The following is a 56,667-nucleotide window of genomic DNA, read 5'->3' as shown; positions in this document are numbered from 1 at the left end:
ATCGCCATCGTCAGTGGTGGCGCATCGGGTCTTGGCGCCGCAACGGCACAGGCCTTGGCGTCCAAAGGCGCGAAAGTTGCAATCCTCGATTTCAACATCGATGGTGCAAATGTGGTGGCAGCCGGGATTGGCGGCATCGCAATTCAGTGCGACGTTTCTGATGCGGCAAGTGCCGAAGCTGCCTTTAAGACAATCGGTGAAAAGCTCGGATCACCGCAGATTCTGGTCAATTGTGCGGGCGTAGCGCCAGCAAAGAAAATGTTGGCGCGCGATGGCAGCGTCATGCCGCTCGATGATTTCCGTCGCGCCGTTGAAATCAACCTGATCGGCTCGTTCAATCTGCTGCGACTGTTTGCAGACGCCGCATCCAAAAGCGAAGCCTTGCCAACCGGCGAGCGCGGCGTTGTCATAAATACCGCTTCTGTTGCAGCTTATGATGGTCAGATTGGCCAGACGGCCTATGCAGCGTCTAAAGGCGGCATTGTCGGCCTGACACTACCTGCTGCGCGTGAACTTGCACCACTCGGCATTCGCGTGTGCGCCATTGCACCCGGTATTTTTGAAACCCCCATGCTCAAAGGCCTGCCGCAACCTGCACAGGATGCGCTCGGTCAGATGGTTCCTTTTCCCCCGCGTCTGGGTCGGCCAGACGAATATGCAGCCCTCGCGATGCATATTATCGAAAACAGCATGCTCAACGGCGAAACCATCAGACTCGATGGTGCACTGCGTATGCCTCCAAAATAGAGCGCATGCGCGCCAAAGCCGTTCAGATATTTTGAGAGTAGGGAAATGCACAAATCCACAAACAACAGCAACATGCGAACCGGTGGCCAGATACTGGTGGATGCTCTGGGCATTCATGGCGTCGACCGCGTTTTCTGCGTGCCGGGTGAAAGCTATCTTGCAGCACTCGATGCCTTTCACGATGTCAGTGACGAGATTGACTTAATTGTCTGTCGACAGGAAGGCGGAGCAGCCTATATGGCCGATGCCTATGGCAAGCTGACCGGCAAACCCGGCATCTGCTTTGTCACACGTGGCCCCGGCGCGACGAATGCCTCTGTCGGGGTTCATACAGCTTTTCAGGATTCCACGCCGATGCTTCTGTTCATCGGACAGGTCGCAAGCGATCAGGTGGAACGTGAAGCATTTCAGGAAGTTGATTATCGCCGTATGTTCGGTCAGATGGCCAAATGGGTTGTGCAGATCGATGATGCCGCCCGCATTCCGGAACTGGTCAGTCAGGCTTTCCACCGCGCGGTCAACGGACGCCCCGGCCCTGTTGTGATTGCACTCCCCGAAGATATGCTGACATCGCATGCAACCGTCGCTGATGCACCCGCTTACAAGCATGTCGAGATGCATCCGGGAAGCGATCAGTTACAGGACATGAAATCGCTGCTCGAAAAGGCCGAACGACCACTGATGATCGTCGGTGGCGGCGGCTGGAATGCGCAAGCGGTTCGCGACCTGCAAACATTCGCGGAAAACATGTCTCTGCCTGTTGCCGCATCCTTCCGTTGTCAGGATATGTTCGACAATACCCACCCGCTTTATGCCGGTGAAATGGGAACATCGATCAGCCCTAAACTCGCAGCCCGCGTCAAAGATTCGGATCTTTTGCTGGTCGTAGGCGCACGCCTTGGTGAAATGACCACGCAAGGCTATGAGCTGGTCAATATTCCTGTGCCAAAGCAGAAGCTCATCCATATTCATCCCGGTGCGGAAGAACTTGGCCGTGTCTATCATGCTGATATTCCGATCAATGCCAGCATGGCCGCCTTCACCAAAGCAGCTTCCAAACTTGAACCTATCGCCAATCCCGGTTTCAAAGCATGGGTTGAAAGCGCCAATGCCGATTATCGCGACAATCTGAAAACACCGACAATTCCCGGTGATGTTCAGATGGGCGAGATCATGGAATGGCTGCGCGCGCATCTGCCTGATGATGCCATCATCACCAATGGTGCTGGCAATTATTCGGCTTGGCCGCACCGCTTTTATCAGTACCGCACCTATCGCAGCCAGTTAGCGCCGACCAACGGCTCGATGGGCTATGGTGTGCCTGCAGCAGTTGCAGCAAAGCTGACCGCACCGGAAAGAACCGTCGTCTGTTTTGCCGGTGACGGCTGTTTTCTGATGAACGGTCAGGAACTCGCAACGGCTGCGCAATATGGTGCCAATGCGATTTTCATCGTCGTCAATAACGGCATGTACGGCACCATCCGTATGCATCAGGAACGCACCTATCCGGGCCGTGTTTCCGGCACGGGCCTCGCAAACCCTGACTTTGCAGCGCTTGCCCGAGCCTATGGCCTGCATGGGGAAACGGTGGAAAAGACCGCAGACTTTGCGGAAGCGTTCAAGCGTTGCGAGCAATCTGGCAAACCCGCTTTGATTGAAATCCGCATCGATCCGGAAGCTCTTTCACCTAAAATGACCCTGAGCCAAATGCGCGAACAGGGGTTAGCCAAACAGAGATAGCGACTCTCTTTGCTTTCAACTTCAAGCCGGGTTTTTTCGATCATGAAAACCCGGTTAAGCCATGTTCAGGTCAATTCAATCCATTTAAACGCGGAGATTCCCCCTAGAATTAGGAGGACTCACCGCGATGTCGAGCGTAGAACCGTCCCAAATCCGGCCAATGCAACTTTAGTTGGGATGAATACAATTTAGGGTAGACATTCCCGCACAAGTCGCAGATAACCCGCCCGGGTTGCAAACGGGAGGGTAAATTGCGAACACTTAATCTATTCATTATTGGCTTTGGCTTCAGCGCACTTGTCATCACCTGCATTTACGCCATTGGCGGCGGGCTGATCTAACTCACATTCTGGATCGAAGAAGATCCTCACCCAGAAAGCTTGCTGAGGCTTCGCGTACCGCACCAAGCATAAAATCGCTGATCACTCTGATACGCGGCGCGGCCATGACATCAACATGGCAATTCATCCAATACTCGCGTTCAAGATGCATTTCTCTAGGTAGTACCGACACCAGCTCTGGGTGCAGGCTGGCAATGTAATAAGGCAGAACACAAAGCCCATAGCCGGTCAGTGTCGCTGTCAGTTGTGCGTGAATGCTTGAGCTTTGATAGCTGCAGCGCTGCCCGGGCAATATTTCGCGCATGTAATCAAGGCCAGGTGTGAACACCATATCGTCGATATAGCCAATGAATGGATGCCCCGTCAGATCTTCACGCGACTTGATCGGCGGATGCGCGTTGAGATAATCACGATGACCATAGATGAACAGGCGATAAGGCGTGAGACGTTCACTGTGATAGGGGCCAGTACGCGGCATATGCAGTGTGATGGATAATTCCGCTTCACGGCGCGAGAGTGACATGATCTGCTGGATGGTGACCACTTCGACGGACAGGCTCGGATAGGACTGCGCGAGTACCGGCAGGCGATCGGCCAAAAAGAAGTTGCCGAAACCTTCAAGCGTGGAAAGCCGCACCACGCCGGAAAGCGCGGATAGATTGCCCGTTGCTTCTGTGCGAAATTTCATGGCCTCACGTTCCATGATCTCCGCTGGCTCGACAAGCCGCTCACCCACAGGTGTCAAAAGATAACCACGCGGGTTTCTCTCGAAGAGCTTGGTTGCTAACGACTGCTCCAACCGATCAATTCGGCGCAGAACCGTGACATGGCTTGTCCGCAATTGTCTCGCCGCTGTCGAAAGCTGGCCTGTCCGCGCGACAGCCAGAAAATATTGCAGGTCGTCCCAGGTAAATTGACGCAACTTTTCCTCCCTGCCTCTGTCTGTACATTTTCGTACAGACTGTGTTCAAAAATTGTTGTTCGTGTACGCATTTGTCAATGCTACCGTTCTAATTAATTGCCCGAATGGAGGAACAAATCGGGCGGAGGCAAAGAGAGAAAATGGCCAGGAGGAAGGCCATAAGCCCGATCTGAAAGGCATTTTACTGGAGGTTACTGCCCGATTTCTCGTGGTGGTTTATGGACTTATTGGGAGGAGCACTGAATGAAACTTTTCGCACTTGCAACGGCTGCGCTTTTTGCTGCAACCGCAATTTCATCCGCAGCAGAAATATCGGACGGCAAGGTCAAGATCGGCATCCTTAACGACCAATCCGGCGTCTATGCCGACTTCGGCGGCAAGTGGTCATTCGAAGCTGCAAAGATGGCTGCAGAAGATTTCGGTGGCAAGGTGCTCGATGCACCGATTGAAATCATCACCGCTGACCACCAGAACAAACCGGACGTTGCCGCAAATATTGCCCGTCAGTGGTACGACACCGAACAGGTGGATGCCATCATGGAGCTGACCAGTTCTTCAGTCGGTCTGGCCGTTCAGGCGCTCTCCAAAGACAAGAAGAAAATCACTATCAATACGGGTGCCGCGACATCAGAACTCACAGGAAAGCAATGCACGCCTTATGGTTTCCACTGGGCCTATGACACCCACGCGCTGGCGGTCGGCACCGGCGGTTCGCTCGTCGAGCAGGGCGGCGATACCTGGTACTTCCTGACGGCCGACTATGCATTTGGCTATTCGCTGGAAGAACAGACGTCGAAGTTCGTTGAATCCAAGGGTGGTAAAGTTCTCGGCTCCGTTCGCCACCCATTGAGCACCACCGACTATTCCTCGTTCCTGTTGCAGGCCCAGTCGTCAGGCGCCAAGGTCGTTGGCCTAGCCAATGCCGGTCTCGATACATCCAACGCGATCAAGCAGGCTGCGGAATTTGGTATCGTTGCAGGCGGTCAGCGTCTTGCGGCGTTGCTCTTCACATTAGCGGAAGTTCACGGACTTGGTCTTGAAGCTGCCCAGGGACTAACCCTCACCGAAGGTTTCTACTGGGATCGTGACGATGATTCGCGCGAGTTCAGCAAGCGCTTTTTCGATCGCACCGGTCGTATGCCAAACATGATCCAGGCAGGCACTTACTCGGCTGTGCTTCAGTATCTGAAAGCCATCAAGGAAGCAGGCACAGACGAGACAGAAGCTGTCGCCAAGAAGCTTCATGAAATGCCGGTCAATGACGTCTTCGCCCGCAACGGCAAGGTCGGCGCCAATGGCCGCATGATCTACGACATGTATCTCATGGAAGTGAAAAAGCCTGACGAAAGCAAGGCACCATGGGACTACTATAAGGTGCTGGCCACCATCCCCGGCGATCAGGCTTATCTGAAGCCTGAAGAAAGCGGCTGCCCTCTGGTCACGCAGTAAGGGTGTAATTTAATGGCAATTAACACTCAAACCGGTACGGCCCTGCGTGAAGCAGGGCCAGATGTGGTGCAAACGCCTGCTCAGACCGTTCTCTCGGCGCGTGGATTGGGCAAGTCGTTTGGCGGCTTTCATGCGGTGAAGAATGTCGATCTTGATGTGGAGCACGCCCGCGTTCATGCCCTGATCGGACCGAATGGCGCAGGCAAGACGACCGTTTTCAACCTGCTCACCAAATTCCTCCAGCCGACAAGCGGCGAGATTACACTTCTGGGCGAAAACATCACCAAAACCAACCCCGCCAAGGTGGCGCGGATGGGTCTGGTGCGCTCGTTTCAAATTTCCGCAACCTTCCCCCATCTGACGGTACTTGAAAACGTGAAGGTCGCGCTTCAACGCCCGAGTGGTCTGGCAACGCAGTTCTGGCGGTCACTATCTGTACTCGATCAGCTCGATGCAAGAGCGATTGATCTTCTTGAGCGCGTCGGTTTGGCTGATGCCCGTCATGCGCTGGCCGCCGATCTTTCTTATGGCCGCAAGCGCGCGCTTGAAATCGCCACCACACTGGCGCTCGATCCGAAAGTATTGCTGTTGGATGAGCCGATGGCCGGCATGGGGCACGAAGACGTGCACATAATTGCCGCCCTCATCACCGATGTAGCGAAGGATCGCGCGGTGCTGATGGTCGAACACAATCTCAAAGTGGTGGCTGACATCGCTCATCACGTCACGGTGTTGCAACGCGGCGAGATCCTCGCATCGGGCAATTATGCCACCGTCTCCCAAGACGAGCGCGTCCGCACCGCTTACATGGGAACTGAACATGAATAGAGGCCAACCTCTGCTTTCGGTGCGCGGGCTCAATGCCTGGTATGGCGAAAGCCATGCGCTTCACGGCGTCGATCTTGATATCTGGAGTGGTGAAACCATCACGCTTTTAGGTCGTAACGGCGTCGGCAAAACCACAACATTGCGCGCGATCATGGGCATCATTCGCAAGCGCACGGGTACGATCACGCTTGATGGCAAAGACCTTTTGCGCGTGCCGCTGCATCGCATTGCCCGGACAGGTCTTGGCTTCGTGCCAGAAGAGCGCGGTATTTTCGCAACGCTGAATGTGCATGAAAACCTGCTGCTTCCGCCGGTTGTCGCCAAGGGCGGCGGGGCAATGTCGCTTGATGAAATTTATGAGCTCTTCCCCAATCTCTACGAGCGTCGCAACAGCCCCGGTACCAAGCTATCGGGCGGTGAACAGCAGATGCTGGCGATTGCGCGGATATTGCGCACTGGCGTCAAAGTTTTGTTGCTAGATGAGCCGACTGAGGGGCTGGCGCCTGTCATCATCCAACGCATCGGCGATGTGCTGGTGGAGCTGAAGAAGCGAGGCATGACGGTACTTCTGGTCGAGCAGAACTTCCGTTTTGCCGCCAAGGTCGCGGACCGCTTCTATCTGATGGATCATGGTGTGGTGACGGAAAACTTCCCCACCACTGAGCTGCCTGCCCGCATGGCAGAACTCACGCAAGCCTTGGGGGTCTGAAACAATGACAATGATCTTCGGTATCCCTGTGCAGGCACTTCTCGGGCAGTTGCTCGTGGGCCTTATCAATGGGTCCTTCTATGCAATCCTGAGCCTTGGCCTCGCCATCATCTTCGGGCTTTTGCGCATCATCAATTTCGCTCATGGCGCACAATATATGCTCGGTGCTTTTGTCGGCTATCTGCTGTTGAGCGGCCTAGGCATCGGCTATTGGCCAGCGTTGATTCTCGCTCCGCTGATCGTGGGTCTGGGCGGCGCTATCATCGAGCGCGTTGCCCTTTCAAGGCTCTATAATCTCGATCCGCTTTATGGCCTGCTGTTTACTTTTGGTCTGGCGCTCGTGATCGAAGGCACCTTCCGCTATTATTATGGTGCTGCCGGTCAGCCCTATGCCGTCCCGCCATCGCTTGCCGGAGGCAATAATCTGGGCTTCATGTTCCTGCCCAACTATCGCGCATGGGTGGTGGTGGCCTCGCTCATTGTCTGTATTGGCACATGGCTCTTGATTGAGAAGACCAAGCTTGGCGCCTATCTTCGCGCTGCGACCGAAAACCCCACACTGGTCAAAGCCTTCGGCATCAATGTGCCGCTGCTTCTCACCTTCACCTATGCTCTGGGTGCAGCCCTTGCCGGCTTTGCCGGAATTCTGGCCGCTCCAATATATCAGGTCAGCCCGTTGATGGGGTCGAACATTATCATCGTGGTCTTTGCCGTGGTTGTGGTCGGTGGCATGGGTTCGATCCTTGGCGCGATCATCACAGGCTATGTGCTGGGGCTGGCCGAAGGTCTGACCAAGGTCTTCTATCCTGAAGCCTCCAGCATCGTCATCTTCGTTATCATGGCTATCGTCCTTCTGGTGCGACCCGCCGGACTGTTCGGGAAGGAGGCCTGATATGACTGATACTGCTCTCAAAGCAACGACGGCAAATCATCAGGCAAAAGCGCCGGCCCTCAACAGCCTTTCGGCAGTCGTTCTGGCCATGGCCATTGCTGGATTGATCGTAGCACCCTTCATGGTCTATCCGATCTTCCTGATGAAGATGCTGTGCTTTGCGCTCTTTGCCTCCGCATTCAATCTGCTGCTCGGCTATACCGGCATTCTATCATTTGGCCATGCAGCCTTCTTTGGCGGTGCTGCCTATGTGACGGCTCATGCGGTCAAGGAATGGGGTGTAACGCCCGAAATCGGCATTCTGCTTGGTATGCTGACAGCCGCAGGTCTCGGCCTCATCATCGGCTATCTCGCCATCCGCCGTCAGGGCATCTATTCGACGATGATCACACTGGCACTGGCGCAGATGTTCTTCTTCTTCTGTCTGCAGGCAGCCTTTACACACGGCGAAGATGGCCTTCAGGGTGTGCCGCGCGGCTATCTCTTTGGCTTCATCGACCTTAATCAGCCCATGAATATGTATTATTTTGTGCTGGCTGTGTTTGTGATCGGGGTCTTTGCGATCTGGCGCATCATCAATTCGCCTTTCGGCATGATCCTCAAATCGGTGCGCGAAAACGAGAACCGCGCCGTGTCGCTGGGCTATTCCGTCAATCACTATAAGCTTGCAGCTTTCGTCATGTCGGCAGCGCTTGCAGGCCTTGCAGGCGGCATGAAGGCACTTGTCTTCCAGTTTGCCACACTCACCGATGTGGGCTGGCAGATGTCGGGCGAAGTGATCCTGATGACGCTGCTTGGCGGCATCGGAACGCTGATCGGCCCTATCGTCGGCGCAGCCTTCGTGGTCGCTCTTCAGAACTATCTCGCAACCTCGGACTTCCCCGTGACAATCGTCACTGGTGTCATCTTCATGGCCTGCGTTCTGCTCTTCCGTAGAGGCATCGTAGGCGAGTTCTATGCATCGCGGCTTGGAAAGAAATTGTTCGGATAACCGACGGAGCCGCATGTTCATACGATAGCGGCTCCACCTTTTTACTGGATATGAAATCATGACCGACACCTACGATTACATCGTGGTTGGCGCGGGCACGGCAGGGTGCGCGCTTGCGAACCGGCTTTCCGCAGATAAGAACCGTTCCGTGCTGCTGCTTGAAGCAGGCGGCAAAGACAATTACGCGTGGATTCATATCCCCGTCGGCTATCTTTATTGCATCGGCAATCCGCGCACCGACTGGTGTTTTACCACAGAAGCGGAAGCAGGCCTGAATGGACGCTCGCTCGGCTATCCACGCGGCAAAGTGCTTGGTGGCTGCTCCTCCATCAATGGCATGATCTATATGCGTGGACAGGCGCGCGATTATGATCTGTGGCGACAGGCCGGTTGCTACGGCTGGGGCTGGGACGACGTGTTGCCCTTCTTCAAAAAGTCGGAAGACTATTTTGAAGGCGCAAGTGAGCTGCATGGTGCGGGCGGCGAATGGCGTGTCGAAAGCGCCCGCCTGCACTGGGATATTCTGGATGCATTCCGTGATGCAGCGGTTGCTGCCGGAATTCCAGCAACCGACGATTTCAATCGCGGTGACAATGAAGGCGTGTCCTATTTCAAGGTTAACCAGAAGCGCGGCATTCGCTGGAATACGGCCAAAGCCTTTCTGCGTCCTGCCCTTGATCGCCCCAACCTGCGTGTTGAAACCGGTGCCCATGTTCGCCGCATCGAAATCGAAGCGTTGCGCGCAACCGGCGTCACTTTCGATCAGAATGGGACAACCCGAACCATACACGCAAAACGCGAGATTATTCTGGCAGCAGGTGCCGTCGGCTCGCCGCAGATATTGGAGCTTTCAGGGGTTGGGCGCGGTGATGTGCTGCAACAGGCAGGCATTCCGCTGAAACTCGAACGCCAGCAGATGGGCGAAAACTTGCAGGATCACCTGCAGCTGCGCTGCGCCTATAAAGTAACCGGCATTCCAACACTGAACGAAAAAGCCAGTAAACTTTCAGGCAAAGCAATGATCGGGCTGGAATATCTGCTTCGCCGCTCTGGCCCCATGTCGATGGCACCCAGCCAGCTCGGTGTTTTCACCCGCTCGGACTCATCCTATGAAACAGCCAATCTGCAATATCATGTGCAGCCATTGAGCCTTGAGAAATTCGGCGAAGCCGTCCACCCCTTCCCGGCCTTTACCGCATCGGTCTGTAATCTGCGTCCCGACAGCCGCGGTTCGATTCATATCAAGTCGCCCGATCATCGGATGCAACCGGCAATTCGGCCAAACTATCTCGCCACGGAGAGTGACCGCCGCGTTGCAGCCGACTCCATCCGCCTGACCCGCCACATCGTGGCGCAGGCACCTCTGCAGCAATATCGTCCGGAAGAATTCAAGCCCGGACCAAGCTATGAAACGCAGGAACAGCTTGAAAAGGCAGCAGGCGATATCGGCACCACGATTTTCCATCCGGTCGGCACCTGCCGAATGGGCGCTGATGCAGAAGCGATTGTCGATCCGCGTTTGAGGCTTAACGGCATTCAGGGATTGCGCGTGGCCGATGCCTCGATCATGCCCGGAATCACTTCAGGCAACACAAACTCACCCACTTTGATGATTGCCGAGAAGGCGGCTCAGATGATCATTTCGGACAATCGTTAGAACCCGATTCCCGTGAGCCCGATGAGCGGAAATGGCAATCCGCTCACGCAGCTGTGAACGCAATTTTGCGATTGCTGAATCTCGTTAAACTGAAATAATTTTCCTTGTTTATTGCCGTGCAAACGGGAATTATCGGCATCAAGGTGGGCAGGGGGAGAAAGATCATCTAACATGATCGCTTTCCGGGACCGGCTCTCCAAAAAACTTTAGACAAGGAAAATAAGAATGTCGTCAGTCCTTTCCCGCTATTCGCTGACCCGCCGCGCGGGTCTGAAAGCTGCCCTCTTCACCGCTGCAGCTCTCACCGTTGGTTTTGCAAGCGCGCCAAGCCATGCAGAAGACAAGACCATCAAGGTCGGCATCATGGGCGGCGAAGATGAAGACGTCTGGAAAGTTGTTGCCGAAGAAGGCAAGAAACACGGCCTCATCATCGAGCGCGTGACCTTCAACGATTACAACCAGCCAAATGAAGCGCTGGAACGCAAGGAAATCGATGCCAACGCTTTCCAGCACAAGCCTTACCTTGACGAACAGATCAAGCAGCACGGCTACAAGATCAGCGTTGCAGGTTACACCGCTGTATGGCCAATCGGCATCTATTCGCGCAAGATCAAGAGTCTTGATGAACTGAAAGAAGGCGCAGTTGTCGGTGTGCCGAACGACCCATCGAACGAAGGCCGTGCGCTCCGCGTTCTTGAAGCCAGCGGTCTCATCAAGCTGAAGCCAGATGCAGGCATTCTCGCAACCCCAATCGACATTGTCGAAAACCCTAAGAAGATCGAAATCAAGGAACTCGACGCCGGTGTTGTCGGCCGCTCGATTGATGATCTCGATGTCGCCATCGTGAATAACGACTGGGCTGGCAAGGCTGGCCTCAAGAAGGAAGAAGCAATCGGTTGGGAATCGAAGGAAAACAACCCATACAACAACTTCATCGCGGTCCGCACCGATGATGAAAACGCTGAATGGGTCAAGAATCTCGTAGCCTCGTTCCAGAACGATGCTGTGAAGGCCGAACTCGACCGCGTTTACAAGGGAACAGGTATTCCAGCCTGGAACTAATCCCCTGTAGGAGATTGAAAGACCGCGCCGGAAAAAGCTTTTCCGGCGCGGCTTTTATTGACGTACGCAAAAAAATTGCCCAAAAGCATCCGCGATGGCTCACATATAATGCGGCATTGCCCATATGAGCCCCTTTGGCATCATTTTCATTGAAGCCTTACCGATTAGAAAGTCGCGGTTTTCCGCGGTGCAAGAAGCAGAAGATACGATCGTGACCACTCAACCGCAAACCGCCGCTTTAGCGCCCATCGTCGAAATGAAAGACGTGCGCCGAATGTTCGGTGAAACGCCGGCCATCAACGGCGTTTCTCTTTCGGTTGCGCGCGGCGAAATTCTCGGCATCATTGGCCGCAGCGGCGCAGGTAAATCTACGCTGATCCGTTGCATCAATGGCCTTGAAAAACCCGATGCCGGTTCAATCAAGATCGAAGGCCGCGAAATTACGGCACTCACGGAAAACAGCCTGCAGCCGGTGCGTCGTCGCATCGGCATGGTTTTCCAGCACTTCAATCTGTTGTCTGCAAAAACCGTTGAGCAGAACATCGCTCTGCCGCTGAAGATCGCAGGGCAGCCGAAAGCCCAGCGCGTGAAGCGTGTTGCGGAACTGCTGGAGCTTGTCGGACTTTCCGATAAGGCAAAGCACTACCCAGCTCAGCTTTCGGGTGGCCAAAAGCAACGCGTCGGCATCGCACGCGCACTTGCTGCCGAACCCGCCGTTCTGCTGTCTGACGAAGCAACCTCAGCACTCGATCCTGAGACAACACAGTCGATTCTGGCGCTTCTTCAAGACATCAACACCAAGCTCGGCCTCACGATCCTGTTGATCACCCACGAAATGGATGTGATCCGTCGTATCGCCGATCGCGTAATTGTGCTTGATCACGGCGCAATTGCTGAAGAAGGTCCGGTCTGGAAGGTTTTTGCAAGGCCACAGGCGCCAGTCACGCAAAGTCTGTTGCACGTACTGACGCCAGAATTGCCTGCCTCGTGGCGTGAGCGGCTCGTCAGTGAAACAAGCGATCAGGCAGTCGTTAAAATCAGACTTTCTGGCCAGGCGGCAAGAAGCGCCTTCTTCAACGATATCACGTCCGCAACAGGTCTTGAGACACGCCTTATTCACGGCGGCATGGATACAATTCAGGGTGAGCCCGTCGGCACTCTCTTCGTTGCCCTGCCCGCGCTGGACAAGGCAAAACTCGACGCTGCCATCAGCTACATCAACACCCACGCAGACGCCATGGAGGTACTTGGTTATGTCTCAGGCGATGCTTGATCTTCTCTGGCGCTCTTTCTGGGAAACCATCATTATGACGGGCTTTTCGAGCCTGATCTCGCTGGTGGTTGGCCTGCCGCTTGCACTCATCATGATTCTGACCGAACGTGGTGGACTGGCGCAGAACCTGACGCTCAACACCTTTCTGGGCGCTATCATCAACGGCTTCCGCTCGGTGCCATTTATCATCTTGCTGGTGGCCCTTATTCCAGTCACACGCTTTATCGTTGGCACGTCTATCGGCACCTGGGCTTCCATCGTGCCGCTGTCGATAGCTGCTATACCCTATTATGCGCGTATTGCGGAAGTTTCGCTGCGCGAAGTGGACAACGGTCTTGTTGAAGCTGCACGCTCCATGGGGGCAAACCGCTGGACAATCGTTCGCGAAGTGCTGGTGCCTGAAGCACTGCCGGGCATCGTCGCAGGCTTCACCGTCACCATCATCACCCTTGTTGGTGCGTCAGCAATGGCTGGTGCAATCGGCGCAGGCGGCCTTGGCGATCTTGCAATCCGTTATGGTTATCAGCGCTTCGAAACTACCATCATGATCGCTGTTGTGATCATTCTGATCATCATGGTCTGTGGTGTTCAGTGGATCGGTGATCGTTTGGTCACCCGTCTCGACAAGCGCAATCTGCGTTCGAGAGCGTAGGGCACATCCAGCAAAAGTGGGAATCGGTTTTGCGTTCGGAAATGCGTAAAAACAAATAGTCACAGCGGTTCCAACGATTCAATATTAACTGGAACCGCTGTAACTGTCGCATGTTCGCGGGGGCTCAAATGAACCCATTTAGCTGCTACATGCTTTATCTTACCCGCTGGCGGAAACCGGCTTCCAGCGTATTGCCGTCTGGATCAAAGACCAGAGCCGCATAATATCCCATTTCTTCCGGCCCCTGATAAGCCGGCGCCCCGCTTTCACTGCCGCCGCCCTGAAGGGCCGCACGGTGAAATGCCTCTACATCGTCGCGACTGCTGGCATTGAACATGAGATGCAGGTGATTGCCCGGCTTGCCGCCAGGCTCGTCAGCGCCCGGCTTTGGGCCGCTATGTATCCATAGAAAGGGTACGGGCGCCCTCTCCCCGCCGCTGACGAAGAAACCGCTGTCCGAATGGGCAATAACGGCCAGCCCAAGCTTGGGCATGCAGCTTTCATAAAAGGAAAGGCTGCGGCGAAGATTTCTGCTTTGAAAGCCGATGTGATCGAAGAGCGACATAGGGTTCATTATATGTCGGCTTTGAATAAAGGAAAGCGGCGCTCCCAATTTTGGAGAGCGCCGCCCTTATTATTCCTAAAGCATGTTGCAGTTAAATGGATTCATTTGAGCTCCCGCGAACATGCGACAGTTAAAAGAATCTAGAGCGAACGCGCCATGGGTGCGATTAAGCGCGACACACTCTAAGTCAAAGATCAGCCACGTGTACGCGCAAGGCCTGTCTTGGCTGGCTGATAGTTTGCATCAAGCTGAAGCGCGCGCGAATAGGAGTTGGCAGCCTTCGCCTTATCGCCACGCTGTTCATAAACCAGCGCCTGATTGGACCAGCTTTCAGCAATGTTTCCATCAAGGGTAATAGCCGTATTAAAATCGTCAAAAGCATTGTCGTAGTCGCCAAGGGCAACATAGGAAATGCCACGACCATTATAAGGCTCAGGCGCCGTCGAATTGAGCGAAATCGCTTTTGAGAAATCTTCAATCGCCTGTTGATGCTGGCCTTTAGCCTGATAGATCAGACCACGATTGTGATAAGCACGCCCATCGGTGGTCTGCAGTGCAATCGCCTGATTGAAATCACTCAGCGCCTGATCGAGACGGCCGGCCAGACGGTAGACATTGCCGCGGCCGACATAAGCTGCGTCATATTGCGGGTTTATCTGGATTGCGCGGCTGTAATCCTGCGCTGCCTTGCCGCTGTCGCCCATGTAACGATAGACCAGTCCGCGATTTGCATAAGCCTGATAGAAATTCGGATTAAGCGCGATAGCCTGCTCAAAATCGCGTAGCGCATCCTTGTAGCGCCCAGCCTTACCATAGGCAGAGCCACGCACATTATAGGCTTCAGGATCGCGCGGGTTACTCTGGATGACGCTGGTGAGCGAACCGATATTCTCGCTCGAACCTTGCGCACGATCAACAGAAGTCAATGCGCTCGTGGAAGAACTCTGACATCCAGCAACAGCAAGTGCCAGAACTGCCGTGACCGCCAATAGGCTGTTTCGTGCAAAATGAGAGCTTGTTGATTTTCCGGCCATCACAACAAATTTCCCGGACGAATGCATCACCTTAAAGCGTTTTGGCAAAGACAGCGTTCCTTTCTGCTTGACCGGAGCGAAGGATCTAAAACCCTGAACGTCCGTCAACTTTGTCCCCGGCTGATACAACAGCCACAATACTATAATTGCTTCTATAGCACAGCAAAAGGCAGCAGAAAAACTGCGCCCTAAAACGCATCCGAAAACTGAAGACGTCCTTCGGAGAAGATACGCGTTAACTCAACTCAATAAAGCACGATCTGATGTTATGGGATCTTCGCTCCAGATGGATCAACGCCACAATAAAGGTCTGTATATGGCGGTCCGCTGACTAATAAAATCGGCATGTTTTATCTCGTGAAGCACACCAGAACTATGCTCCGACCGTCAGACATGCAAAAACCGGCGCAAGCCATAAGCCGCACCGGAAAGCAAAAAGGCGCCGCATAGGCAGCGCCAATTTCAGATCAATCAACGAGCAGCAGGACGACCGCCGCCGATGAGACCTTCACGCTGCGCGCGCTTGCGAGCCAGCTTGCGTGCGCGGCGAACGGCTTCAGCCTTTTCACGGGCGCGCTTTTCAGACGGCTTTTCATAGTGGCCACGCATCTTCATTTCGCGGAAGATACCTTCGCGCTGCATCTTTTTCTTGAGAGCGCGGAGAGCCTGATCAACATTGTTATCGCGGACGAGTACCTGCACGTGTAATCCCGTATCGGTTAGAATTTCGATTGAGCCTGAGGCATTAAGGGCGTCTCTTAACGAGTTCCAGCTAATCGAGTCAACCGGTAAACGCCCAAAGGCTCCCAAGCTTCGCAGCTTAAACGCTGCAAATTGGTGGTGGCTATTACCAGATAGCCCACCCCCTGTCCACCTCCAGATGCAACTTTGCCCACCGTTGCAGATAAATAATGGACTTATATCGATTTATAATGACTGACTGGTCCCGAATACGCTATCTGCCACCCAGTTTCGCACAATTCAGCCTCATTGCTCCACCATAGGAACAGTCAGGCAATTCACAGCCTTTTTTCCCTTTCGATTGATTCCTTCGCTTAAATTTCATGTCCCTACGCAAACGACTCGTTATTCAGTTTACAGGCTATGAAGGCCTGCATCCCAAAGCTGTGCGCATACGCCATGCACAGGCGCTGAAGGATTTTGATCGGTTATGGAAAGCCAAGACCAAGCTTTCACCCATAACCGATGAGCCAGATGATTGCGGAACGCTGATCGCGACGACGCAGGGCAACGGCTGGCAAACCGAGACGGAGTTCTGCCAGTTCGGTACTGCTGACATCTTCGATGACTATGCTGCCCGTTCCACACCGAAGCGTATGCTGACCGGCTTTCACGCCTTCATGAATATTTTCTTCACCGGCACCCTGTTTCGCTACTTGCTGACAAGCTGGCGCTTCGTGATGTTCTTCATGTGGCCGTTTCTATTGTCCATCGTCATTATAGCAATCGCGGCCCTGATTGCCTCTGCGCCCACGCTTGCAGGCTTCCCGTTGTGGAATCTCGTCTGGTCGCTGCCGCTGGCTGCTGTTATCGCGACATTGCTCGTGCGCTGGCCAGGCGACCGCTTCTTCATGTCCTATCTGTTGGATGACTGGTCGGCAGCCTATGACCGCATCTATTGCCGTAACGACAAGCTCAATGCACGTCGCCGAGCCTTTGCCGAAGCGCTCAAAACGAAGATCGAAGAAAGCAACGCTGACGAAGTGATTATCGTCGCCCACAGCCTCGGAACGGTTCCAGCTGTCGAAGCACTGGCGGATGTTCAGCGTGAGCGCCCTGATCTGCTTAAGAAACAGCCTGTATCGATGCTGGCCATTGGCTCATGCCTCCTGATGATCGCACTTCACCCAAAGGCACGTGGCTTGCGCGAAGATGTGCGTGTGGTGATGGAAGAAAGTCCGGTTCTTTGGTCAGAGTTTCAGGTATTGACGGATATCATCCACTTCTACGGTTCTGACCCCGCAAAAACGCTCAAGATCAAGACAGCCAATCCGCCCCTGATCCACCGTATCCGCTTTAAGAATGTTCATAGCGAAAACCGCTACAAGCGCTCAAAGGGCAACTTCTTCCTCATGCATCTGCTTTATATGCGCGGTGCGGAGAAGAAGAATTTCTTTGACTTCGGCATGTTTCTGCACGGCCCGTTCTTTTTCCGCGAACTGATGACGACCTATAAAGACAAAGCCGCCCCGCTCGATGAAGAGGGACGGCTTATCAATCCGTAAAACGGAAAGCTGTTATGCTTGCGGCGGCTCAACCACGGCGATGGTAAGCCACGTGGCGGTCAGTGCTGGCTTCACCATATTCTCGACTTCGAGCGTCACATCGTAATGATTGACCACGCGGCCTGATGGACGGATATCGGCGTTAGCGAGCTTGAAGCGGGCACGCACACGCGCGCCGGTTTTCACTGGTGACATGAACCGGACTTTGTCGAAGCCATAATTGATGCCCATCGTGGCACCTTCCAGCATCGGCAGCGCTTCAAATGCCAGTGTCGAAAGCAGCGACAACGTCAGAAAGCCATGAGCAATCGTGCCGCCGAAAGGCGTTTCCTTGATTGCGCGCTCCGGATCAACATGAATGAACTGATGATCGTCCGTCGCATCCGCGAACTGATTAATCATCGCCTGTGTGACTTCACGCCACTCGGAGCATCCAATTTCCGTACCGATTGCTTCGCGCAACTGGTCGAGCGTAATTGCGTCTTTCATGCCATGAAACTTTCTGCTGAACTGATACTCTTTTGTTATCCATTAAAGCATTTGAGCCAAAAGTGCGAAGCGGTTTTGCGTGGGATAATGCGTAAAAACAAATAATTAGAGGGTCCCAACGATTCGATCTTAACTGGAACCGCTCTAATCACAAGACGGCAAGGTCGCCGATTAGGCAGCGACCAGTATTTCACGTGCAATATCATCCCAGTGGGAGAAAACGCGGTTTGCGCCCTTTGATGATAGCTTTTCGGTATGACCTTCATAAGTATGGCCACCGCCCGTATAACCAAAAGCAGTCATGCCAGCAGCAACAGCTCCCTCAATGCCAAAAGGCGAATCTTCGATCACCACGCAGCGCGCTGGATCAATGCCCATCTTGTCTGCGGCAAACAGGAAGAGATCCGGCGCAGGCTTGCCGCGCTTGACCATGCTGGAAGAATAGACCGCTTCTCCAAAATATTGGTTGATCCCCGTCTTCTCCAGACTGAATGCAATACGCTCCGGCTGCGAAGACGAGGCAACGCAACGCTTATGCGGCAGAACCTTAAGAAAATCTGCAATGCCCACGGCAGGCTGCAAGTGTTCGGCAAACAGGATTTTCGTCTCAGGCCAAAACTGACTGGTCGCCTCTTCCGGCAAACGATGACCCGTCAGATCGGCAATCATGTCCATAATATCTGCCTGCTTCATGCCAATCCCCTTGGCTACAGTGCCTTGCGGCAGTGCCATACCGTGATTGGCATAAACCTGCTCGAATGCACGGCAAGATAGTGGTTCGCTATCGACGAGCACGCCGTCGCAATCAAAGATAACGAGGTCGAAGGGGGATAGATTACTCATGAAGGCTCCGATGGAGTAGGTATGTGGAATGCGTATTTTGTCGCGCCGATTTGAGGTGCGCGCTTGCCACTGTTGATATAGAGACTGTTCGTCAATTGCGCATCTATAACAGTATAAGCGTGACAAAATTATCGCGGAATAGATAGTGAAAGCATTTGAGCCATCAGGACGTGAGCTTTTTGCGTCAGATAATGCGTAAAGACAAAAAGTGAGACGCGGTTCCAACGATTCAGTCTTAACTGGAGCCGCTTTAAAAAATTGCGGAGACTCTCATGACAACGAATGTGGCACTGGTTGGATTGGCGCGCGACCTTCAGGCACGCGCTGAAACAGGGAAACCAATCCGCATAGGTCTTATCGGTGCTGGCGAGATGGGCACCGATATTGTCACGCAAGTTGCCCGCATGCCTGGCATTGAAGTCGGCGCGCTATCTGCGCGACGCCTGCCTAACACTTTCAAAGCCGTGCGCACCGCTTATGGCGATGAAGACAACGCACAAGAAGCAAATACTGAGAGTGCCATGACCCGCGCCATTGAGGGCGGCAAGATTGCAGTTACTGGCGACAACGATCTGATTCTCACCAATCCGCTGATCGACGTCATTATCGATGCAACCGGCATTCCCGAAGTGGGTGCTGAAACCGGTATCAAGGCAATTGAAAACGGCAAGCATCTTGTGATGATGAATGTCGAAGCCGATGTCACCATCGGCCCTTATCTTAAAGCACAAGCAGATAAACACGGCGTGATTTATTCGCTGGGAGCAGGTGACGAACCTTCCTCCTGCATGGAACTGATCGAATTCGTCTCGGCGCTTGGCTACGAAGTCGTTTCCGCAGGCAAGGGCAAGAACAACCCGCTCAATTTTGATGCCATCCCTGACGACTATCAGGAAGAAGCCGACCGCCGGAACATGAATGTCCGCCTGCTGGTCGAATTCATTGATGGTTCAAAAACCATGGTCGAGATGGCAGCCATTGCCAATGCAACTGGCCTTGTTCCTGATATTGCCGGGATGCACGGACCGCGTGCAGCAATCGATCAGTTAAGCAGCACGCTTATCCCACAAGCCGATGGTGGCGTGCTGACAAAAAGCGGTGTCGTCGATTATTCTATCGGCAAAGGCGTTTCACCTGGCGTCTTTGTTGTGGCTAAGATGGACCACCCTCGCCTCAATGAGCGGCTGGAAGATCTGAAAATCGGTAAAGGCCCCTACTTCACCTTCCACCGCCCTTATCACCTTACGTCGCTTGAAGTGCCACTGACAGTCGCGCGCGCCGTTCTATACGGCAAATCCGATATGGTGCCGTTGCCAAAGCCGGTAGCGGAAGTCTGCGCGGTCGCAAAGAAAGACTTGCAGCCGGGCGATCATCTCGATGCCATCGGTCAATATTGCTATCGTTCGTGGATCATGACGACACCGGAAGCACGCAGTGCCAAGGCCATTCCTTGCGGCTTGCTGCAAAACGGCACCGTCACTGCACCAATCAAAAAGGGTGAACTCATCACCTATGCCAACGCAGCACCACAGCCCGGCTCCAAGATTGCCGAGCTGCGTGCGTTGCAGGACAAGATGATCTACGGTTGATCGAAAATTACCAGCACAAATAAAAACGGCGGCTCGAAGCCGCCGTTTTTGTTTCTTGCCAGAACACCCCGGCCTTATGAGATTCGGGGAAATGGCGCGCCGAAAATGGTGGGGTTTGAGAACCGGAGCGGAGTGTACTTAAAGTACATGAGCACCGGAAGCGCAGAACCATGTCATTTGCAGGCCGCCAGAACCCGAATATCAAAGGCCTAGTGATCCAAAGCCTTCACAATACTCTCCACCATCTTCTTCGCGTCAGCAAAGAGCATCATGGTGTTGTCGCGGAAGAACAGCTCGTTTTCCACGCCCGCATAGCCTGAGCCCATGCCGCGCTTGATGAACAGAACCGTGCCAGCTTTGTCGACATCAAGGATCGGCATACCGAAGATCGGCGATTGCGGATCGGTCTTCGCTGCCGGATTGGTCACATCATTCGCACCAATCACGAAGGCAACATCAGCCGTCGCAAATTCCGAATTGATGTCTTCAAGTTCGAACACTTCATCGTAAGGCACATTGGCTTCAGCCAGCAGCACGTTCATATGGCCAGGCATACGACCGGCAACAGGGTGGATTGCGTATTTCACTTCCACGCCTTCGGCCTTCAGCTTATCGGCCATTTCACGCAGCGCGTGCTGTGCCTGTGCTACCGCCATACCGTAACCCGGCACGATGATAACCTTCGATGCATTCTTCATGATGAAAGCCGCATCGTCAGCCGAGCCCTGCTTGACCGGGCGTTGTTCGACCTCACCATTACCGCCGGCAGCAGACGTGTCGCCACCAAACCCGCCAAGAATAACCGAGATGAACGAACGGTTCATGCCCTTACACATGATGTAAGACAGGATCGCACCGGACGAACCAACCAGCGCACCAGTGATGATCAGCGCCAGATTGCCTAACGTAAAACCGATACCTGCCGCAGCCCAGCCCGAATAAGAGTTGAGCATGGAGACGACAACCGGCATATCCGCGCCGCCAATTGGCACGATGATCAACACACCGAAGACAAGCGATAGGACAACGATCAACCAGAATACGAAATGGCTTTCGGTGTTCACCAGAACGGCGATCAGCAAAACAATCGCAATTGCGAGTGCCGCATTGATCAGGTGGCGTCCGGGCAGCATGATCGGCTTGCCCGACATACGGCCGTCGAGCTTAAGAAAGGCTATGATCGAGCCAGTAAAGGTAATCGCGCCAATGGCAACGCCAAGCGACATCTCAATCAGAGCCTGAGCGTGGATCTGGCCCACTTCACCAATGTCAAAGGAATGCGGCGAGTAAATCGCAGCAGCCGCAACGAGAACCGCCGCAAGACCGATCAGTGAGTGAAAGGCCGCAACGAGCTGCGGCATCGCCGTCATGGCAATACGACGCGCAATCACCGCGCCAATACCGCCACCAATACCGATACCAAGAAGGATCAGGACCAGACCGCCGAAGCTTGGGCGGGCCAGCAACAATGTCGTAACAATAGCAATGGCCATACCAACCATGCCGAACGTGTTGCCCTGACGGCTGGTCGTGGGATGTGACAAACCACGCAGCGCCAGAATAAACAGCACGCCCGAGACGAGATAAAGAAAGGCTGCAACATTAATGCTCATGATGGTTCAGCCTCACTTTTCTTTTTTCTTGTACATGGCAAGCATGCGCTGGGTGACGAGGAAGCCACCAAAAATATTCACGCTCGCAAGAATCAACGCAATGAAGCCAAAGCCAGTGGCCCAGCCCGAAAGCGACAGGCCAACCGCAAGCAGTGCACCGACAACAATGACGGATGAAATAGCGTTGGTGACGGCCATAAGCGGGGTGTGGAGCGCAGGTGTCACCTGCCAGACGACGTAATATCCGACGAAGATCGACAGGATAAAGATCGCAAAGCGGAAAACAAACGGATCGACCACACCACCCGTTGCGGCATGTGCTGCAGCCGCCGCTGCATCCCCAAGACCAGCGGTGTTTTCGGCTGCCTGTCTTACGGCATCTGCCGCTTGATTGAGGCTCTCGAGAGCTTTTTCAAGTGCTGTATCGGCCATTATGCCTCTCCTCCATCAGCGGAAGTTTTTGCGGCTTTTGCGGGAGCTTTTTTGGTTGTCTTGCGAGCAGGTTTTACAGCAGCAGGTGCCGCTTCTGCTTTCACAGCCGCTGGCTTTGTCTTGGGTGCTGCTTTCGACTTTGCGACTGTTTCGGCCTCAACCACGGGGACCACGTCAACCTTGGCAAAAGCCGGATGCACGACCTTGCCCTGATGGGTAAGAAGCGTTGCCTTTACCAGCTCTTCTTCTGGATCGAGTTTGAGAAGCTTGGCTTCCTTGTCGACCAGCGTTTCAAGGAACGCATAAAGATTACGCGCATAAAGCTGCGAGGCAGTCGCTGCGATCCGGCCCGGTACATTGAGATGCCCGACAATCTTCACACCATTCACCTCGGCAACCTGACCAGCAATTGCACCCTCAACGTTGCCGCCGCGCTCAACTGCAAGATCAATCAGCACCGAACCCGGACGCATGGCCGCGACCATTTCCTTCGTCACGAGGCGCGGAGCCGGACGACCCGGAATAAGCGCTGTGGTAATGACTATATCCTGCTTGGCAATATGGTCGGCAACGAGTGCAGCCTGTTTTGCCTGATATTCCTTCGACATTTCCTTGGCGTAACCGCCTGATGTTTCAGCCGCCTTGAACTCGTCATCCTCGACAGCGATGAATTTCGCACCAAGGGAAGCCACCTGCTCTTTGGCAGCCGGACGCACGTCGGTTGCGGTTACGACAGCACCAAGACGACGTGCGGTCGCAATAGCCTGCAAGCCTGCAACACCCGCACCCATGACAAAAACGCGCGCTGCAGGAACAGTGCCCGCTGCCGTCATCATCATCGGCATGGCGCGATCATAGGTTGAGGACGCGTCAATGACCGCCTGATAACCCGCGAGATTGGCCTGTGATGACAAAACGTCCATCACCTGCGCACGCGTAATACGTGGCATGAATTCCATGGTGAATGCGGAAATTCCAGCCTTGCCCAATGCTGCGACGGCATCTTCGTGACCATAAGGATCAAGCATCGCAAAGAGAGCCGCGCCCGATTTATATCCTTTGAGTTCCGCGTCGTTTGGACGGCGTACTTTAAGGATCACATCTGCCGTTTTGGCATCTGTCGCAGTTCCTATACGCGCCCCGGCACCAGAAAATTCGGTATCGATGATACGCGATTTTTCGCCTGCGCCTTTTTCCACCACGACATCAAAGCCAAGAGCAATGAATTTCTTCACCGTCTCGGCGGATGCCGCAACGCGGGTCTCGTTGGGATCACTCTCTTTCGGAATGAATATAGTCTGGGCCAACTGGTTTCCCTTTCGTGGCTTGATCCGACCTTGCGGGCGGGCACAATTCAGAACCTCCGGGAAGAGGCTCCATCAAAGTTCATTCGAGGCGTTTCGACCTCATTGATTGAGATCGGCGGTCTCAACATTTTGTTCTCGCGCGCATCTTTTCCGAAAACCGTTTCACAATTTTCGAGATGCGCTCAAAGTAGACGACATGCATAAAGCCCCGGCACGGTGCGGGCGGCACCAATACCAAGGCATTCGATCAAATCGTACGGATTATTGCTGGTTTAAGTCCTTAGAGAAGGAACCAGGCAGCAACGCAGATAAGAAGGAAAAGAACGGTCGCGGAGAAGAAACCACCCGCGAAGAAGCCGAACGCCATGGCAGCCAGAAGCGCAACGAGTGCTACTGTGCCCCATTTAAATACGATGGTGAAACCCGCATAAGTTTTCTCATGCTCAGGATAATCCATCGACGCGCCAAGTTCAGCTGGGGCTGTATTGTGATGTTCTGCCATGTTTAGTTCCACCCATTGAGATATTTTGACTATTCTTAGCCAGAATATCCGCAATCTTCAACGCGCATGCAACCTTTACCGGAGTTAGCCTCTGGCTTTCCTACCCGGCTGTTTGTCGCAGCGCCCCTCCATTCCGCAAGTGGCCGCTTAGTGCGGCTCCTCCACCTAACTAGCGGCAATTTTCAAAAAGTGCTACATCTAAATATTTAGAGCAACTTTCAAAAAGATTTAAAAGATCAGTCGTAAGGATCGTGCGTTTGCACATTTTCCGCATCAATTGATGTTACACACCCAGACCCGTATATTTGGCGGTCGGCAAGATGGTCAGCGGTCCCACGCCATTTACAAGATTGCCAAACATGGCGCGACGTTCATGCGGCTGCGACTTGAAAAAAGGAAATCGAACAGCAACCGCGTCACGAATATTGCGGATAGGCGCGGCACCGAGGCCAACCCTGATACCATAACCTTCATGCTCACGCGCTTCAGCCATAACCGTTGTACCAAAAATGCGCTTGTAGAACGCCATATGCTCTGGCTTGACTGAAGCAAGACATTGATCAGCTTCGAAATATTCGGAAGCCATCGCGGCAATGCGAAGCGTGACATAAGGAATGGCCGGATATTCGCTCAGCAGCTCAGGATCTGCTGCAAATCGTGTGGGATCGACAAAGCTCATGCCGCTGTTCAGCAACGGATCAAGAATATCAGGAAAAAGTGCGTAGCTTGTGCCGCGGCGATGATCTGGCGTGATGTGGTGAACTCGCAACGTACTGACCAACTGCCCATCAATGTGGATACCATAGACAAAGGCATGGCTATCGCGATCAATGTCATCGACGATTGATGGCACTTCCGCTTCATGCATCACATTGCGTGTACGATAGGATCGATAGCGCAACCGACCGATCTCTTCGAGATCTTCCGCTTGAACAACACGACGATATTCTACCCGATCCAGAAACTGCAAGAGCTGCCGCGCGAAATTGGATAGCGGCGGTTGCACGCCGGAGACAGCTTCATTGGTCATTCAAATTGTATCCGCACCCATCAAATCAGCGCGCAGAATAAGATGCTTTATGAGCGTGTAAAGGTATAACTTGGAGTTTTTCTCACACGTCGGTGAAAGATAAACTTCTTACCCAGCAAAGTGACGCTATCGTGAGGCCTAACTTGTGACATGGGGACGGTGAATAGCTGCCTGTAGCGCACCCCGAAAAGTGTGAAACGGTTTTCGGACCAAGATGCGCGTTAAAATGTGTAGAGCGTCGACCTGATAATCAGATCGACGCTCTACACAGCCATTCACCTTGTCCTTGATCAAAGCTAGAACATGTCTCCCAAAAGTGGGAACCGGTTTTGGGAGACATGCGTAAAAACAAATAGTGAGACGCATTTCTAACGATTCATCTTAAGCAGGAAATGCTCTAGATCGCGTTGGCCAAAGATTGAAACATGTTGATTGTTTCTTCTTTCACTGCCTGACCATCGACATTGAAATTTGCATAAGCCGACGTTTTAACGATCACCACGCGTTTGGCGGGATTAACGTAGATGAATTGCCCGTAAATCCCCACGCCACAAAAGTCGCCTTGAGGCTCTGCGGGAATCCACCACTGATAGCCGTAGCCATAAGCCGTCTTTCCCGAGGGCATTTCCCGTCCAGGCATCAAGTATGGCTCATCAGGCGTTACGGAATCATGGATCCACTGGGCAGGCACAATCTGCTCACCGCGATAATTGCGCCCTTCATTCATGTAGAGCAGCCCAAAGCGGGCATAATCGCGAAGAACAGCATTCAAGCCACCCGCAGCGACAACCTCGCCTTTTGAATCAGCCAGCCAGTATGCGTCAGCTTCTGCTCCGAGCTTTGACCAAAGCCTATCGCCGAAATATTGCTGAATCGGCACGCCCGTCGCCCCTTCGAGAACCAGAGCCAGAACCTGCGTATCAGCAGAAACATATTGATTGACGGTTCCCTGTGGCACAGCATTTTTCAAATGAGCGGTGAAATCAACAACCGAGCCTGTCAGCATCTGCACGATGTAACGCACAATATCTGAATTCAGATCGCCGTAATTCTCGTTGAAGCCGATACCTGACGACATTTGCAGAACGTTTTTGACAGTAACGCCCTTATAGCCACCCTCTTTGAGCACCGGCGCATAATGATCGACCGTCTCGTCCAGCTTGATCTGCCCATCATGAACAGCATTGCCGATCAGAAAGGAAACAAAGGATTTTGAAAGAGACATCGCAATGGATTGGGTTTTCTCGGTGTTACCGCGCGCATATTCTTCATGGACGATCACGCCGTCTTTGAGAACGATAAATCCTGTCGTATCTGTCCGGTCGAGAAAATCAGAAAGTTTGCGCGTTTCGCCTTTGTAGACATAAGTCTCGGGCAATGCCCGCTCGGCTTTTGGCAGAGGACTAACATCAGTCGTATGTGGGATGCGGATTGACGAGTAGCGCTTGTAAAGATTGCGAAAATTCTCATCAATCACATCGGGCTTAAACACCTGAGCATACTCATACACCGCCCAATACTCATGTATTTTTTTCCAAAAGAATGCCGCTCCAATACCTAGAACAATTATTATGCATATAAATACATATAATAGATAACGTAAAAACCGCTTCATTCCTTCCCCTTTATTAAATTTTACTTATAAGTAATTAGCGAATTAAATGCGCCATTCAATGACAGATGAATATCTTCATCTTTATTGCTTTAAAGAAAATAGCTAAAATTTGCCAATATGAAATAGGGTACATTGCCGATAGACGGTTCGTTTTACAGGATCGAGCACTTGCTTATGCAATCACTACTGCATCGGCCCAAAAAACCGTTGAGGTTTTTGGAAAGCACGATGCTTAGTAAATAAAGTAATGCGACTTTTATGCGCCCAAAACGGCGCACAGCGCTCTATCCGACGAAACTGTGCCCACTTTCATGAGGCACGACTGCCTTGGCCGAAGAGGATCTAATTTCTACCGCAGGAACAGGTTTACCTAAGAGATAACCCTGCACCAGATCAGCACCCGCTGCCACACGTATTAGTGCCAGTTGCTCTTCCGTTTCAACGCCCTCAACCGTAACGGCAAGGCCAAGCTCATGCGAAAGCTGGGTCACACCTCGTAACAACATCAGCGAACGGCGGTCAGTGGTGATGTCATGCACAAAAGACCGATCAACCTTGACCTTGGTCAACGGCAAACTGTTGAGATAGCTAAGGCTTGAATAGCCGGTGCCGAAATCATCCAGTGCAATATTGATCCCTGCATTCTTAAGACGCTGGAGAACCAGCGAGGTCTGGTTACGGTCTGCGATGATCGCACTTTCCGTCACTTCGACCTCAAGCTGCCTGGCTGGAAGTCCTGATTTCTGCAGTGCATTGGCAATGTCACGGGTGATATCACTGTTCTTCAAATCGATAGCCGACAGATTGACAGAAACCCCAATCCGGTCACCCCATGTGCTGCAGTCTAAGCAAGCTTGCTCGAGCATAAATCGCGTAATCTGCGAAATGATACCTATTTCTTCTGCAAGTGGAATGAATTCCGCCGGAGGCACATGCCCAAGCTCCGAGTGCTCCCAACGTGCCAGTGCTTCATAGGCCACGACGCGTAGTGACTGCGCGCTGACAATCGGCTGATAAACAACCTTGATCTCGCGATTTTCAATAGCCAAACGCAGATCAGCCTTCAATTTCTGCCGCCCGCGATATTTGGTATCCATGGCACTCACAAAAAGCGCCCATTGCTTACCTTCTTCGCCCTTGGCTTCATACAGCGCCAAATCAGCATTCATATGCATGCTGCCGACGTCGCTTTTCTCAATCGTCTCGGTAGCGACACCAGCACTGATTTCAATATGAACCTGATCGCCGTTAAGATCATAAACGCCGCTTGCAACCGAAATGACGTGGTCCATGACGGAAGCCACTTCATCTTCGCCGCGAAGATTGAAAACAAAAATAACGAACTCGTCACCACCAAATCGCGAGGCAACATAACGTTGCGGGTCAAGCGAATTGAGCCGCTCTGCAAAAAGCCGCAGGAATACGTCGCCAACATGATGTCCAAGCGTATCGTTGACATGCTTGAAATGGTTGATGTCGATGACGATCAGCGCCGCAAGTGTATCGGGCTCCTGATGTGCACGAAGAGAACGCACCATCGTTTCGAAGTAAGTACGGTTCGGCAGCCCGGTCAAACCGTCAAAACGAGCCATATGCTGAATGCGCGCTTCGGATTCGACCCTCTGCGTCACATCTTCAAACATCAGCACCACACCCGCATTGGATGTCTGATTACCGATACATTCAATATAGCGATTATCCGCCAGTTGCAGAATGTCGCGCGCTTTGCGTCCCGACAATAAGTCCTGCATGCGGGTACGAATATTGATCAGATCATTATGCGGAAACAGGCCCTGCTTGGCGCAATAACGTAACAACACCTCCAACCTGCGACCACGCAATTTGGTGTGCTCGGCGATCTTTAGCAACGCCTTGGTCTTGTGATTGATAACGGCAATGCGCTGCTGCGCATCGAACATCAGCAGTCCTTGCGGCATATTGTTCAGCGCCGCATCGAAACGTCCGGCCACGATGGACAATCGCCGCTTGCCCATCACCGCTGCGAAAAGGAATTCGCGAAGGCCGTTGGCCATCTGGATATTGGACAGAAAATAAGGAATCAGCAGCAAGCCAATGACGACATGAAACGGCGTTCCCGCGAGGATCAAGCCAGCCAGAACCGGAATAAGCGTGCAAGCCGACATCAAGATCACGGCTTTTGCCGACGCATAATTGCGCCCAACAATTGATACAACCGATGCTAGCAAAATGGTGAGGCTTGCGAGTTCAGCGAAGGAATCACGTAACACGTAGCTCGAGAAAAAGCAGAGCATTCCAAGCGTTGCGCAAACCAAGGAGGCACCGACCAGATAGCGGGCTTCCCATTTATCCAAATCCGCATGGGACAGGCTGCCAAGCTTCGCCTGATCAAATTTATGCATGTCATAGAGGCGACCGAGCGCCACAACCGTAAAAAAGCTGGCAAATCCCAGAAAGTGCCAGTCAGCCGTTTTTACATAGATGACGACACACGCCACAACGTGGGCGAGCAAACCAAACCATAAAGTTGTGCGATTGCCGTAAAGCGCACGCAGAAACGATAGCCGCACATCGGCAGGTATCTCAGGTTGAAGGCTTCGCCACATCTCGTTGATTGTACCCCTTTCATAGGGGGTAATATGCCACCAATCACTTAAAAATACCTTTCGTAAAACTAAACCACAAGCTGTTATTACAACTACCATAAGATGTAATCAGATTATTATTAAGCAAACAACGATCGGTACAACCTGGACGCAATAATACAACTCTAAGATCTCATGGCGCAGCTTTCAGTTTATTTGCAACACGCCGAAACCCATGCGCTGCGCAGGATCTATCGACTATTATGAAGTTAAAAGCCACCGTAACGACACGCAAAGACTGAATACAATGCCAAACCGGGCACTTCTTTTAGTGAAAAACTCAGTTCATAGGTCAAATTGCGGAGAAACCACCGGAAGATCGTCGCGAGACGTCAAATATGATGGCCACCATCAACAGTAATCACAGACCCGGTCATGTAACGGCTCGCATCTGACGCCAGCATTAGGACAACGCCATCTAGATCCTGCATTTCTCCGAGACGCCGCATTGGATTGCGTCCCTTGAAATATCCGCCGGCAGGACCGGACAGCTGGCTTTCATTGATTCGCGTCGGAAACCAGCCCGGGGCGATGGCATTGACCCGGATATCGTGCGATGCCCACTCAAGCGCCAGCGCACGCGTCATTTGTGTTACACAGGCCTTGGACATCGCATAGGCAGCAGTTCCCTTCTGAGGGCGCTCAGCAAGAATACTTGTCGTATTTACGATGGCGCCACTTTGGCTGCGCTCGATCATCCGGCGTGCCACTTCCTGCGCGGTAAAAAAAGAGCCCCCAACATTCACGTCGAAGATATGCTCAAGCATGTCGCGGGTTGTATCAAGCGCACGTGCCACGTGGGCGACACCTGCATTGTTAAACAACACGTTGATTGGTCCCAGACGCTGTTCCGCATCATCGAATGCGGTTTTGATTTCATCGGGATTGGTCACATCTGCCATCAGTTCCAGCACTTCTCCACCTGAGGGGCAGAGTATTGCGCCTTCATGACTGCGTGATATCGAGATAACACGCGCACCATGGCGCGCTAACACGCGCACCATATGCAAACCCAAACCGGAAGAGCCTCCGGTCACGGCAATCACTTTGCCTGCGACAGAGAAAGTCTGATCGTCAGCCATTTATCCCCCCGACTGCCAATTTCCTTTATATATTTAGAGCAACATCACGTTTATGTGAACCCAATAACCACCTGAAAACTCGCTCGGTTAATAGAGTACACAGAACGTAGCGATATGTTGCGAAGCTGTGATCAGCTTCACGATTGCACGGGTCGGTACAGCGCTTTACATATGCACAAACAACATCCCTTTGCTGGATTGCAATCAACCATGCCCAAATCTATTCGCCCTCTTATTGCTGTGCCCACAGACGTAAAGCCGTTTGAAAATTACACTTGGCACGCAGCACCCGAGCAATATCTCGCAGCTGCAATTGATGTCGCAGAGGTCACGCCTCTTCTTGTTCCAAGCTTCGGCGAGAAAATGGATACCGACACGATTTTAGATGGCGTGGATGGTCTGCTCGTCACTGGTTCAAAATCGAACGTCAATCCAAAACTATACGGCGTGGAACCGAGCGCGGCCTTTGAGCCATATGATAATGCGCGCGACGCAACATCGCTGCCACTGATCCGCGCAGCCATTGAAAAGGGCGTCCCGGTCTTAGCGATTTGCCGAGGCCTGCAGGAATTAAATGTCGCCTTGGGCGGCACGCTGGCCACCGAAATTCAGGAACTCGAAGGACGGATGGATCACCGTGCGCCAGTATCTGACAGTCAGGCCGAACGCTTCGCAATTCAGCATCCGGTGAAAATCGCACCAAATTCCTGTCTGGCTGAAATTTTGAAATCCGATAGTGTGAAGGTCAATTCCGTTCACCGTCAGGCAATCGACAGACTGGCTCCGGAACTTGAAATTGAAGCAATGGCAGAGGATGGTACGGTCGAAGCTGTTTCCGTGAAAAACGCCAAAGGTTTCATCGTAGGCGTACAGTGGCACCCGGAATATTGGGTAAAGACTGACGGCCCGTCACAGAAAATCTTCAAAGCCTTTGGCGAAGCGGTGCGCCAACACAAGGCCCAGCGCACAGCCTGAAATCAGAGCGCCAGTTTCAATGAATGAGACTGGCGCTTTATCTTACTTGTTCTTGACGTGAATGGTTTCAGGCACGGGCGTTAGTGCTTCCCCCTTGTCGAACCATGAAATCAGGTTGTCGATCACAAGATCGGCCATGCCCTGACGGGTTTTCTCGGATGCAGAACCAATATGCGGCAGCAATACCGTATTAGGCGCATCAAGCAGCGCCTGTGGCACATTGGGCTCATCGGCGAAGACATCAAGTCCAGCGGCAGCAATCGTGCCATTCGTCAAAGCCGCTGCAAGCGCACCTTCATCAACGACCGAACCACGACCGATATTGACCAGAACACCTTCTGAACCGAGCGCCTTCAGCACTTCTGTGTTGACTGCCTTGGCAGTCTCAGCGCCACCCGGCGCGACCAGAATGAGTGTATCAACCGCTTGGGCGAGCTCAAGCAGGCTTGGATAATAATCGTAAGCCACATCATCAGCCTTGCGACGATTGTGATAGGCAATCGGCAGACCGAAGGCTTCAACGCGATGTGCGACAGCCTTGCCAATACGTCCAAGCCCAAAAATACCGACCTTACGGCCCCGCAGCGATAGTTTGGAAAGCGGGTAACGGCCTTCCTTCACCCAGTTTCCCGCGCGGAGAAACTCCTGCGACTTTGACAACTCGCGAACAGTGTCGATTAGCAGACCGATCGTCGTATCGGCAACTTCTTCGGTCAGCACATCCGGCGTATTCGTGACCATGACATTCTTGGTCGCGGCATGCTTTGCATCGACTGCGTCATAACCGACGCCGAAATTGCCAATGATCTCGAGGTTTGGCAATGCGTCGATCAATGAGGCATTGACCGTCGACATGCTTGCTACACCTTTGACCTCTTCCGCCCAGCTTGCATCGACCAGTGTTGCATCCCCCTTAGGAATGCGTTTGACCTTGAACTCCCCCGAGAGCCTCTGCACGGCATAATCGTTGAAATTACCGAGCACCAGAATGGTCGCTTCACGTTGGGTCATGGCAGCTTCCTTAAGTTCAAGCAGAATTCATCGGACCAGAGGACCTAGCCCGGTTATGAGGAAATCAGGCGTATTTCGGTTTTGAAGTGGACTGCCGGATATGCAATTCCGGTTTGATGAGTTCCTGGTTCGACGAAACTTCAACCCCGTTCAGCTGATCAAGAAGCGCACGCGCAGCACGGCGGCCGACTTCACGCTGGCCATTCCAGACCGTTGTGAGTGCAGGCGTTGCAATCGCCGCTTCTTCGAGATCATCATAACCAGTGACAGAAATATCTTCACCCGGCACGAGGCCTGCACGTGAAATACCGTTCATCAGACCGATAGCGGTCAAATCGTTCCAGCACACAGCCGCTGTCGGCTTATCTTTCAATGCGAGAAATTGCGGCGCAACTTCAAAGCCGCCCTGCTTAGTACGTGGACCCGAAATGCGCCATTCCGGGTTCACTTCAAATCCGGCCTTATCCATAGCCTGCACATAACCACGATAACGATCGCGGCCAGTCGAGGTCTGGTCCGTACCGCCGATCATGGCAATGCGTGTGTGGCCCAGCGAGATAAGATGGTTGGTCGCAAGCCCGATACCATAGGCATCGTCGCCGCGGAAAACCGGCGCATGAACACCTTCGACGCTACGTGCGATCAACACGACCGGCAGACCATTATCTTCCGCGAGCTGAATATCTTCCGGCGGAGTGCCAATGGCTGGTGACATGATCACACCATCCGCACCAAGCTGCAGCAGCGTATCCATAAAGGTGCGCTGCTTTTCCAGCTGGTCGTAATGGTTGGAAAGAATAAAGGTCTGACGCGAACGATCAAGTTCCGTTTCAATCGACCGCAAAATTTCGGCGAAGAACGGATTCATGATGTCATGCACAACAACGCCTACGATCCCGGAACGGGATGTCCGCAGGCTCGCCGCCCTCCGGTTATAGATATAACCGATGGTTCGGGCATGTTCCTTGATTTTTTCACGCGTCTGGTCGGCGACAAGCGGACTGTCGCGCAATGCCAGCGAAACGGTGGCCGTCGAAACACCAAGCGCGTCTGCGATGGTCGAAAGCTTGATTTTCTGAGCCAAGTCGCCTCCCCGAAATGGTCTTGCCACAGTCGAAACAGGATGGCATCGGCCAGACAATCAGAGGATCGGCCATCCCATCTTGCAGATGGTTATGCCATTGCAATCATTGAATTGAAAGTTTTTTCAGCGCGGCTTAGCGACCATGCACTTATTCCACATCATCGTCATCAACAACTTCCTTGTCCAACTCGTCGGTAAGGCGTGCTGCACCGCGCGCGACCAGGTTGCTTTCCATGCGCCCAAGCATCTTCAGAAAAGCCTTGCGTTCCTTCTTGTCGAGGCCTTTCAGCATGTCTTTTTCAGTCTTGCGAATGGCCTTCTCAATGACCTTGATTGCTTCGAGCCCCTGCGGTGTCAGATAGACATGTGACTGACGCTGGTCCGTTTCCGAAGCGCGCTTGACGACAAAACCCTGACTTTGCAGGCGCGTGATGGTTTTGGTGATAGTCGGAGGGCGCACCCCCAACCGTTGAGCCAGCACACCCGGAGGCAGGCCATCTTCTGAGGCGAGCTGCAGCATAACCGCATCCTGACCAGCATAGAGCCCAAGCTCCAGAAGACGTGTTGCCAACACTGTACGTGTCAGACGCGCTACAGATTGCAGCCGGTACAGCATGACCGCCTTATTGTCCTTACTCATCGCCACCTCGCCCTTGTTGCGACTTTAGTTTGTCGCTGGATCGACATTGTCACACATATTTATAAAGTAAAATATTGTCCGACTTATGAAATAACAAACATCTATCCAGTAAATATGACTGTAATTATCAATTTGGTGAAAATCGTATGACGCTACAGCATAATTCCTTAAACTTGAATCAGTTTAAGGAATTATGCTGTAAATATAAAGTGTTAGAGTGACCTTTGTGCGCCCAAGAGGGCGAACAGCGCTCTAGCAATGCCTACACACTCTTTTGCTATGTGCGATTTTGACTATTCCACCTCGATGAAACTCTTCTTGGTCTAACAAAGTAAGGACTTAGAGCATGCCTCCCAAAAGTGGGAACCGATTTTGGAATGAAGACATACGTAAAAACAAATAGATAGAGCATTTCTAACGATTCGTCTTAAACAAGAAATGCTCTAGGTTGCGGTCGTAGTCCACTGGCGTTAGGCTTTGCATTTAGAGCGCATCCCGAAAAGTGGGGACCGGCTTTCGGTCAAATGCGCATCAAGACAATATTTTAGAGCACGAATCTGATTCAATCAGATCGAACCGTGCACTAATTGAAATAGGATGAGGGAAACATGACAAACCTGCGCGACCAGAACAGTGACATGATCGTCGTCCTGCCACTTGGCGCTCACGAACAACATGGCCCCCACCTGCCATTTGAAACAGATACAATCATCGCAGAAGGCATCGTCGCGCGTGTAAACGAAGCCCTGCCCGCTAATATGAATGTCAACTTTCTGCCTGCCCAACCCATTGGCTATTCCATTGAGCACATGGATACAGAAGGCACCCAGAGCCTCGCATTTTCAGAAGCCGTCAATCAATGGATCGGCATGGGTGAAAACCTTCATGCCGGCGGCATCCGCAAACTGGTGATGCTCAATGCCCACGGCGGCAACGCGCCGCTGATGACCATTGTCGCAACCGAACTGCGCACACGCCTCGACATGCTGGCCGTGGCCACAAGCTGGACCCGTTTCGGTCTGCCGGAGGGGTTAATTACACCGGAAGAAAAATCGCTCGATATTCATGGCGGCTTTGTCGAAACATCGGTGATGCTGGCCCTGCGGCCTGATCTCGTCGACATGTCAAAAGCCGGAAGCTTTTCCAATGCGCAATCGGAATTCTCGAAACAATTCAAACATTTACGTGCCTATGGTCCGCATGCTTTCGGCTGGAAAATGCATGATTTGAATGCGGAAGGCGTTGCGGGGAATGCAAGTGCTGCCACAGCAGAAGCTGGCGAAAAAATCCTCACGCACGCCGTGGCAGGCTTTATCGAGCTTCTCCGCGATGTAGATCAGTTTGATCTGGCACGCTTTGCACCCAAGCAATTGGCGAGAACGTGATTGGTCCCCATGTAATAATATAGCATTGCATATAGCATTCACGAGTGCCTTCCCTTATATGAATAACCCGATCTGAAGCCTTGATGGCGCATGTTTGTGCGCGCACCAAAAGGCAGCAACTTCAAGAGGCATGAACAATGAGCCAAGCTGAAGCCCATACTGAGGACAAGTCTATTACAGACGCTGGCACAGAAGCTGGCCGCATTCCCGTTACCGTTCTGACCGGATATCTGGGCTCGGGTAAAACGACGCTTCTCAACCGCATCCTCACCGAAAATCACGGCAAGCGTTATGCTGTCATCGTCAACGAATTTGGCGAAATCGGCATCGATAACGATCTGATTGTCGAATCGGACGAAGAAATCTACGAAATGAACAATGGCTGCATCTGCTGCACCGTGCGCGGAGACTTGATCCGCGTGGTGCAGGGCCTGATGCGCCGTCCCGGTCGCTTCGACGCCATCATCGTCGAAACCACGGGCCTTGCCGATCCGGTTCCCGTCGCGCAGACGTTCTTCATGGATGATGATGTGCGCGCCAAGACCGGCCTTGATGCGGTCGTCGCACTCGTTGATGCAAAGCACCTTCCGCTGCGCCTCAAAGACAGCCGCGAAGCTGAAGACCAGATCGCATTTGCCGATGTGGTTCTGATCAACAAAACCGACCTCGTGACACCTGAAGAACTGGCCGTGATCGAAGCGACTGTGCGCGCCATCAATCCGCATGCCATCATTCACCGCACCGAACGCGCTTCGATCCCGCTTGAGCGCGTCCTCGATCGCGGTGCTTTCGACTTGAAGCGCGCGCTTGAGACCGATCCTCACTTCCTTGATCACGATCACCCGGACCATGTTTGCGGCCCTGATTGCGACCACGATCACGGACATGATCATCACCATCATCATGGACACGACCACAACCATGATCATGACCATACCTGCGGCCCCGACTGCAATCATGATCACGGGCATGATCACGGGCATGACCATGGGCACGATCACAAACACGACCACGGACATGACCATCATCATCATGCGTCGCCGATCCATGACGTGACGGTGACATCCGTCTCGCTTCGTGCTGGTGAAATCGATCCGGCAAAGTTCTTTCCATGGATACAGAATATCACCCAGACACAGGGTCCGAACATTCTGCGTCTCAAGGGTATCATCGCGTTCAAGGACGATCCGGACCGCTACGTGGTTCAGGGTGTTCACATGATCATCGAAGGCGATCATCAACGCGCATGGAAGCCGGAAGAAAAGCATGAAAGCCGCCTTGTCTTCATCGGACGCGAGCTTAATGCGGCCGAACTCAAAGTCGGTTTTGAAAACTGCCAATCCCAGTAAAATTGGCAAAGTAAAATTGGACGCTGATGCCTACAGTTGCCCCGCTCGACCTTGATGGTCATTGCCTCTATGCCCGCTTTATAAGCGGCGTTCCCTTCTTTGCTCTGGCCGATGGAACCATCCATCGGCTGGACAATGGCCACCAAACCAGTACGGCTCATGACGGCCTTCTAAGCGCAACATTGACTGTAGACGGCAAGGCGTTGGTAACCGGCGGCGAAGATGGTCGCGTTTGCCACACTGCTTCGGACGGAACCGTCACCGAATTGGCCAAAGTTCCTCGCAAGTGGATGACTGCGGTCGCAAGCGGCCCTGGCGGAACCGTTGGGTTTGCCTCCGGGCGCACCGCGTGGGTTCGTACGTCCAACGGTAAAGTGCAGGAATTTCCACAGGAACGCAGTGTCGAAGGCGTAGCCTTTGCGCCCAAGGGGCAGCGTCTCGCAATCGCGCGCTACAACGGCGCAACCCTGATATGGACCGGCACCGAAGCAAAGCCTGTGGAGCTGGAGTGGAAAGGCGCGCACATTGGCGTCATTTTCTCGCCTGACGGTCGCTTTCTAATTACCTCGATGCAAGAAAATGCGCTGCACGGCTGGCGTCTGGAAGACACCAAGCACATGCGCATGACGGGCTATCCCGCAAAGGTCAAGGATTGGTCCTGGAGCGTTAAGGCCAAGTGGCTGGCGACCTCCGGTGCACCGGCCGCAATCGTCTGGCCATTTGCTGGCAAAGATGGCCCGATGGGCAAAGCGCCGCTCGAATTGGGGTTGCGTGCCGACAGCATGGTAACATCCGTTGCCTGCCATCCAGTCGAAGATATCACCGCTATTGGTTATAATGACGGCATGGTTCTTCTTGTGCGCTTCTCGGACCAGAAGGAAGTTCTTCTGCGTCGTCCGGGCAAGGGTGCAATTTCCAGCATGGGCTGGGACGACCAAGGCAGTCGTTTGGCCTTTGGCTCAGAAACAGGTGACTGCGGCGTCATCGACATGACATCAGTCTGATAAGTTAAAACGTTTGAGCCAAAAGTGGGAAGCGGTTTTGCGTAGGGGTAATGCGCAAAAAAGTTACAGTGGCTGCAAGGATTCAATCTTAACTGGAACCGCTGTAATCAAAAAAAGCCCCGGGCAATCCGGGGCGTTTTTGTATTTGTGATTATTTCGCTTTCATCGTGACGGTTGGTCCGCCATCTGGTCCAAGCGATGCAACCCACTGGCTAATTGCAGCCGCGTCTTTTTCACCCAGCATATGATCAGCCTCAATTGTACGGGCATCTACCTTTGCACCGCCTGAGCGCAGCAAGGCTGACAAGGCTGGGGCGAAAGGCGAATAAAGCTTGTCTTCCTGACCTGTAATCGTCAACACGCGGGCTTTGCCAAGATTGGCAACCGACACATTGTCCAGCACCGGCATGGAGCGCATCAGCACCGCGCGCTTCACCAGATCGGGGTGCAACATCATGGTTGCGGCCAGCAAATTGGCACCGTTGGAATAACCAACAAAAGTTGCGTGTGAGAGGTCGAGTTCTTTTTCTTCAGCCAAGCGCGTCAAAGACGTCACGAATGCATTGGCTTCAAGCTTCACATCCTTCTGGTCGAACTTGACAGGTGTAATGCGCTTGTACCAGCGCGTACCGCCATCCTGCATCACACGGCCACGAATACCCAGCAGCGTTGCACGCGGCCAAATTTTAGACGCCAGTGGCACGAGGCTCGCTTCATTGCCGCCCGAACCATGCAGGAGAACAATCAGCTCGTTGGAAGCGTTTTCAGGCTTATAGAAGCGATAAATGAACCGCTTGCTGCGCGAAAAATTCTGTTCAGGGGTTGTTTCTACGTCCATCTTTTTTTCGCGCATTGTTACGCCCTCACCCAGCTGGGGAGTGCCTGTTTCATCTTTCATTGAGGCAGAAATGCCGTTCAATGCCATGCCCTGAGCCTTACTCACGACTTTCACAGGCGTAGGCTGGCCTTCCGCAAATGCGGTGCTTGTTGTTGCTGCGAGCGCCATCATAATGGCGGCTATAAACGTCTTCTTTACCATAAGCTCAACTTGCCACTGATATGTTAACGAAGGTTTTAAGGCAGCTCCACCCGGGTTCTCTATGACCCCTGCCGGCTCGATGAATGTAGTGCTCTTAACAGCAGAGTTTTAGCGAGAATGTGGCGGAATACACGAAAAGTTACGCAATGTTACAATTCTGTTACAGCACCTCAAATCCATCAACAAAGCGTGAGCCACAATGGAGCGGCAAATTATTCATGATTTTGACGCCTTTAGGCGGAGAAATAGGCTATGATTGCGACGAACGGATTTCAAAACGATGACCAACGTTAAATTTAGCCGCTTCTCGCCTGCCCGACTGACGGATGATCAGGTCACGCCGCGCACATTCTATCTTCGGCGGCGTGAATTCATGGTCGGACTTGGTGCGCTGGCAGCAACAGGGCTTGCCTCTGGTGCGTTTGCAGATCCGCTCAAGGCCAAAGCTTCGTCTTATAAAGTCGATGAAAAGCTGACGCCAAAAGAGGCCGTCACAACCTACAATAATTTCTATGAATTCGGGACCGACAAGAGCGACCCGGCAGCCAATTCGGGCGATTTCAAACCCTTGCCATGGCGCCTGACAGTCGATGGTCTTGTCAAACAGCCGAAGGAATTCGACATCCAGGATCTGATCGCCAAAATGCCGCTAGAAGAACGCATCTATCGCATGCGTTGCGTGGAGGCATGGTCGATGGTCATCCCTTGGATAGGCTTCCCACTGGCAAGTCTGCTGGCCCAGGTCGAGCCACTTGGCTCTGCAAAATACATTGCCTTTACCGGTGTTGTTCGCCCCGAAGAAATGCCTGGCCAAAAAGGGCTATTCCAAGTTCTGAACTGGCCCTATGTCGAAGGCCTCCGTTTAGACGAGGCGATGCATCCGCTCACAATTCTGTCCGTCGGTCTTTATGGCGAAACACTCCCTAACGCCAATGGAGCCCCCGTCCGGCTGGTTGTTCCATGGAAATATGGCTTCAAGGGCATCAAATCGATCACCAAAATCAGCTTCGTCGAGAAACAGCCGCCCACATCATGGCAACAGCAAGCTGCCAATGAATATGGCTTCTATGCAAATGTGAACCCGGCAGTCGACCATCCGCGCTGGAGCCAGGCTACTGAACGCAGGATCGGTGAAGGCAGCTTCTTCGGTTCGAGTCGCCGCCCTACCCTGCCTTTCAACGGCTATGCCGAAGAAGTGGCATCGCTCTATGCTGGCATGGATCTGCAGAAGAACTACTGACATGGCCAGTGCCAAGACCAAATCTGCACGGGTCAATGAATTGAAGGTCTGGGGACTTTATATCCTGGGCTTGCTGCCAGCGTTGTGGGCGTTCTATCTCGGTGCAACCGATCAGCTCGGCGCAGACCCCGTCAAAAGCTTTGAGCATACGCTCGGCCTCTGGGCACTGCGCTTTCTCATTCTGACACTACTCGTAACACCCATCCGCGATGTCACTGGCATCAGTCTGCTGCGTTATCGACGCGCACTTGGCCTTCTCGCATTCTATTATGTGCTGATGCATTTTACAGTTTATATGGTGCTGGATCAGGCGCTCAGCATTTCGGCAGTCATAGCCGATATTGTGAAAAGACCCTTCATCACCATAGGCATGATCAGTCTGGCGCTTCTTGTGCCGTTGGCGCTTACCTCCAACAACTGGTCTATTCGCAAGCTCGGTCGGCGATGGGTCACGCTGCACAAGCTTGTCTATGTCGCCATTGCTGGCGGTGCGATACATTTTCTGATGTCTGTTAAAAGCTGGCCCGCTGAGCCGATAATCTACGCAGCGATTGTAACAACACTTCTGTTTTGGCGCGTTGCACGCCCGTTTACCAAAGGAAGCAAGCAAGTAAAACGTCCGCGTGAAGCCGCTGTAATATTAAAGAAATAAAATACAATTTCCTTCTTTTGATTAAGTCTAATCTATCAGATAAATCGCCTTTCCTGGAGGATAGGCGATGACATTCCAATGCAAATCATGTCAGTATCGCTACAACTTCGGCAAATGACGCGCCAGGCGAATACGGGATGTCCATGTCTTCTATCTTGAAATCAAAAACCGTCCGTATCATAGGCAAACTGGTCTTCGTCTTATTCGTTATCATCTTTGCAATTTGGGCCAGTTTCGGGATGTGGTTCCAGCTTCCCTTCGGCAATGCTGTGCGCGGCTCTATAATTGCAGCCTGGCTCTTTATCGCTATTTGGGTGATAGCAGGCGAGCGACAGTTCTTTTGTCTGCGCAAGAGGCTGTTCTTCTGCCTGCTTGCTCTTGTCTTCCTGGGCTGGTGGGCAACCATCCGCCCTTCGCTTGATCGCATCTGGGCTCCCGAGGTCGCACGCACAGTCACAGGCAAGGTGGAGGGCGATCAGGTCACTCTTTTCAATGTTCGGGATTTCGACTGGCGAACGCCAGAGGACTTCACGCCGGTCTGGAAAGAAGAAACTTACGACCTCAACAAGATAAACTCAGTCGATGTCTATCTGTCCTATTGGGCGGGACCGGCGATTGCCCACACACTACTGTCCTTCGGCTTTGAAGATGGGCGACATGTCGTATTTTCCGGCGAAATTCGCAAGGAACATCACGAGGTCTATTCTGCCGTCGGCGGCTTTTTCCGTGAATTCGAACTGGCTATGATTGCAGCCGAAGAAAGCGACATCGTTTTTCTACGCACCAATGTACGTAAAGAAGATGTCTATCGATACCGCGTGAATTTGCCTCCAGCGGGTGCGCGCGAATTGTTTCTCTCCTATGTGGAGCTGGGGAACGAACTGGCGGCTAAGGCCAAATTCTATAATACGCTGAGCGCCAATTGCACGACGATCATTTTCACAATGGCGCGTGTGCTTGATCCGACATTCCCATTTGATTACCGCATTCTCTTGTCCGGCTATCTGCCAGGTTATCTTTATGACCATGGCTGGCTCGAAAACAATGGCACGCTTGAAGAGATAGAGAAGCGTGCATCCATCGACGAAAAGGCACAAGCAGGCGGTCGCGATGGCTATTCGGAGCGGATACGCCAATAAAAAACCCCGCTTGCGCGGGGTTTCCAATCGGCAACTACGAAGAATTAGATTGCCGCAGTAATGATGATCTCGACTTTGTAATCCGGGGTCGCGAGTGCTGCTTCGCCGGTCGCGCGTGCGGGCGTGTTGGCCTTGTCGACCCAGCTGTCCCAGACTGCGTTCATTTCAGCGAAGTCCTTCATGTCTGCGAGCCAGATGATAGCCTGCAAGATCTTTGATTTGTCCGAACCAGCGGCTGCGAGAAGGCGATCAACTTCAGACAGAACGGCCTTGGTCTGATCAGTCACGCTTGCGCCCGGCTCGCCAACCTGACCGGCGAGATAAACGGTATTGCCGTGAACTACGGCCTGGCTCATACGTGGTCCGACTTCGATACGACGGATGCTCATGGTGAACTCCTCTCATGACTGCTGCGGAAATCGTCCCGCATTTAAAAATGTTGCGCATCCTTATTAAAGCCCCTGCCCGCTTTGGCAATGGCTGATTACTGCTTGATGCGGACAATTCCGTCGAAAGTGCTCCCAGAACGCGTCACACTCGCCTGCAATAAAGTGCAGTGCTATGGTTGCCCCGAATGGGATGAAGCCATCATGACCAAAAACAGCTCAGTAAAAGCAGATGAAGACCAAAACCCGTCGCGATTGATCGACGCCCGGATCAAGGATCTTGCAGACTGGCGTGGCGAAACGCTTGCAAAGGTCCGAGCTATCATCAGACAGTCTGATCCAGAGATCATTGAAGAGTGGAAATGGCGAGGCGTACCGGTCTGGTCGCATACAGGCATAATCTGTACGGGCGAGACTTATAAAAGCGTCGTGAAGCTGACCTTCGCCAAAGGCGCATCCCTCGCGGACCCGTCAACTCTCTTTAACTCAAGTCTGGAAGGCAATATGAGACGGGCAATCGATATACGCGAAGGCGAAGCCATCAATGAAGATGCGTTGAAAGCGCTCGTCCGCGCGGCCATCATGCTCAACAAGGCAAAGCCGCCCCGTCGTTAATACCAAGGCGGCTCAAGATGCTGACGCATCACGCCTTGAAAATGTTCAATCGCCACACGGGCTTAACCAAAGTCCGATGAGTCTTACTCAATGAACTTTGATATTAGTCATTTCCAGCAAAAGTGCGAAGCGGCTTTCGGAAAGTTATGCGCAGAAATAGACGATTAGAGCGTGTTTCAGCTCTGATCACATGTTTGCGTTGAACGCCTTCGTGGGAATTGACTCTTGATGCCCGTGCTCTTATAAGCCGCACCACGTTCGCCCGCACGGGTTAACGGATAGTTTGTGCTGTCCGCTCCGCGAGGGAATGAACTAGCTCCTGTTCAAAGACAGAACCAAGAAGGGCCGCACACCGCGGTATTAAATAAATGAAGCGCACTTTTCAGCCATCAAATCTCGTCCGTAAGCGTCGTCACGGTTTCCGTGCACGCATGGCAACTGCCGGCGGTCGCAAGGTTCTTGCCGCTCGCCGTTCGCGCGGCCGCAAGCGGCTTTCCGCTTAATCTTTTTCCGCGCGTCCAGCGCGGTGAATAAAGATATGAAAAAGCAGAAACAAATACTCCGCCTTCGCAAGAGAGCGGAGTTTTTGTCTGTAAGGAATGGTGAAAAACGGCGTGGTCCACTGTTTCTTCTCGAAGTTCGGAAACGTTCTGAAGAAGAGTCTGAAGCAGCCAAAATCGGTGAAAAACCCCGCGCAGGCTTCACTGTCACCAAGAAAAACGGCAATGCAGTGATACGAAATCGTATCCGTCGCAGGTTGCGAGAAGCGGTTCGTTGTCACGTGGGGCGTGACATGGCGGCTTCGACAGACTATGTGATCGTAGCACGCGAGCAAGCACTCACTGCGCCCTTTTCGCAATTGACCGCAGAACTCTCCAAACGCTTAAAAGCTACGGATGGGCGGCGGGACGAAAAGAAACGCCGAACGGAAAGACCGGAATCAGGACCCGTCAATGGAAAATAATCGTAATTTCTTCATCACCATTGCCCTGTCCATCCTCGTATTAACGCTGTGGCAAGTATTCTATCTGGGACCGAAAACGGAAGCCCAGCGGGAGCAGACACGCATTGAGGAGCAGCAGCGCCAGACCCAGCAAGCCACACAAAGTGGGGCTCAGGGCGGCGCGCAGGGCGGTGACACCCCACAGATGCCCGGTACGTCCGGCGCAATACCCGGCCAGGGCGATGGCGTAGCCGCAGGCGGCGCATTGACCCGCGAAGCTGCTGCAGCGCAGTCGCAGCGCGTCGAAATCGACACAGCCTCGCTGCGCGGCTCAATCAACCTGACGGGTGCACGTCTTGATGATCTCTATCTCAAAAAGTACCACGAGACCGTTGACGACAAGTCCCCTGAAATCGAACTGCTCGCCCCATCGGCTCTCAAGCAGGGTTATTTCGTTGAACTCGGTTTCACCGGCAACGACGCAACCGGCGAAGTTCCTGGTCCAAACACTGTCTGGACCGTTGAAGGCAACAATAAGCTGACGGCATCGACGCCTGTTACCCTGACCTTCACCAACGACAAGAACATCACATTCAAGCGCGTCATCTCGGTTGACGATGCTTACATGTTCGAAGTCGACGATACGGTCACCAACAACACCGGTGCTCCGATCTCGCTTGCTTCTTATGGCCGTGTAACGCGTTTCAACCAGCCAGAACACGCCAGCGCCACTTATGTTCTTCATGAAGGCCTTATCGGCGTCATGGGTCAGGACGGCCTTCAGGAAATCAAGTATTCCAAGGTTGAAGACGACAAGGACATTTCGTTCAAGGACGTCACAGGCGGTTGGGTCGGCATCACCGACAAGTATTGGGCAGCCACGCTCGTTCCACCACAGAACGAAAAATACACGGCGCGTTTCTCGCACTTCACCAATGACCGTCCGCGCTACCAGTCGGATTTCCTCAGCGCACCGATCACGGTTGCCGCTGGTGAAGCCAGCACCATCAAGAACCATGTTTTCGCTGGTGCCAAGGTCGTTTCGGATATCAAGAATTACGAGGAAAAGCTCGGCATCAAGCAGTTCGAACTGCTGATCGACTGGGGCTGGTTCTACTTCATCACCAAGCCGATGTTCTACCTCATCGACTGGATCTACAAATTCTCCGGCAATTTCGGTGTCGCCATTCTGGTTGTCACTGTTCTGCTCAAGGCCCTGTTCTTCCCACTGGCCAACAAGTCATACAAGTCGATGGCGCGTATGAAGCTGGTGCAGCCGAAGATGACTGAAATCCGCGAGAAGTATGCGGATGACAAGATGAAGCAGCAGCAAGAGATGATGCAGCTCTACAAGCAGGAAAAGATCAATCCGCTTGCAGGTTGCTGGCCAGTGCTGGTCCAGATTCCGGTGTTCTTCGCACTCTATAAGGTTCTGTACGTCACCATCGAAATGCGCCATGCGCCATTCTTTGGCTGGATTCAGGATCTTGCAGCACCCGATCCAACATCGATCTTCAACCTGTTCGGTCTTCTGCCTTTCGCAGTTCCAGCATTCCTGATGATTGGCGTTTGGCCGCTTATCATGGGCATCACCATGTTCCTGCAGATGCGCATGAACCCAACGCCTCCAGATCCAACACAGGCGATGATCTTCACCTGGATGCCGATCATCTTCACCTTCATGCTGGCATCGTTCCCAGCAGGTCTCGTCATCTACTGGGCATGGAACAACACGCTTTCCATCACTCAGCAGGCTGTGATCATGAAGCGTCAGGGTGTCAAAATCGAACTTTTTGACAATCTGAAAGACGTCTTCAAGCGAAAGCCGAAAGACGTAAAAAAGTAAAAAGACAAAAAGCCCCGCACTAGCGGGGCTTTTTTTGTGCTCGTTCATCCAGAACAGTTGACATTACAGCCTCTAACATTGATGCGTGTATTCTTTAGAGTACACGATCAGGAAGACCACATTGAGCGATCAGGATAAAAAGCAGGCAGCAGCCCAGTTAGCAGCAGATGCGACCCGCGCAGCACATGCAGCTTTGGTCGAAGAAGGGCGCCTGCTCTTCAAGAAATCGTGGATCTTCATCCGTGGCGTGCCGTCGATGAAATTTCTGCCACTGGAAGGCCCTGTTGAAATTGCTTTTGCCGGGCGTTCAAATGTCGGTAAATCTTCGCTTATCAATGCGATTGTCGGCAAAAAGGCACTCGCCCGTACCTCCAACACACCGGGCCGCACGCAGGAATTGAACTATTTCGTTCCTGATGGCTATTCTGGCGAGAATGGCGACCTTCCGCCATTGGCGCTTGTCGACATGCCGGGCTACGGCTTTGCTGAAGCGCCAAAAGCCCATGTCGACGCATGGACGCGTCTCGTCTTCGATTATCTTCGCGGCCGTACGACGTTAAAGCGCGTCTATCTGCTGATCGACTCCCGCCACGGCATCAAGAAGAACGACGCTGAAGTGCTCGACCTGCTCGACAAGGCCGCAGTCTCTTATCAGATCGTGCTGACCAAGATCGACAAGATCAAGGCTGCTGGCATTCCCCGTCTGCTGGAAGAAACCGATGCGCTTACCAAAAAGCGTGCGGCCTGCTTCCCCGGCATCATCACGACCTCGTCAGAGAAAGGCCTCGGTCTGGACGAGCTGCGTGCCGCGATTGCGCTGGTAGCCAAGGAATAGTGCATTTCCGGGAAAAGCGGAGACTTCGCTTAGTTTAGCTCGGGCAGCTTGCCGACTGATTGTTTAGTCCCTGCTTGAGCTGCTCAAACTGCGTGGTGGTCTTTGAACCATCACGCGTGACACGCAGAACATACATGCTGTCGAAATCTTCGCCTGGCCATTTGGGTACGAGAGCCTTATCGTCACCGCTATCCTTCACGATGTTTCTGGCAAGCTTTACAAGCTGCTTGTGCTCCCAACCGATCAGTACTGTCGCGTTGCGATATTCAGGCTGCGCGAGCGCCGCCTGCAGTTCCTCAATATCCTTGAAACCAAAGCGCGTATCGACCGGCATTCCGAACTTGATAGCCGTCGGCTCAACCGTGGCAAGCGGGCGATTATAGGAATAGATCGCGCCCTTATCTTCCTTCAACTGAGCAGGATTGGGCGCAAAGATATAATCCGGTTTGCCGAATTTCTGCGCAATCACCGCCGGTAGTTTCAGCGCACGGTTAAGCCCCTGACAATTGAGTTGCCCCAAGCCCTGATCCGGCTTTTCGCCATGGCGCAACATGATGATGGTTTCAGTTGTCGATGCTGCTTGCGACGCACCTATACCTGCCAGAAAAATCAAAGCCGTGAAAACTGCCCGTCGCATTAAACCACTCCATCCAAGAGCATGTGTTATGCGCAATCTTTTAGCGCTCTCATAGGATTTTAATTGGGCGGTCTTTGGCGACGCGTTCAAATATTCGCGAACAAACAATGGAAAACCGTTTTACAGAGCACTGCATATTGCTTAGAAAAGCCTGCCTCTCTTGCCCTGTCGCCAGCCATGGAGCCCGCGATGACCACTCTTGATAATCCTGAAATGCAAGCGCAACTCCTTTCGGCAGCCCTGCCCTATATGCAGCGCTACGAAAACAAGAATGTCGTGGTGAAATATGGCGGTCACGCCATGGGCAACCCAGAGCTTGGCAAGGCCTTTGCCCGAGACATCGCGCTTCTCAAGCAGTCAGGTATCAATCCAATTGTTGTCCATGGCGGTGGCCCGCAGATTCAGGCGATGCTGACCAAGCTCGGCATTGAATCGCGCTTTGAAGGCGGCCTTCGCGTTACCGACGAAAAGACGGTTGAAGTGGTGGAGATGGTTCTCGCCGGTTCCATCAACAAAGAGATCGTCGCCCTCATCAATGCTGAAGGCGAATGGGCCATCGGTCTTTGCGGTAAGGATGGCAATATGGTTTTTGCGCGCAAGGCGCACAAAACCGTCATCGATCCCGATTCCAATATCGAAAAGGTGCTTGATCTGGGCTTTGTTGGTGAACCAGCTGAAGTCGACCGCACGCTTCTCGATCTTCTGGCGCGCTCAGAAATGATCCCGGTTATTGCGCCTGTCGCACCGGGTCGCGACGGTCATACATACAACATCAATGCCGATACTTTTGCGGGCGCTATCGCAGGGGCACTGGCTGCAACGCGTCTTCTGTTCCTTACCGACGTTCCAGGCGTTCTCGACAAGGACAAAAAGCTCATCAAGGAATTGTCGGTTGCCGATGCACAGGCGCTGATCAAGGACGGCACGATCTCCGGCGGCATGATCCCAAAGGTCGAGACCTGCATCGACGCGATCCGTCGCGGCGTTGAAGGTGTGGTCATTCTCAATGGCAAGACACCGCATTCGGTACTGCTTGAGCTTTTCACCGAACACGGTGCCGGCACGCTTATCGTGCCATAATAGAAAAATGCACACTCATTGTGCCATAATCAGTTAGCCGCCTTCGGGCGGCTTTTTCTTGGCCCGCCTTCGTGACATAAAGACTTATGACCAATCAACCTGATGCTCCGGCCTTCGCTCACGTCACTGACTGGGTATTCGACCTCGACAACACGCTCTATCCGCACGCAGCTGATCTGTTCTCGCAGATCGATGTGCGCATGACGAGCTATGTCGAGAACCTCCTGAAGCTGCCGCGCGACGAAGCGCGCAAGATTCAGAAGCAGTTTTATCTGGAATATGGCACCACGCTGAAAGGTCTGATGGAATGCCATGAAATCGATCCGGACGACTTTCTAAAGAAGGTACACGACATCGATTATTCCTGGCTGCAACCTGATCCGGCACTTGGAGAAGCAATCCGTGCCCTGCCCGGTCGCCGCTTCATCTTCACCAATGGCGATCGCGGACACGCCGAACGCGCCGCACGTCAGCTCGGCATTCTCGATGATTTCGATGATATTTTCGACATTGTTGCAGCAGGTCTGACGCCAAAACCAGAGCGTGTCACTTACGACCGTTTTCTCGGGGCTTTCGGCGTGGATGCGCAAAAGGCTGTCATGTTTGAGGACCTCGCGCGCAATCTTGTCGTGCCAAAGACGCTGGGCATGAAAACCGTGCTGGTGGTTCCGAACAATTTTGAGCCGACATTCTCGGAGATTTGGGAAAGTGACCCGGAATTCACGGATCAGGTGGATTATGTGACCGATAATCTGACCCAATTTCTGGAAACTATAATTGCAGACCGATAGGCAGTTTACCGGCCTTGAAAAGCGCATAGATAAGGCGGCCCATCGCCTTCTCGACAGCTTACCTCGTCACCGCTTCAGCGATGCACTGATTGAATTTCTGGTTTTCGGATTGAAACAGGCATGGGCCTGCCTGTTTGGCGGCGCAATGCTGGGCCTGATTATTCTCACACGCTGGTTCTGGCCAGAAGGTGGAATTGAAGGTGGCACAGGATTTATCACCCGCTACGACTTCCTGTTTCTTTCCGCTGTGCTGATCCAGCTTGGAATGCTTATTTTCAAGCTGGAAGCTTGGGAAGAAGCCAAGGTCATCGTCATTTTCCATATCGTTGGAACAGCGATGGAAATATTCAAAACCCATGCCGGTTCATGGATTTATCCCGAAGAAAACTTCTTCCGGATCGGTGGTGTTCCGCTCTTTTCTGGTTTTATGTATGCGGCCGTCGGCTCCTATATGGCGCGTATCAATCGGATCTTCGATATAAGGCTGAATCACTATCCGCCGCTCTGGATGACGGTTGTTCTGGCAACTGCAATTTATATCAATTTCTTCGCTCATCACTTCATCTGGGATATGCGCTGGGTTCTGTTTGCAGTCACCTTCGCGCTCTACTGGCGCACCAGCATGCATTATCGCGTGTTTCGTTTCCGGCATAAAATGCCGTTGCTGGTCGCGTTCCTGCTCACATCACTGTTCATCTGGATTGCCGAGAATATTGGTACGTGGTCGAAGGCCTGGCTCTATCCCAACCAGCGCAATGGATGGGAGCTGGTTTCAATGAGCAAGCTCGGCTCATGGTATCTGCTGATGATTATTTCAGTCGTGCTGGTGACACTCGTGCACCGGCCGCGCGAGTATTCAGAAACCGAAAACGCCCGGTCCTGATGAACCGGGCGCTTGGCAATTCTCAACCAGAAAAAATCAGAGCTTATAGAAGTTTTTGATCTCGTCCCATGCTTCGTCTGCGGTGTCGACAAATGTCAGCAATTCGATGTCTGCCGGAGAGATCGTGCCCTGCTCTGCCAGAAACTCGATATTGATCGCCTTGCTCCAGAATTCTTTACCGAACAGGATGAGCGGCATACGCTCCATACGGTCTGTCTGGATCAGGGTCATGGCTTCAAACAGCTCATCCATCGTGCCGAAGCCGCCGGGGAATACGCAGACGGCTTTTGCACGCATCAGAAAATGCATCTTGCGCAGCGCAAAATAATGGAAATTGAAGCAGAGCTCCGGCGTCACATAGGCGTTCGGTGCCTGCTCATGTGGCAGAACGATATTAAGCCCAATCGTTGGTGCCCCGACATCAGCCGCCCCACGATTGCCAGCTTCCATAACACCCGGACCACCGCCCGTAACAACGATGAATTCGCGATAATAGGTGGTCGCTGAATATTCGGAGCAGATGCGGGCAAACTTACGCGCTTCCTCATAGTAACGCGAGTTGGCTTCAAGATTCTTCTTCTGCACTTCATTTTTCGCGGCCCAGGCTTCGCCGCCCGGCTCAGGAATACGCGCGCCACCGAACATCACGACCGTCGATTTGATACCGCGGTCGGCCAGGATCAGTTCAGGTTTAAGCAGTTCAAGCTGAAGCCGCACCGGACGCATGTCGCGCCGTGTCATGAAGTCGTCGTCCATAAAGGCAAGACGATAGGCAGAAGCCTCAGTCTGAGGGGTTTGCGGCACAGTGCGCGCCTGTTTAGCAGCTTCCTCGGAATTCGGGAAAGGCGTCCAGCCGGACTTCTCCATTGGGTTCATGCTTGCCTGCTCCTTCAATTACAATGCGTATTGATGTCTATCATCTATTCTGGCGCTAATTTCTTAATCTGTCGCAATTTCGACCAGCTATTTCACACAATAACGCGATTGACCCATATGGTGCCTTCGCTTAATCACTTCTACGATAACTGCCGACCGAAAAGGTGGCAGCCGCTTATCCTGCCATTTTATGGAGACCGCCATATGACCAAGCCAGATTTCGCCTCCCTTGAAAAGGTCATCGAGAAGGCTTTTGACGAACGCGATGGCATCAGCACAGCAACCCGCGGCGAAGTTCGTGATGCTGTTGAACAGTCGCTGCTTATGCTCGATCGCGGTGAAGCCCGTGTGGCAGAAAAACAGGCGGACGGCAACTGGCAGGTCAATCAGTGGCTCAAGAAAGCCGTGCTGCTTTCTTTCCGTCTCAACCCGATGGAAGTCATCAAAGGCGGTCCCGGTCAGTCTTCCTGGTGGGACAAGGTTCCTTCCAAGTTCGACGGCTGGACGGCAAATGAGTTTGAAAAGGCCGGTTTCCGCGCTGTTCCAAATTCTGTCGTCCGTCATTCAGCCTATATTGCGCCAAACGCAATCCTGATGCCGTCTTTCGTCAATCTCGGCGCTTACGTCGATGAAGGCACGATGGTCGACACATGGGCGACCGTCGGCTCCTGCGCACAGATCGGCAAGAACGTGCATCTTTCGGGCGGCGTCGGCATCGGCGGCGTTCTGGAACCAATGCAGGCTGGACCAACCATCATCGAAGACAACTGCTTCATCGGCGCTCGTTCGGAAGTTGTCGAAGGCTGTATCGTTCGCGAAGGCGCCGTACTTGGCATGGGCGTATTCATCGGCAAATCGACCAAGATTGTTGATCGCTCGACCGGCGAGGTCTTCTATGGCGAAGTGCCACCATACTCTGTTGTTGTCGCTGGCACCATGCCAGGCAAAAATGTTCCGGGTGAAAACTGGGGCCCAAGCCTCTACTGTGCCGTGATCGTCAAGCGCGTCGATGAGAAGACCCGCTCCAAGACTTCGATCAACGAACTGCTGCGAGACTGATCATGCAGCACCGTTCCAGCGGTTCCGGTTAAGACTGAATCGTTGGAGCCGCTGTAACTACTTGTTTTTGCGCATTATCCAATGCAAAACTGCTTCGCAATTTTTGCTGGAAATGCTTTAAACAAAAAAGGCGAAGCCGCAAAGCTTCGCCTTTTTCTATAGAATATCAGAAATATTAGTTCTGATAGCTCGAAGGCGATGCATCGCCGAAGCGGTGTGCAGAACCGTCGCTATAGGTCTGGCCCTGGGTCTGGATCGAAGCAGGAGCCGTATAGTCAACGCCCTGTGTTGCAACAGGCGTACGGTCGTTTGCATAAAGATCAGCTGGTTCACCAACATGTGGGTTTTCAGCGAAAGCAGCACCGGCGCTAAGGGCAACGGCTACGGCAGCAAGAGCAAACTTTTTCATTTTTATAATCCTTCTATCGCCCCTTTGGATGGCAAATTGCCTTTCCCTTCGGGGACTCCGGGATGACAAGAAGCCATCCTCCGGGGAGATCAGTTAAAATCGTTGAGTATTTTAATTCCAGTAGTGAGAACCTTGGGAGGCCGCACTCACTACCTTCATGTCTTGCTATTCCGGCCTGCGATCAGACCGGGATAGCAAAGCTTTTAGTCGAACTCTTAGTTCGAGAAGCTCGAAGGCGAAGCATCACCGAAACGGTTTGCCGAACCATCCATATAGGTCGACTGGCCAATTGTTGCAGTCGCGGTGTGATCAACGCGCTGTGTAGCAACTGGGGTACGATCATTTGCATAAAGATCAGCTGGCTCACCTACACGTGGGTTTTCAGCAAAAGCAGCACCGGCGCTAAGTGCGAGAGCAGCAGCAGCAAGAACAAACTTATTCATTTTCTATCTCCATTTAGTCAGATGGGCGACGTACTATGCGTCGTCCTCATGCATCTCAAATGGGTGACAGTGGGAGAAAGTTCCAGTCACGAAAATGTTTTCTTAATCACACATTCGTGCAGCCAATTTTTTAAAAATCAGATAAAAATTAGAAAATAAATAATTTAAAACAGTATGTTAGTTCATATATCAGCATTCACATAACTGTTATATGGGTATTTTTGTTCATTATCCTCGAACAGTCTGTTTGCTTTCACTGTATAATAATAGCGAACAATAAGGCCTATTGGCGACAGTTATGTGGCTGATCGTTTCATCACCGCCATGATTTGAAAACCGTAAAACAATCGTTCAGAGCAACCTTAGCCCATCACAACAAGACGCTCACAACAAAATAGGGTCACAAAATGCGACCCTATCGAACCTTTTCAATTGAGTTATAAGCGCCTCATCTCGGCTATAGATCCCGCGCGCCCGACATCAATTATTAGCAACAGCCATAGAACGACCCGCAATCGAAACCCATTGGCCGGAATTGGCTGGCGATTGCATCTTGATGTAACGATAGGACGTCTTTTCGACCGGCAGCACTTCCCCGCGCATATTGTCGAGAATGTAATCACCATGATCCGTCCGGACAGTCAGTACGATGTGCGGCTCACTACCCTGCACCATCGTAATAAGAAGCTGTGACGGACTGATGCCGCGCCCCATCAGCTTGGCGCGCTTCAAAAGCACATAATCTTCGCAATCACCCTTACCATTTCTTGGAATGGTCCAGTAATCGCGCTTGCCGTAATTATCCTGATCGGAAACAGGCTTGATCGCAGCATTCACGGATGCATTGACACTTTGCAGCATCTGCATGCGCTCAGGCGTCAATTTGATCGGCGAAAGCGCGCGGTGCGCTCCGCAATCGCGTGGTGTCCGCTTACAATAATCAAGGTGACCGTAGGGAATACTCGTTATTCCGCCCGCTTCACTCCATTGAGCTGCCTTGGCCGGGACCAGCGTCGCCCCGGATAAGGCCATTATACCTGCTGCCGCAGAAATCAGTGAACGCATGACAGATTCCCATTATTAAAATGTCCCCTAGAACAAGTTCTCTAGTGACAATTCCCCGGTGACCGGTCCGTTTTCCGGATCTCGCTATCAACCTTTTTTTAACTAACGATGACAAAGCCCCCTTGGTCAAGGAAATTTCATTCCCGAATTGCAACCAAATGAGAAAAGCCGCGATAAATGTCTGCTCTTAGAGCGCCCTGCGCCCTCTTCGGCTCTGCGCACGGACGCTCTAAGCTGTTGAACCCAAGCATCGTGCTTTCCTAACATCGATTCCGATTTTAGGGCCGATCCACTCGTGTTTACCCAGTTATGGGATTGTTGTTTCATCTGGAAGCTTCCCGATCTAATCTCAAGCCCATACGATTCTCAGAGTAAAGCTGTAACACCATGAGCCTGCCTACCAATCCTGCCGAAAACCTTGCCGCTCTCATTCGCTGCCCGTCGGTTACGCCGGCTGAGGGTGGCGCGCTGACGGCACTTGAAGGCATGCTTGCACCGATGGGGTTTTCCATCCAGCGCCCGGTCTTCACCGACGAAGGCACGCCTGACATTGAAAATCTCTACGCGCGCAAATCGGGCAATGGCGCTCATTTGATGTTTGCTGGCCACACCGATGTTGTGCCTCCCGGCGATGAAGCCGACTGGAAGCATCCGCCCTTCTCGGCAGCCATTGAAGACGGCATTATGTATGGGCGCGGCGCGGTCGACATGAAGGGTGGCATTGCCTGCTTTGTCGCAGCCGTCGCACGTCACGTCGAAAAGCATGGAAGCTTAAAGGGCAGCGTGTCCTTCCTGATTACCGGTGACGAAGAAGGCCCGGCGATCAATGGCACCGAAAAGCTTCTGAAATGGGCTAAAGAGCGCGGCGAAAGCTGGGACGCGTCGCTTGTGGGTGAACCGACAAACCCGAACACACTTGGCGATATGATCAAGATCGGACGCCGAGGCTCGATTTCGGGCATCGTTACGGTCCATGGTGTGCAAGGCCATGCCGCCTATCCACATCTGGCTGAAAACCCGGTTCGTGGCATCACGACGCTCGTCGACAGCCTGCTTTACCCTGCTTTTGATGAAGGTACGGCGGATTTTCAGGCCAGCAATCTTGAAGTGACGACCGTCGATGTCGGTAATAAGGCCACCAATGTCATTGCCAATAAGGCTAGTGCTTCCTTCAATATTCGCTTCAACGACACATGGACAGCGGATAGCCTGAAGGCGGAGATCATCTCACGTCTTGAAAAGGCATCACGCAATAACCGCCTGCGCCCAGGTCGTGAAACGCCAATCAACTACGAACTGGTCTGGCGCGAAAATCCGAGCCATGTCTTTTTGACCCGTGACGAGAAGCTCATCGGTACGCTGACAGCATCCGTTGAAGCAGTCACCGGCAAGCGCCCCAATCTCTCTACGTCGGGCGGCACGTCCGACGCACGCTTCATCAAGGACTATTGTCCAGTGGTCGAGTTTGGCCTTGTCGGACAGACCATGCACATGGTTGACGAACGTGTCGCGGTTGCTGATCTTGAAGGCCTCACACAGATTTACGAACGTTTCATCGCTGATTTCTTTGGATAAGGAACTTCATGCCCAGTCTGGATGATATTTTCAGATATTTCACGGGCGTCTGGAAGATGATGCTTGGCCGTAAGGACGGCCTTGCATACCTCGATATCTCTGCAGAAGATTTCTGGGCATCTTTCTATGCGATTGTCATCGCCCTGCCTCCGCTTTTGGCAACATGGGTTGCCTATGCGGCCGATCTGACTGCCGGTCGCGATGAAGCAGGCCTGCGCCTTGCAATCGTCATCCGCGCGGCATTCGTCGACCTTTCCGCGTGGGTAATACCGCTTGTCATTATTGGAATATTGGCCCGACGGATAGGCATTTCAAAACGCTATGCAGCCTACGTCATAGCAACAAACTGGGGCAGCGCGTTGCTGTCGTGGCTTTTCGCTCCGATTACGCTGCTGCAACTGTTTTTTCCGGGCTTTCTCGATGTTGCGACGCTGTTTGCGATCGTGCTGTTCGGTATCTCTGTCATCCTGAGCTACCGACTGACATTCATCGTGCTGCAACGTCCACACGCCTATGTCGCCCCGTTTTTCGCTTGCGTATTCTTCGGCTCACTGTTCATCACAGTGTTCCTGCAGCAGCTTTTCGGCATTGGGATTAGCGCGCAAACTTTTTAGAATGGAAATGGGTAGTCGACACCGACGAGATAAAGGCCGTAAGGCGGAGCAACCTGACCGCAAGCTTTACGGTCTTTGGCTTCCAAAGCAGCCTGCAGATCATCTGCCGTCCAACGCCCCACGCCTACTTCCATGAGACTACCCGCGAAGGATCTCACCTGATTGTGCAGGAACGAGCGGGCAGAAACCCGCATTTCCACATAGTCGCCATCGCGCGTGATGTCGAGCCTGTCGAGCGTCTTCACCGGGCTCTTTGCCTGACATTGCGTTGCGCGGAAAGTTGTAAAGTCGTGCTCGCCCAAAAGCCGCTTTGCGGCCTCGTGCATCGCTTCATGATCAAGGCGCTTCTGCACCCACCAAACACGATGATAATCAATCGCCAACGGCGCACGACGGTTATGAATGCGATATAGATAATGCCGGCCACGTGCTGAAAACCGGGCATCAAACGCATCTGTCGTCTTTTCGACATTCAGAATGCTGATACGTTCATCAGCCATCACCAGATACGCATTGAGTGCATCGCGGATTTTCGCAGCGCCCCAATCCTTGGTGAGATCGGCGTGAACAATCTGCGCGCTCGCATGGACGCCCGCATCTGTACGTCCAGCCGCGCTCAATGTCAGATCTTCACCGCAGAACTTCTTGAACGCCTGCTCAATGGCATTCTGCACCGCATGGCCGTTTTCCTGCCTCTGCCAGCCGACATAGGGCGTGCCGTCATATTCGACAGTGATTTTATAACGAGGCACCGCTCAGAGAACCTTCGCGACTTGCGCACCGCGCAGAAATTCTTGCGCCGCCAGAGGCTTGCCGCCTGAACGCTGCAGCGTGACGAGCCGCACGGCACCGTCTCCA

The 56,667-nt window shown here is 52.9% G+C and carries 57 protein-coding genes (2 of these 57 only partly in view); 31 read left to right on the top strand and 26 right to left on the bottom strand.

The window, feature by feature from the left end; translation table 11 throughout:
- Both QBD00_RS00595 and QBD00_RS00590 read left to right on the top strand, forming a co-directional pair.
- Positions 1-747 carry the 3' portion of a 3-hydroxyacyl-CoA dehydrogenase gene (locus QBD00_RS00595; RefSeq protein ID WP_318578421.1) on the top strand. Its footprint begins 18 nt before the window's first position, so only the last 747 of its 765 coding nucleotides appear in the window; its start codon lies beyond the left edge, outside the window; its stop codon occupies positions 745-747.
- Between the two features lie 45 nt (positions 748-792).
- Positions 793-2,487: a thiamine pyrophosphate-binding protein gene (locus QBD00_RS00590; protein ID WP_318578420.1), complete on the top strand. Its 1,695-nt coding sequence runs from the start codon at positions 793-795 to the stop codon at positions 2,485-2,487.
- A gap of 342 nt (positions 2,488-2,829) precedes the next feature.
- On the opposite strand, the gene QBD00_RS00585 is transcribed toward QBD00_RS00590, so the two are convergent.
- A complete protein-coding gene (locus QBD00_RS00585) occupies positions 2,830-3,750 on the bottom strand; it encodes a LysR family transcriptional regulator (RefSeq protein WP_095447208.1) in 921 nt (306 codons plus the stop codon).
- Between the two features lie 243 nt (positions 3,751-3,993).
- Between QBD00_RS00585 and QBD00_RS00580 the strand changes: the two genes are divergently transcribed.
- The 9 genes from QBD00_RS00580 (at position 3,994) to QBD00_RS00540 (ending at position 13,263) form a co-directional block, all read left to right on the top strand.
- On the top strand, positions 3,994-5,199 hold the full coding sequence (locus tag QBD00_RS00580) for an ABC transporter substrate-binding protein (protein WP_318578419.1): 1,206 nt from the start codon (positions 3,994-3,996) through the stop codon (positions 5,197-5,199).
- Between the two features lie 12 nt (positions 5,200-5,211).
- Positions 5,212-6,027, top strand: a complete 816-nt coding sequence (locus QBD00_RS00575; protein WP_210318388.1) for an ABC transporter ATP-binding protein — start codon at positions 5,212-5,214, stop codon at positions 6,025-6,027.
- Complete coding sequence (locus tag QBD00_RS00570) at positions 6,020-6,736, top strand: ABC transporter ATP-binding protein (protein ID WP_095447211.1); 717 nt, start codon at positions 6,020-6,022, stop codon at positions 6,734-6,736. Before QBD00_RS00575 ends, QBD00_RS00570 begins: the two co-directional genes overlap by 8 nt.
- A gap of 4 nt (positions 6,737-6,740) precedes the next feature.
- Entirely contained in the window at positions 6,741-7,628 is an 888-nt protein-coding gene (locus tag QBD00_RS00565; RefSeq protein WP_094577908.1) for a branched-chain amino acid ABC transporter permease, read from the top strand.
- A 1-nt stretch (position 7,629) separates the two neighbouring features.
- Positions 7,630-8,619, top strand: coding sequence for a branched-chain amino acid ABC transporter permease (locus QBD00_RS00560; protein WP_318578418.1), 990 nt, complete (start codon positions 7,630-7,632; stop codon positions 8,617-8,619).
- 58 nt (positions 8,620-8,677) lie between these two features.
- Positions 8,678-10,276 carry a GMC family oxidoreductase gene (locus tag QBD00_RS00555; RefSeq protein ID WP_318578417.1) on the top strand — a complete coding sequence of 533 codons (1,599 nt, stop codon included), beginning with the start codon at positions 8,678-8,680 and terminating at the stop codon, positions 10,274-10,276.
- A 225-nt stretch (positions 10,277-10,501) separates the two neighbouring features.
- Positions 10,502-11,338 carry a MetQ/NlpA family ABC transporter substrate-binding protein gene (locus QBD00_RS00550; RefSeq protein WP_095447214.1) on the top strand — a complete coding sequence of 279 codons (837 nt, stop codon included), beginning with the start codon at positions 10,502-10,504 and terminating at the stop codon, positions 11,336-11,338.
- A 256-nt stretch (positions 11,339-11,594) separates the two neighbouring features.
- Entirely contained in the window at positions 11,595-12,611 is a 1,017-nt protein-coding gene (locus QBD00_RS00545; protein ID WP_318578653.1) for a methionine ABC transporter ATP-binding protein, read from the top strand.
- Positions 12,592-13,263 (top strand): methionine ABC transporter permease, encoded by a 672-nt coding sequence (locus tag QBD00_RS00540; RefSeq protein WP_095447215.1) that lies wholly within the window; start codon positions 12,592-12,594, stop codon positions 13,261-13,263. Before QBD00_RS00545 ends, QBD00_RS00540 begins: the two co-directional genes overlap by 20 nt.
- Before the next feature lie 154 nt (positions 13,264-13,417).
- Here the strand turns inward: QBD00_RS00540 and QBD00_RS00535 are convergent, their stop codons facing one another.
- The 3 genes from QBD00_RS00535 to rpsU all read right to left on the bottom strand — a co-directional run bounded on the left by QBD00_RS00535 (position 13,418) and on the right by rpsU (position 15,564).
- Complete coding sequence (locus QBD00_RS00535) at positions 13,418-13,828, bottom strand: VOC family protein (protein WP_095447960.1); 411 nt, start codon at positions 13,826-13,828, stop codon at positions 13,418-13,420.
- A gap of 194 nt (positions 13,829-14,022) precedes the next feature.
- Positions 14,023-14,862 (bottom strand): tetratricopeptide repeat protein, encoded by an 840-nt coding sequence (locus QBD00_RS00530; protein ID WP_235901847.1) that lies wholly within the window; start codon positions 14,860-14,862, stop codon positions 14,023-14,025.
- A gap of 471 nt (positions 14,863-15,333) precedes the next feature.
- On the bottom strand, positions 15,334-15,564 hold the full coding sequence (gene rpsU, locus QBD00_RS00525) for a 30S ribosomal protein S21 (protein WP_024899289.1): 231 nt from the start codon (positions 15,562-15,564) through the stop codon (positions 15,334-15,336).
- A 362-nt stretch (positions 15,565-15,926) separates the two neighbouring features.
- Between rpsU and QBD00_RS00520 the strand changes: the two genes are divergently transcribed.
- The gene (locus QBD00_RS00520; protein WP_095447216.1) at positions 15,927-17,108 is read left to right on the top strand and encodes an alpha/beta hydrolase; all 1,182 of its coding nucleotides are present in this window, start codon (positions 15,927-15,929) and stop codon (positions 17,106-17,108) included.
- A 12-nt stretch (positions 17,109-17,120) separates the two neighbouring features.
- Here QBD00_RS00520 and QBD00_RS00515 read toward each other — a convergent pair whose 3' ends face one another.
- Together QBD00_RS00515 and QBD00_RS00510 are read right to left on the bottom strand one after the other, a co-directional pair.
- Positions 17,121-17,597 (bottom strand): MaoC family dehydratase, encoded by a 477-nt coding sequence (locus tag QBD00_RS00515; RefSeq protein WP_095447217.1) that lies wholly within the window; start codon positions 17,595-17,597, stop codon positions 17,121-17,123.
- 171 nt (positions 17,598-17,768) lie between these two features.
- Complete coding sequence (locus QBD00_RS00510) at positions 17,769-18,440, bottom strand: HAD family hydrolase (protein WP_095447218.1); 672 nt, start codon at positions 18,438-18,440, stop codon at positions 17,769-17,771.
- Positions 18,441-18,712: 272 nt separating this feature from the next.
- On the opposite strand from QBD00_RS00510, the gene QBD00_RS00505 reads away from it, so the two are divergent.
- Complete coding sequence (locus tag QBD00_RS00505) at positions 18,713-20,029, top strand: 1-deoxy-D-ribulose 5-phosphate reductoisomerase (RefSeq protein WP_095447219.1); 1,317 nt, start codon at positions 18,713-18,715, stop codon at positions 20,027-20,029.
- A 209-nt stretch (positions 20,030-20,238) separates the two neighbouring features.
- Here the strand turns inward: QBD00_RS00505 and QBD00_RS00500 are convergent, their stop codons facing one another.
- The 8 genes from QBD00_RS00500 to QBD00_RS00465 form a co-directional block, all read right to left on the bottom strand.
- Positions 20,239-21,642 carry an NAD(P)(+) transhydrogenase (Re/Si-specific) subunit beta gene (locus QBD00_RS00500; RefSeq protein ID WP_095447220.1) on the bottom strand — a complete coding sequence of 468 codons (1,404 nt, stop codon included), beginning with the start codon at positions 21,640-21,642 and terminating at the stop codon, positions 20,239-20,241.
- A 12-nt stretch (positions 21,643-21,654) separates the two neighbouring features.
- Complete coding sequence (locus tag QBD00_RS00495; RefSeq protein WP_095447221.1) at positions 21,655-22,074, bottom strand: NAD(P) transhydrogenase subunit alpha; 420 nt, start codon at positions 22,072-22,074, stop codon at positions 21,655-21,657.
- On the bottom strand, positions 22,074-23,381 hold the full coding sequence (locus QBD00_RS00490; protein ID WP_318578416.1) for a Re/Si-specific NAD(P)(+) transhydrogenase subunit alpha: 1,308 nt from the start codon (positions 23,379-23,381) through the stop codon (positions 22,074-22,076). The genes QBD00_RS00495 and QBD00_RS00490 overlap by 1 nt, the downstream gene beginning before the upstream one ends.
- A 280-nt stretch (positions 23,382-23,661) precedes the next feature.
- On the bottom strand, positions 23,662-23,883 hold the full coding sequence (locus tag QBD00_RS00485; RefSeq protein WP_024899281.1) for an aa3-type cytochrome c oxidase subunit IV: 222 nt from the start codon (positions 23,881-23,883) through the stop codon (positions 23,662-23,664).
- 283 nt (positions 23,884-24,166) lie between these two features.
- The gene (locus tag QBD00_RS00480) at positions 24,167-24,913 is read right to left on the bottom strand and encodes an N-acyl amino acid synthase FeeM domain-containing protein (RefSeq protein WP_318578415.1); all 747 of its coding nucleotides are present in this window, start codon (positions 24,911-24,913) and stop codon (positions 24,167-24,169) included.
- A gap of 397 nt (positions 24,914-25,310) precedes the next feature.
- On the bottom strand, positions 25,311-26,528 hold the full coding sequence (locus tag QBD00_RS00475) for a serine hydrolase (RefSeq protein WP_318578414.1): 1,218 nt from the start codon (positions 26,526-26,528) through the stop codon (positions 25,311-25,313).
- Positions 26,529-26,812: 284 nt separating this feature from the next.
- Positions 26,813-29,113, bottom strand: a complete 2,301-nt coding sequence (locus tag QBD00_RS00470) for a putative bifunctional diguanylate cyclase/phosphodiesterase (RefSeq protein WP_318578413.1) — start codon at positions 29,111-29,113, stop codon at positions 26,813-26,815.
- A gap of 371 nt (positions 29,114-29,484) precedes the next feature.
- Complete coding sequence (locus QBD00_RS00465; RefSeq protein WP_095447228.1) at positions 29,485-30,234, bottom strand: SDR family NAD(P)-dependent oxidoreductase; 750 nt, start codon at positions 30,232-30,234, stop codon at positions 29,485-29,487.
- A 210-nt stretch (positions 30,235-30,444) separates the two neighbouring features.
- Here QBD00_RS00465 and QBD00_RS00460 point away from each other — a divergent pair, with 210 nt between their 5' ends.
- Entirely contained in the window at positions 30,445-31,209 is a 765-nt protein-coding gene (locus QBD00_RS00460) for a gamma-glutamyl-gamma-aminobutyrate hydrolase family protein (RefSeq protein WP_095447229.1), read from the top strand.
- A 42-nt stretch (positions 31,210-31,251) separates the two neighbouring features.
- Here the strand turns inward: QBD00_RS00460 and QBD00_RS00455 are convergent, their stop codons facing one another.
- The 3 genes from QBD00_RS00455 to QBD00_RS00445 all read right to left on the bottom strand — a co-directional run bounded on the left by QBD00_RS00455 (position 31,252) and on the right by QBD00_RS00445 (position 33,944).
- Positions 31,252-32,220: a 2-hydroxyacid dehydrogenase gene (locus QBD00_RS00455; RefSeq protein ID WP_318578412.1), complete on the bottom strand. Its 969-nt coding sequence runs from the start codon at positions 32,218-32,220 to the stop codon at positions 31,252-31,254.
- Between the two features lie 64 nt (positions 32,221-32,284).
- Positions 32,285-33,304: a LacI family DNA-binding transcriptional regulator gene (locus QBD00_RS00450; protein ID WP_318578411.1), complete on the bottom strand. Its 1,020-nt coding sequence runs from the start codon at positions 33,302-33,304 to the stop codon at positions 32,285-32,287.
- Between the two features lie 148 nt (positions 33,305-33,452).
- Positions 33,453-33,944 carry a MarR family winged helix-turn-helix transcriptional regulator gene (locus tag QBD00_RS00445; RefSeq protein ID WP_095447232.1) on the bottom strand — a complete coding sequence of 164 codons (492 nt, stop codon included), beginning with the start codon at positions 33,942-33,944 and terminating at the stop codon, positions 33,453-33,455.
- A 608-nt stretch (positions 33,945-34,552) separates the two neighbouring features.
- On the opposite strand from QBD00_RS00445, the gene QBD00_RS00440 reads away from it, so the two are divergent.
- From QBD00_RS00440 to QBD00_RS00430, 3 genes are all read left to right on the top strand, one after another.
- A complete protein-coding gene (locus tag QBD00_RS00440; RefSeq protein ID WP_318578410.1) occupies positions 34,553-35,329 on the top strand; it encodes a creatininase family protein in 777 nt (258 codons plus the stop codon).
- A gap of 137 nt (positions 35,330-35,466) precedes the next feature.
- Complete coding sequence (locus QBD00_RS00435; protein WP_318578409.1) at positions 35,467-36,678, top strand: GTP-binding protein; 1,212 nt, start codon at positions 35,467-35,469, stop codon at positions 36,676-36,678.
- 26 nt (positions 36,679-36,704) lie between these two features.
- Positions 36,705-37,682 carry a WD40 repeat domain-containing protein gene (locus QBD00_RS00430; RefSeq protein ID WP_095447235.1) on the top strand — a complete coding sequence of 326 codons (978 nt, stop codon included), beginning with the start codon at positions 36,705-36,707 and terminating at the stop codon, positions 37,680-37,682.
- A gap of 151 nt (positions 37,683-37,833) precedes the next feature.
- Here QBD00_RS00430 and QBD00_RS00425 read toward each other — a convergent pair whose 3' ends face one another.
- Positions 37,834-38,688 (bottom strand): alpha/beta hydrolase, encoded by an 855-nt coding sequence (locus tag QBD00_RS00425; protein WP_404901458.1) that lies wholly within the window; start codon positions 38,686-38,688, stop codon positions 37,834-37,836.
- A 313-nt stretch (positions 38,689-39,001) separates the two neighbouring features.
- Between QBD00_RS00425 and msrP the strand changes: the two genes are divergently transcribed.
- The 3 genes from msrP (at position 39,002) to QBD00_RS00410 (ending at position 41,752) form a co-directional block, all read left to right on the top strand.
- Positions 39,002-39,961, top strand: coding sequence for a protein-methionine-sulfoxide reductase catalytic subunit MsrP (gene msrP, locus QBD00_RS00420; protein WP_095447964.1), 960 nt, complete (start codon positions 39,002-39,004; stop codon positions 39,959-39,961).
- A 1-nt stretch (position 39,962) separates the two neighbouring features.
- Complete coding sequence (gene msrQ / locus QBD00_RS00415; protein ID WP_318578408.1) at positions 39,963-40,613, top strand: protein-methionine-sulfoxide reductase heme-binding subunit MsrQ; 651 nt, start codon at positions 39,963-39,965, stop codon at positions 40,611-40,613.
- 143 nt (positions 40,614-40,756) lie between these two features.
- Positions 40,757-41,752: a DUF4105 domain-containing protein gene (locus tag QBD00_RS00410; protein ID WP_191793569.1), complete on the top strand. Its 996-nt coding sequence runs from the start codon at positions 40,757-40,759 to the stop codon at positions 41,750-41,752.
- A gap of 44 nt (positions 41,753-41,796) precedes the next feature.
- Here QBD00_RS00410 and QBD00_RS00405 read toward each other — a convergent pair whose 3' ends face one another.
- Positions 41,797-42,141 carry a RidA family protein gene (locus tag QBD00_RS00405; RefSeq protein ID WP_095447239.1) on the bottom strand — a complete coding sequence of 115 codons (345 nt, stop codon included), beginning with the start codon at positions 42,139-42,141 and terminating at the stop codon, positions 41,797-41,799.
- 201 nt (positions 42,142-42,342) lie between these two features.
- On the opposite strand from QBD00_RS00405, the gene QBD00_RS00400 reads away from it, so the two are divergent.
- The 5 genes from QBD00_RS00400 to yihA all read left to right on the top strand — a co-directional run bounded on the left by QBD00_RS00400 (position 42,343) and on the right by yihA (position 46,377).
- Positions 42,343-42,753, top strand: a complete 411-nt coding sequence (locus tag QBD00_RS00400; protein WP_318578407.1) for a DUF1801 domain-containing protein — start codon at positions 42,343-42,345, stop codon at positions 42,751-42,753.
- A 368-nt stretch (positions 42,754-43,121) separates the two neighbouring features.
- Positions 43,122-43,256: a 50S ribosomal protein L34 gene (gene rpmH, locus QBD00_RS00395; RefSeq protein WP_024899264.1), complete on the top strand. Its 135-nt coding sequence runs from the start codon at positions 43,122-43,124 to the stop codon at positions 43,254-43,256.
- Between the two features lie 35 nt (positions 43,257-43,291).
- Positions 43,292-43,717 (top strand): ribonuclease P protein component, encoded by a 426-nt coding sequence (gene rnpA / locus QBD00_RS00390; RefSeq protein WP_036567963.1) that lies wholly within the window; start codon positions 43,292-43,294, stop codon positions 43,715-43,717.
- Positions 43,707-45,542, top strand: a complete 1,836-nt coding sequence (gene yidC, locus QBD00_RS00385) for a membrane protein insertase YidC (protein WP_095447240.1) — start codon at positions 43,707-43,709, stop codon at positions 45,540-45,542. The genes rnpA and yidC overlap by 11 nt, the downstream gene beginning before the upstream one ends.
- Positions 45,543-45,663: 121 nt before the next feature.
- Complete coding sequence (yihA, locus tag QBD00_RS00380) at positions 45,664-46,377, top strand: ribosome biogenesis GTP-binding protein YihA/YsxC (RefSeq protein ID WP_318578406.1); 714 nt, start codon at positions 45,664-45,666, stop codon at positions 46,375-46,377.
- Between the two features lie 34 nt (positions 46,378-46,411).
- Here the strand turns inward: yihA and QBD00_RS00375 are convergent, their stop codons facing one another.
- Positions 46,412-47,014 (bottom strand): hypothetical protein, encoded by a 603-nt coding sequence (locus tag QBD00_RS00375; protein ID WP_318578405.1) that lies wholly within the window; start codon positions 47,012-47,014, stop codon positions 46,412-46,414.
- Positions 47,015-47,203: 189 nt separating this feature from the next.
- On the opposite strand from QBD00_RS00375, the gene argB reads away from it, so the two are divergent.
- The 3 genes from argB to QBD00_RS00360 all read left to right on the top strand — a co-directional run bounded on the left by argB (position 47,204) and on the right by QBD00_RS00360 (position 49,768).
- Positions 47,204-48,094, top strand: a complete 891-nt coding sequence (gene argB / locus QBD00_RS00370) for an acetylglutamate kinase (RefSeq protein ID WP_095447242.1) — start codon at positions 47,204-47,206, stop codon at positions 48,092-48,094.
- Positions 48,095-48,180: 86 nt separating this feature from the next.
- Positions 48,181-48,885 carry a pyrimidine 5'-nucleotidase gene (locus tag QBD00_RS00365; RefSeq protein WP_264231672.1) on the top strand — a complete coding sequence of 235 codons (705 nt, stop codon included), beginning with the start codon at positions 48,181-48,183 and terminating at the stop codon, positions 48,883-48,885.
- Positions 48,872-49,768: a DUF817 domain-containing protein gene (locus QBD00_RS00360; protein ID WP_318578404.1), complete on the top strand. Its 897-nt coding sequence runs from the start codon at positions 48,872-48,874 to the stop codon at positions 49,766-49,768. Before QBD00_RS00365 ends, QBD00_RS00360 begins: the two co-directional genes overlap by 14 nt.
- Before the next feature lie 36 nt (positions 49,769-49,804).
- Here QBD00_RS00360 and QBD00_RS00355 read toward each other — a convergent pair whose 3' ends face one another.
- Complete coding sequence (locus tag QBD00_RS00355; RefSeq protein ID WP_095447245.1) at positions 49,805-50,644, bottom strand: LOG family protein; 840 nt, start codon at positions 50,642-50,644, stop codon at positions 49,805-49,807.
- Between the two features lie 204 nt (positions 50,645-50,848).
- On the opposite strand from QBD00_RS00355, the gene dapD reads away from it, so the two are divergent.
- The gene (dapD, locus tag QBD00_RS00350; protein WP_151093567.1) at positions 50,849-51,703 is read left to right on the top strand and encodes a 2,3,4,5-tetrahydropyridine-2,6-dicarboxylate N-succinyltransferase; all 855 of its coding nucleotides are present in this window, start codon (positions 50,849-50,851) and stop codon (positions 51,701-51,703) included.
- Between the two features lie 175 nt (positions 51,704-51,878).
- Here dapD and QBD00_RS00345 read toward each other — a convergent pair whose 3' ends face one another.
- From QBD00_RS00345 to QBD00_RS00335, 3 genes are all read right to left on the bottom strand, one after another.
- Entirely contained in the window at positions 51,879-52,112 is a 234-nt protein-coding gene (locus QBD00_RS00345) for a hypothetical protein (RefSeq protein WP_095447247.1), read from the bottom strand.
- Positions 52,113-52,327: 215 nt separating this feature from the next.
- Positions 52,328-52,555, bottom strand: a complete 228-nt coding sequence (locus tag QBD00_RS00340; protein WP_095447248.1) for a hypothetical protein — start codon at positions 52,553-52,555, stop codon at positions 52,328-52,330.
- Positions 52,556-53,035: 480 nt separating this feature from the next.
- A complete protein-coding gene (locus QBD00_RS00335) occupies positions 53,036-53,587 on the bottom strand; it encodes a transglutaminase-like cysteine peptidase (RefSeq protein ID WP_318578652.1) in 552 nt (183 codons plus the stop codon).
- Between the two features lie 420 nt (positions 53,588-54,007).
- Between QBD00_RS00335 and dapE the strand changes: the two genes are divergently transcribed.
- On the top strand, positions 54,008-55,195 hold the full coding sequence (gene dapE / locus QBD00_RS00330) for a succinyl-diaminopimelate desuccinylase (protein WP_095447249.1): 1,188 nt from the start codon (positions 54,008-54,010) through the stop codon (positions 55,193-55,195).
- Between the two features lie 8 nt (positions 55,196-55,203).
- Positions 55,204-55,809 (top strand): hypothetical protein, encoded by a 606-nt coding sequence (locus QBD00_RS00325; protein WP_095447250.1) that lies wholly within the window; start codon positions 55,204-55,206, stop codon positions 55,807-55,809.
- On the opposite strand, the gene truA is transcribed toward QBD00_RS00325, so the two are convergent.
- Positions 55,806-56,561, bottom strand: a complete 756-nt coding sequence (gene truA, locus QBD00_RS00320) for a tRNA pseudouridine(38-40) synthase TruA (protein WP_095447251.1) — start codon at positions 56,559-56,561, stop codon at positions 55,806-55,808. The genes QBD00_RS00325 and truA overlap by 4 nt on opposite strands.
- A 3-nt stretch (positions 56,562-56,564) precedes the next feature.
- A protein-coding gene (gene fmt, locus QBD00_RS00315) for a methionyl-tRNA formyltransferase (protein ID WP_318578403.1) crosses the window boundary here: on the bottom strand, positions 56,565-56,667 show its end. Its footprint extends 818 nt past the window's final position; 103 of the gene's 921 nt are visible here — the last part of the coding sequence; its start codon lies off the right edge, out of view; its stop codon occupies positions 56,565-56,567.

Source organism: Ochrobactrum sp. AN78 (assembly GCF_029909885.1).
GTDB classification, from domain to species: domain Bacteria; phylum Pseudomonadota; class Alphaproteobacteria; order Rhizobiales; family Rhizobiaceae; genus Brucella; species Brucella quorumnocens.
Note: the sequence above shows the minus strand (reverse complement) of the source record. Positions and strands in the feature narration are given on the sequence as shown.

Excerpts from the sequence above, each read along its gene's own strand:
- msrP (WP_095447964.1), top strand. The coding sequence starts at position 39,002 with ATGACCAACGTTAAATTTAGCCGCTTCTCGCCTGCCCGACTGACGGAT.
- QBD00_RS00510 (WP_095447218.1), bottom strand. The coding sequence starts at position 18,440 with ATGAGTAATCTATCCCCCTTCGACCTCGTTATCTTTGATTGCGACGGC.
- QBD00_RS00460 (WP_095447229.1), top strand. The coding sequence starts at position 30,445 with ATGCCCAAATCTATTCGCCCTCTTATTGCTGTGCCCACAGACGTAAAG.
- QBD00_RS00325 (WP_095447250.1), top strand. The coding sequence starts at position 55,204 with ATGCCCAGTCTGGATGATATTTTCAGATATTTCACGGGCGTCTGGAAG.
- QBD00_RS00375 (WP_318578405.1), bottom strand. The coding sequence starts at position 47,014 with ATGCGACGGGCAGTTTTCACGGCTTTGATTTTTCTGGCAGGTATAGGT.
- QBD00_RS00440 (WP_318578410.1), top strand. The coding sequence starts at position 34,553 with ATGACAAACCTGCGCGACCAGAACAGTGACATGATCGTCGTCCTGCCA.
- QBD00_RS00565 (WP_094577908.1), top strand. The coding sequence starts at position 6,741 with ATGACAATGATCTTCGGTATCCCTGTGCAGGCACTTCTCGGGCAGTTG.
- QBD00_RS00425 (WP_404901458.1), bottom strand. The coding sequence starts at position 38,688 with ATGGCGCTCGCAGCAACAACAAGCACCGCATTTGCGGAAGGCCAGCCT.
- QBD00_RS00345 (WP_095447247.1), bottom strand. The coding sequence starts at position 52,112 with ATGAAAAAGTTTGCTCTTGCTGCCGTAGCCGTTGCCCTTAGCGCCGGT.
- QBD00_RS00505 (WP_095447219.1), top strand. The coding sequence starts at position 18,713 with ATGACAACGAATGTGGCACTGGTTGGATTGGCGCGCGACCTTCAGGCA.
- QBD00_RS00340 (WP_095447248.1), bottom strand. The coding sequence starts at position 52,555 with ATGAATAAGTTTGTTCTTGCTGCTGCTGCTCTCGCACTTAGCGCCGGT.
- QBD00_RS00515 (WP_095447217.1), bottom strand. The coding sequence starts at position 17,597 with ATGAAAGACGCAATTACGCTCGACCAGTTGCGCGAAGCAATCGGTACG.
- QBD00_RS00575 (WP_210318388.1), top strand. The coding sequence starts at position 5,212 with ATGGCAATTAACACTCAAACCGGTACGGCCCTGCGTGAAGCAGGGCCA.
- QBD00_RS00500 (WP_095447220.1), bottom strand. The coding sequence starts at position 21,642 with ATGAGCATTAATGTTGCAGCCTTTCTTTATCTCGTCTCGGGCGTGCTG.
- yidC (WP_095447240.1), top strand. The coding sequence starts at position 43,707 with ATGGAAAATAATCGTAATTTCTTCATCACCATTGCCCTGTCCATCCTC.
- QBD00_RS00335 (WP_318578652.1), bottom strand. The coding sequence starts at position 53,587 with ATGGCCTTATCCGGGGCGACGCTGGTCCCGGCCAAGGCAGCTCAATGG.
- QBD00_RS00580 (WP_318578419.1), top strand. The coding sequence starts at position 3,994 with ATGAAACTTTTCGCACTTGCAACGGCTGCGCTTTTTGCTGCAACCGCA.
- QBD00_RS00400 (WP_318578407.1), top strand. The coding sequence starts at position 42,343 with ATGACCAAAAACAGCTCAGTAAAAGCAGATGAAGACCAAAACCCGTCG.
- QBD00_RS00410 (WP_191793569.1), top strand. The coding sequence starts at position 40,757 with ATGTCTTCTATCTTGAAATCAAAAACCGTCCGTATCATAGGCAAACTG.
- msrQ (WP_318578408.1), top strand. The coding sequence starts at position 39,963 with ATGGCCAGTGCCAAGACCAAATCTGCACGGGTCAATGAATTGAAGGTC.
- QBD00_RS00455 (WP_318578412.1), bottom strand. The coding sequence starts at position 32,220 with ATGACCCAACGTGAAGCGACCATTCTGGTGCTCGGTAATTTCAACGAT.
- QBD00_RS00550 (WP_095447214.1), top strand. The coding sequence starts at position 10,502 with ATGTCGTCAGTCCTTTCCCGCTATTCGCTGACCCGCCGCGCGGGTCTG.
- QBD00_RS00355 (WP_095447245.1), bottom strand. The coding sequence starts at position 50,644 with ATGAACCCAATGGAGAAGTCCGGCTGGACGCCTTTCCCGAATTCCGAG.
- QBD00_RS00475 (WP_318578414.1), bottom strand. The coding sequence starts at position 26,528 with ATGAAGCGGTTTTTACGTTATCTATTATATGTATTTATATGCATAATA.
- QBD00_RS00365 (WP_264231672.1), top strand. The coding sequence starts at position 48,181 with ATGACCAATCAACCTGATGCTCCGGCCTTCGCTCACGTCACTGACTGG.
- QBD00_RS00590 (WP_318578420.1), top strand. The coding sequence starts at position 793 with ATGCACAAATCCACAAACAACAGCAACATGCGAACCGGTGGCCAGATA.
- QBD00_RS00435 (WP_318578409.1), top strand. The coding sequence starts at position 35,467 with ATGAGCCAAGCTGAAGCCCATACTGAGGACAAGTCTATTACAGACGCT.
- QBD00_RS00470 (WP_318578413.1), bottom strand. The coding sequence starts at position 29,113 with ATGTGGCGAAGCCTTCAACCTGAGATACCTGCCGATGTGCGGCTATCG.
- QBD00_RS00445 (WP_095447232.1), bottom strand. The coding sequence starts at position 33,944 with ATGAGTAAGGACAATAAGGCGGTCATGCTGTACCGGCTGCAATCTGTA.
- QBD00_RS00535 (WP_095447960.1), bottom strand. The coding sequence starts at position 13,828 with ATGTCGCTCTTCGATCACATCGGCTTTCAAAGCAGAAATCTTCGCCGC.
- QBD00_RS00405 (WP_095447239.1), bottom strand. The coding sequence starts at position 42,141 with ATGAGCATCCGTCGTATCGAAGTCGGACCACGTATGAGCCAGGCCGTA.
- rpmH (WP_024899264.1), top strand. The coding sequence starts at position 43,122 with ATGAAGCGCACTTTTCAGCCATCAAATCTCGTCCGTAAGCGTCGTCAC.
- QBD00_RS00520 (WP_095447216.1), top strand. The coding sequence starts at position 15,927 with ATGTCCCTACGCAAACGACTCGTTATTCAGTTTACAGGCTATGAAGGC.
- QBD00_RS00530 (WP_235901847.1), bottom strand. The coding sequence starts at position 14,862 with ATGGCCGGAAAATCAACAAGCTCTCATTTTGCACGAAACAGCCTATTG.
- QBD00_RS00430 (WP_095447235.1), top strand. The coding sequence starts at position 36,705 with ATGCCTACAGTTGCCCCGCTCGACCTTGATGGTCATTGCCTCTATGCC.
- QBD00_RS00545 (WP_318578653.1), top strand. The coding sequence starts at position 11,595 with ATGAAAGACGTGCGCCGAATGTTCGGTGAAACGCCGGCCATCAACGGC.
- QBD00_RS00570 (WP_095447211.1), top strand. The coding sequence starts at position 6,020 with ATGAATAGAGGCCAACCTCTGCTTTCGGTGCGCGGGCTCAATGCCTGG.
- QBD00_RS00555 (WP_318578417.1), top strand. The coding sequence starts at position 8,678 with ATGACCGACACCTACGATTACATCGTGGTTGGCGCGGGCACGGCAGGG.
- QBD00_RS00465 (WP_095447228.1), bottom strand. The coding sequence starts at position 30,234 with ATGGCTGACGATCAGACTTTCTCTGTCGCAGGCAAAGTGATTGCCGTG.
- QBD00_RS00485 (WP_024899281.1), bottom strand. The coding sequence starts at position 23,883 with ATGGCAGAACATCACAATACAGCCCCAGCTGAACTTGGCGCGTCGATG.
- argB (WP_095447242.1), top strand. The coding sequence starts at position 47,204 with ATGACCACTCTTGATAATCCTGAAATGCAAGCGCAACTCCTTTCGGCA.
- QBD00_RS00560 (WP_318578418.1), top strand. The coding sequence starts at position 7,630 with ATGACTGATACTGCTCTCAAAGCAACGACGGCAAATCATCAGGCAAAA.
- QBD00_RS00495 (WP_095447221.1), bottom strand. The coding sequence starts at position 22,074 with ATGGCCGATACAGCACTTGAAAAAGCTCTCGAGAGCCTCAATCAAGCG.
- QBD00_RS00540 (WP_095447215.1), top strand. The coding sequence starts at position 12,592 with ATGTCTCAGGCGATGCTTGATCTTCTCTGGCGCTCTTTCTGGGAAACC.
- rnpA (WP_036567963.1), top strand. The coding sequence starts at position 43,292 with ATGAAAAAGCAGAAACAAATACTCCGCCTTCGCAAGAGAGCGGAGTTT.
- QBD00_RS00480 (WP_318578415.1), bottom strand. The coding sequence starts at position 24,913 with ATGACCAATGAAGCTGTCTCCGGCGTGCAACCGCCGCTATCCAATTTC.
- dapE (WP_095447249.1), top strand. The coding sequence starts at position 54,008 with ATGAGCCTGCCTACCAATCCTGCCGAAAACCTTGCCGCTCTCATTCGC.
- dapD (WP_151093567.1), top strand. The coding sequence starts at position 50,849 with ATGACCAAGCCAGATTTCGCCTCCCTTGAAAAGGTCATCGAGAAGGCT.